Here is a 48,618-nt window from a genome sequence, read left to right as displayed (position 1 = left end):
AAACACACCGCAATCGAGTCGCTGCCCTCCGTGGAAGCCGATCGTCAGGCAGACTCAAGTACGTAAACCTGCTCACTTTTCAACCGGAGCAGGCTGCTCAGGATTCAACCGGAGCCGACAGGCTGCGGCCTTAGTCACCTGGCCAGCAGTCTCCTGGGTTCGAGTTGCGAATGCTGCTGCATCCGTGCGGATCCTTGCGTTGATACTGCTGACCGCGGCGGTGGTGGGTTGAAATGGTTGCCCTGGCGGCGGTGGCGTGGTCGCGGTGAGCTGGGCGCCCAGGCCCTGCCAGTGAATCGCCGTCGTGGCCAGCTGGTTCAGAACGACCTGCCGTCCGTCCGATCCCATCTCGCGATCTTAAGCCGACCATCGGGCGGACACTATTTACTTACAGCACGCGACCGCATGGGCGACCGCACGAGGAGGAGGTGCAGGTGAGGCGCGATGGGAGACGGTCGGGCACCTGCTCACTGTGACCGGTTTCTTTCCGCAGGATTCACAAGGTCAGGCGTCGCTGTGGAGGATTGGCGAGATGACGGCGTTGGGTGAGCGCCACATGTTCCATCGGCCATCGTGTTCGTCGGGTCTCTGCTCGATCTCGCCCAACGGAACGCGCGACCGACTGCCGGCAACCTAGTGCGGTGTAGGGATCGCCATCTCGTGCCGAGACAGCCGTGATTGACCGGCGTGGTATTTGGTCGGGAACGCTCTCGCCCAATCAGGTCCTGTTGAGGTCCCGCCGCGAACTTTGTATAGCTAAATACGATATTTGAGCTGCAGCGATGCTGGTGCGCGATACTGGGATTGAACCAGTGACCTCTTCCGTGTCAGGGAAGCGCTCTCCCGCTGAGCTAATCGCGCCGGGAACCGAAATTTGGAGGTGGAGACGGGAATCGAACCCGTGTGCACGGCTTTGCAGGCCGTTGCCTCACCACTCGGCCACTCCACCGTTGGGATCCACGCCACTTGCACCTTCGAGCGGATGACGGGATTCGAACCCGCGACCCTCACCTTGGCAAGGTGATGCGCTACCAACTGCGCTACATCCGCGCGCCACGGGCGAGATCGTCGCCCGGTGCGAAGCACGACGATAGTCCACGTGAGCGGGCACATACAAATTTCTTGGTATGAGCCGTCTCTAGGCTATCGCGTCGTACCTGCCAATGATTCGGCCGGTATTGTCGGGGTCTGGCTCGTGCTAATCTTCGACGTCGTTCGCCATCTCGGCGCCGGTCCCGTGGCTCAGTGGGAGAGCGTCCGCTTCACACGCGGAAGGTCGCTGGTTCGATCCCAGCCGGGACCACAAGGTCAAGGCAGGTCGACAAAGCGTCTGGCCGTAGCGACTCACCCTCTCGCGCCCCTCTCGCGCCGCGGCGAGATAAGTGGGCGACCAGGCCGATGAGCGCCGCCGCCTCCGAACATCACCGCTCTTGCCTGATCGCACCCGCTGAGCCACGATGAACAGCGTGAGTAAGGTAACCCTAACTACCGAGTTGCCGATCCCGGCGCAGACCGCGTCCGCGCTGGCGCGCAAACCCGAGCTGATGCGGCATGTGCTGAGCCCGGTGCTGCGGGTTTACCGGCTCGATGTCCCCGAGCGCATCGAGGTCGGCACCCAGGGGTCGGCGCGGTTCTGGTGGTTCGGTGTAATCCCGGCCTGGACACATCACCTCACCATCAAGCGACTCGAGCCGACCGAGATCTACACCAACGAGCACGGCGGACCCGTCCACACCTGGAATCACCGCCTCACGTTCGAACCCATCGACGAGCGCAGCTGCCGCTATACCGACGAGATCGAAACCGACGACGGTCTGCACGGGCTGCTGACCCGCGCCTTCGTTCGGCTCATGTTTCGCCACCGGCATCGGCGATGGCGCAAGCTCGCGCGGATCCTGCGATGATTAGGCGCGCACCAGAGAGGACGGTGGACCATGGTCGGGAATCAAGAGGGCATCGGCATGCTGAAACTCGAATGCCCGCACAGTCATCCCGTCGGCAGGATCCTCAAAGACGCCCCGCATCAGGCGGTGCAGTTCGACCCGGGGGCCCAGGTGGGGCCGCGCCGGTTCTGGCCCGACGAGGACGAGCAGCCAAACTTCACGGCGCTCTGCCGATTCTGCGATAAGCCGGTGGGGGAGGCCACGTCCGCCCTGCAGGCCAAACTCGCCACGGTGGTCGCCGATGTATCCGCGACCGCCGAGATGGTCACGCTGCCGTACGTGTAGGCGGCCCGGCCCCACGGATACTGTAAGAGCTACAGTAGCGGGATCGCGGCGCGGCGCATCCGTGGCGGCGCCGACCCGAGAGGAGTCCCGTGGCGCACAACCCCCCGACACCGCAGAGCACCCCCCGCCCACCCGACGGGGATTGGCTGGGCACGCCATACCTGCGCTTCGAGCGTCAGGGGCCGATCGCGGTGTGCACCATCGACCGCCCTCAAGCGCGCAACGCCCTGAGTCCGGCGATGTACTTCGGAATCCGTTATGCGGTGGGACGTCTCAACGAGGACCCGGATCTGGCGGGGCTGGTGCTCACCGGAACCGGAGACGTCTTCGCGCCCGGCGGCGACATGGGCGGCGGGGGAGGCGAGGACAACTGGATCACCTTCGGGTCCGCGCTGGGCATGGACGTGACGCCGTTCGACGCGGTGCGCACCTCCGCCAAGCCGATCGTCTCCGCCGTCAACGGCCTGTGCCAGGGCGGCGGATTCCAGATCGCGCTGTGCAGCGACCTGTCGGTGGTGAGCGATCGGGCGAGTTTCCGGGTGCCCGAGTTGTTCCGCGGCTACGCCGACACCTACTACAGCCAGATGCTCACCCGCGTCATCGGGCCGGTGCGCACCCGCGACCTCATGTTCACCGGACGGGTGCTGACCGCGGTCGAAGCCCTCGACTGGGGTCTGGTCACCCGGGTGGTGCCGCACGAAGGCCTGCTGGACGCGGCGAAAGACCTACTCGCGCAATGCTGTCGGACCGCACCGCGCGCCCGCGGCGTCATCAAGTCCAGCATCGACACCTACCTGGGCCTCTATGACCGCATCGGCATGACCGCCAGCCTGTCCGACGCCGAGGCCATCGAAGGCTTCCGCTCGTTCAAGGAACGCCGCTCACCCGATTGGGTGCATCCGGAACTGCGCGTCGAGGGACGGCTGTAACGCGCTTGCCTAACGGACTTTTCATGGACCGGCAGCCAATACTTCCCACGCTGGCATCTGCTGCCGTGTTTGGCCTCTCACGCCGCCCGTAGCCCATCAGTTGCATCACGCCGCGCTCCGGCAGGCCTGGGTCTTAACGAAGTACTCAAGACGGGGAAGGCACCTCGCTGACGTGGGTGACCGGATCCCGTTCCTGCGGGATGCGTTGTCGGCCCGGATGATTGAGCGTCGACCATGCGATGGCCGCGACTGGCTCTTGCCTTCCGGCCCTGTCATCTGCTAGACATAAGTGAATATTGCCTAGGTACGAGATGGAGGAGCATGACTCATCGCGTCATGGTGGCCGGCGTTGGGATGATTCCCTTCTCCACCCCCAGTCATACCGAGCCATACCAGGTAATGGCCGAAAATGCGGCACGGGCTGCATTGGCCGACGCCATGGTGGAGTACTCGTCGGTGCAGCAGGCTTATGTGGGTTATGTGTACGGAGACTCTACATCGGGACAGGCCGCGTTGTACGGGCTGGGACAGTCCGGCATCCCCATCATCAACGTCAACAACAACTGTTCCACCGGGTCGACGGCGCTGTGGTTGGCGCGGCAGGCCGTCGAGACGGGTGCGGCCGACTGTGTCCTGGCGTTGGGGTTCGAGCAGATGCAACGCGGCGCGCTGGGGCCCATGTGGACCGACCGCTCTAGTCCGTTCACCCGCTTCGACGACGCCACCCGCGCCGCACAGGGGTGGGATGACGCCGCGCCGATGGCGGCCCAGTACTTCGGCGGGGCGGGCCGTCAATACGCCGAGGAGCACGGTACCGACCCCGCGACGTTCGCTCAGATCTCGGTCAAGGCGCGCCGGCACGCAAAGAACAACCCCTACGCGGTCTTTCGGGACGGGGTGACCGTCGAGGAAGTGCTGGCATCGCCGCACATCTACGGACCACTGACCAGGCTGCAGTGCTGCCCACCGACCTGCGGTGCCGCCGCCGCGGTGTTGGTCAGCACGGATTTCGCCCGCAGGCACGGATTATCGCCACAGGTCGCCGTCAAGGCCCAGGCGATGACGACGGACTTTCCGTCCACCTTCGCCGAAGCCGACATGATCAAAATCGTGGGCTATGACATGGCCAAGGCCGCCGCGGATCAGGTCTACGAGGCCTCGGGTGCCGGACCGGAAGACATCCGGGTCGTGGAACTGCACGACTGCTTCACCGCCAACGAGTTGCTCACCTACGAGGCTCTCGGGCTGACCCCGGAAGGCACCGCGGAAAAGTTCATTCTTGATGGTGACAACACCTACGGAGGCCGGGTGGTGACGAACCCGTCGGGAGGACTGCTGTCCAAAGGACATCCGCTCGGGGCCACCGGCCTCGCCCAATGCGCTGAATTGGTGTGGCAGCTGCGTGGGCAGGCGGGGGGACGCCAGGTCGACGATGTCAACGTGGCTTTGCAGCACAACATCGGCCTCGGCGGAGCGGCCGTGGTGACCCTCTACGAGAAGGTGAGCTGAGCGTGGCGATCGACAAGAGCGTGATCGGCACGGCGCTGCCCGACACCACGCTGCCGGTCGACCGGGGACGGCTGCGCTTCTTCGCCAAGGCGATAGGACAGGCCGACCCGATCTATACCGACCTCGATGCCGCCAAAGCGGCCGGGCATCCGGACATTCCGGTGCCGCCCACCTTCCTGTTCACGGTCGAACTGGAAAACCCCGACCCCTTCGTGTTCCTGGCGTCGCTGGGCGTCGACCTGCGGATGGTCCTGCACGGCGAGCAGTCGTTCACCTATCACGCCATGGCCTATGCCGGTGACGAACTCGTCGCCAGCCCGTGTATCACCGATGTGTACACCAAGAAGGGCGGCGCGCTGGAGTTCGTCGTCAAAGACACCTCGATCACCCGCGCCGACGGGATACACGTCGCCGGACTGCGATCCGTCATCGTCATCCAAAACCCGCGAGTGACAGCATGATTCCAACCGAAACCGTGAAAGTCGGGACCGAATTACCACCGCTGCGGGTCGACCCGATCTCGCGGCTCACACTGGCGTTGTTCGCCGGGGCCTCCGGTGACCACAACCCGATTCACGTGGACATCGACCTCGCCCGGTCGGCCGGCCTGCCGGACGTTTTCGCGCACGGGATGTTGTCGATGGCCTATCTGGGGCGGATGCTGACGAATTGGGTTCCCCAGGAGCGGATCCGCTCCTACCGCGTCCGCTTCGCCGCGATCACGCCGGTGCACGGTGAACCCACCTGCACCGGCCGGATCACCCGCGTCGACGACGTCGACGGCGAACGGCGAGCCGTTATCGAACTGGCCGTGCGGCTTCCCGACGGCACCACCACCCTCGCCGGCGACGCCGTCGTCGCCGTCTAACCGAAAGGTACTGCTACACATGGGGACTCTGAATGGCAAGGTCGCGATCGTTTCGGGTTCGGGCCGGGGGATCGGGCGCGAGATCGCCGTCAAACTGGCTTCCAATGGGGCTCACGTCGTCGTGAACGATCTCGACGCCGAACCCGCCGGCGAGACGATCGCCGCCATCGAGGCGGCCGGCGGCAAAGGCGCCACCTGTATCGGCAGCGTCACCGACGCCGGCTTCGGGGAGCGGTTCGTGCAGACCGCCGTCGACACCTTCGGCGGTCTGGACATCATCGTCAACAACGCGGGCTACACCTGGGACTCGGTGATCCAGAAGATGACGGACGAACAATGGGACGCGATCCTGGATGTACATCTCAAGGCGCCGTTTCACATCTTGCGGGCTGCGCAGCCGGTCATCGGTGGACTCGTCAAGCGCGCCAAGGCATCCGGCGACCCAGTCCCATGCCGCAAGGTCGTCAACATCTCGTCGCTGGCCGGTGTGGGCGGCAACGTCGGGCAGGCCAACTACTCGTCGGCCAAGGCCGGTATCCTCGGCCTGACCAAGGCCCTGGCCAAGGAGTGGGGACGCTACAACGTCACCGTGAACGCGGTGGCCTTCGGGCTCATCAAGACCCGGCTCACCGAGACACCGGCGGGTGGCGGGACGATCACCGTGCAGGGCAAAGAGATTCAGGTCGGTGTCAACCCGGGTCTGCTCGCCGCGATGGAACAGATGATCCCGTTGGGGCGGGCCGGCACCCCCACCGAAGCCGCGGGGGCGGTCTATCTGTTGTGCAGTCCCGAGTCGGATTACATCAGCGCGCAGACCCTGGTCTGCGGCGGCGGCCTGAGCATTTAGGGGAACGCCGTGGGCAGCGAGCACCGTTCGCCCTGGGTCGACGACGAGGTTGCCGGCCTCAAGGAGATGGCGACCAAATTCTTCGCGATCGAGGCCGTTCCGAACCGGGGACGATGGGAGCGACAGAAGCACGTCGACCGGGACTTCTGGTTAGCCGCAGGCCGGTTGGGGCTGCTGTGCGCATCGATTCCAGAGGAGTACGGCGGGGGCGGCGGAACGCTGGCACACGATTTCGCCATCTTCGAGGCACAGGCCGAGTGCGGCGACAGCGGATTCGGAAACCAGGTGCACAGCGGTGTGGTCGCTCACTATTTGCTCGCCTACGGGACAGAAGAGCAAAAGCTGCGGTGGCTGCCGAAGATGGCGACGGGCGAATACATCGGTGCCATTGCGATGACGGAGCCTGACGGCGGCTCCGACCTGAAAGCTCTGCGCACTACCGCGATCCGTGACGGCGATCATTACCGATTGAACGGATCCAAAACATTCATATCCAACGGTGCCAGCGCGGACCTGATCGTGCTCGTGGTCAAGACCGACCCATCGGCCGGGGCGAAGGGTGTTTCGTTGCTGGTCCTGGAAACCGCTGGCGCGCAGGGGTTCCGGGTGGATCGGGTGCTGGACAAGCTTGGAATGAAGGCTCAAGACACCGCGGAGCTGTTCTTCGACGATGTGCGCGTCCCCGCCGCCAATCTGCTGGGCGAGGAGGGCGCCGGCTACGCCTACGCGATGAAGCAGCTCGCCCACGAGCGCCTAGTGGTGGCGATCGTGGGGATCTCGACGCTGGAGAGCGCCGTCGCGGAAACCATCGCCTACACAAAACTGCGATCCGCTTTCGGGGCGCCCCTTATCAACCTGCAGCACACGCGCTTCGAGCTCGCCGATTGCGCTACCATCGCGAAAGTCGCGCGAACGTTCGTCGACGACTGCATCCTGAAGCACCTGCGCGGTGAGCTCGACGCGGTAACGGCGTCGATGGCGAAGTCCTGGGTCACCGACATGCAATGTGTGGTCATCGACCGCTGCCTGCAGCTATTCGGGGGATATGGCTACATGCTGGAATATCCGATCACGCGGATGTACGCGGATTCGCGTGCTCAACGGATCTATGGCGGCACCAACGAGGTCATGAAAGAACTGGTCGCGCGTTCGTTATGACCGGAGCCGCGGCACGGGAGGCGGAATGTATCTAACGCAGTCACTGCATCGCATGCTGCAGCAATGCCCGGACACGACGTTGACGGTGTTCGGCGACCGCCAGTACACGGTGCGCCAGTCCACGGACCGCATCGCGCGGCTGGCCGGGGCGCTGCGGGCTCTCGGTGTTCACCGCGACGACCGGGTGGCGTATTTAGGCCTGAACTCCGACCGCTACCACGAATATCTCTACGCGGTGCCATGGGCCGACGCGGCGGTGAACCCGGTGAATATCCGCTGGAATCCGGCGGAAATCGCCTATTCGCTACAGGAATCCAAGACCACGGTGCTGTTCGTCGACGACGCGTTCGTCGCGGCCATCCCCGCGTTGCGCGCCGCGGGCGCCGAGCTGTCGACCATCGTCTACTGCGATGAGGGCGAGTGTCCTTTGGGGATGGTGGACTATGAATCGGCCCTCGCCGGCTCGCCGCCCGTCCCCGACGCACGACGCGGCGGGGATGCGCTGTTCGGCGTCTTCTACACCGGTGGCACGACCGGGCGGCCCAAGGGCGTGATGCTCAGCCACACCAACGTGATGACGTCGGCGCTGGGCAGCCTGGCCACCGGCCGGTTCGTCACGGACAAGGGCCGAGTCCTGCACGCCGCGCCGTTGTTTCACCTGGCGGCGATCGGCATGTGGATCGCCGCCAACGTCGCCGGGTCGACCCATGTGATGGTGCCGTCGTTCACCCCCGGTGGGGTGGCCAAGGTGATCGGCGACCATCGGATCACCGACCTTTTGCTGGTACCGACGATGATCCAGATGCTCATCGACCACCCGGACACCGGAGGGTGCGACCTGAGCTCGCTGCGCCAGCTCACCTACGGCGCCTCACCGATCCCCGAAGCCCTGATCGAGCGTGCCGTCAAGGCCTTTCCCACAGCGGGATTGGCGCAGGCCTATGGGATGACCGAACTGGCACCCGCGGCCACCTTCTTGCCGGCCTGCGACCATGCGAAGCCGGCGCTGCAACGATCCGCCGGCCGCGCGCTGCCCCACGTCGAAGTGCGGGTCGTCGACGCCGACGGCAACGAAGTGCCGACCGGCGACATCGGGGAAGTGGTAGTGCGTGGTGACAACGTCATGCTCGGTTACTGGAACCGGCCCAACGACACCGCGGCGACGGTTCGCGACGGCTGGATGCACACCGGCGACATGGCGCGGATGGATGAACAGGGTTACCTGTTCATCATCGACCGGATGAAGGACATGATCATCACCGGCGGCGAGAACGTTTATTCCGCAGAAGTCGAGAATGCCCTCGCCGGCCATCCCGCGGTCGCCGCCGCGGCGGTCATCGGGGTGCCCGACGATCGATGGGGCGAGCGGGTCCACGCCGTCGTCGTGCTGCGACTCGGCAGCGAGGCGACCGAAGAATCGCTACGCGAGCACTGCCGAGCGCTCATCGCCGGGTACAAGGTACCGCGCAGCATGGAATTCGTCAGCGACCTGCCGGTTTCCGGGGCTGGTAAGGTGCTCAAACGTGAGCTGCGCGAATGCTATCGGAGCCCTAGCGGCAACCGATAGTGAGTAACCCGCAGCAATCCCGGTCCAGCCCTCCCGCGCGGGGAACGCGGCCCCCTAATCGACGCCGGTTGATCATCGACGCGGCGGCCCGTCTGTTCTGCGACAAAGGATTCGGCAATGTCTCGATGAGTGACGTCGCCGACGCGGTGGCGGTCGGCCCATCGGCGTTGTACCGGCATTTCCGTGGCAAGCAGGCACTACTGGCAACGGTCATCGGAGACGCGCTCGGCGTCTTGGACGAGGCGTTGCAGGCAGCCGATGCCTCCGCCGACGTGGCTGCGGTGCTGGCCCGCATAGTGCTCGATCAGCGCACTGTCGGTGTGCTGTGGCGGCGCGAAGGCCGTCACCTGATGGCACAGGACCGCAAACGGCTGCACCAGGTCGCCCGGCGGATCGGCAAGCGGCTCGCCCAACATATTCGAAGTCGGCGACCCGGCCTGGATCCGGTGCAGGCTGACGTGCTGGCATGGTGTGCGCTGGGAATCGCTAATAGCGTTTCCTTCCATAGTCTTTCGGTTCCCGAGCCAGGATTTTCGACGCTTATGGCCGAGCTGATCGCGGTGCCGCTCAATGCCGGGGCCGAGTTGCGGGGGGCTGATGCCGGGGAGTCGCGCGTGGCCGGGGTCGCTCGTTCCCGACGCGAAGCGATTTTGTCCGCTGCTGCCGCGCTGTTCGCCGCGAAGGGCTTCTCCGGGGTCAGCGTCGACGACATCGGTGCCGCCGTCGGCATCGCCGGGCCCAGCGTCTATAACCACTTCGCCTCCAAGACCGACATCCTGGCGGCGGCGATGTTCCGTGGCAACGAATGGCTATGGATGGACTTCAACCGTGCCGTCGCCGATGCGCCCGATGCGGTCCAAGCCCTGCACCGCGTGGTGCTCAGCTACCAGCGCTTTGCCTTCCAGAACCCCGATATAGTCGAAATCCTGCTCACCGAGGGAGCGCATCTTTCGGCATCGGACAGCCGAAGCACCAGGAACGCCCAACGCGCCTACATCGACGAATGGGTCCACCTTGCACGCCAACTCCATTCCGGTTGGACGATCACCGAAGCACGCATCCGGGTGCAGGCGGCTCAAATCATGATCAACGACGTGGTCGTGATCCCGCGGTTGCGCACATTGCCCGGAGTCCAAGCGGTGGTGGCCGATATCGCGGTGGCTCTGCTGGCCGGACCGTTGGGTCCTGTACCGGCCTAGGAATCGGTCACCGAATACGGTTGGCGCAGCGTGGTTTTGCGAGCGCTACCAAAATTCCGCCATTCGGAAGCTGACATGGTGCGCGCGGCAGAGCTCTTCCCGCAAAACCGGTGTCGAGGAGATCGGCAAACGGTTGGACTGCAATGGCATCGCGGAATCCTACCGTGCCCACGGATCTGATGCGGTATTCGCATGTTCACTTAGCTCGGGTTTTAATGGCTTGACGACAAGCATTTCCCGGCCGTAGTCTCTTAACTTGAAGCTAGTGGCGATTCACTTATTCCGAGAGGGCGCGGATGGCGAACTGGAAGATGACGGATGTTCGCGGCAAGACCGTGGCCGTGACCGGGGGTGCCCGCGGCATTGGTCGGGCCAGTGCGGCCGCGTTCGCCGCATCCGGTGCCCGGGTGGTCATTGGCGATCTCGACGCCGAACTGGCGGAAAAGGCCGCCGCAGAAATCCGCAACGCCACCGGAGCTCAGGTTCTCGGATTAGCGCTAGACGTAACCGATCCACGCTCCTTCGGACGCTTCCTCGATGAGGCTGAGGCTGCGCTGGGGCCGTTGGATGTACTGGTGAACAACGCCGGCATCATGCCGACCGGCCTGTTCTTCGACGAGGACTTGGCAACCACCGATCGGATTATCGACGTCAACCTGCGCGGGGTGATCACCGGCTCGCGGGAGGCGGTGAACCGGCTGGTGCCCCGCCGCGGCGGGATCATCATCAACGTAGCGTCGCTGGCCGGGGTTAGGGGTTTCCCGGGGGTGGCGACCTACTGCGCCACCAAGCACGCGGTGCTCGGCTTCAGCGAGGCCCTGGCCGCAGAGATGCGCGCGCACGGCGTGGCCGTCATTGTGGTGCTGCCCGGCGTGGTGCGCACCGAGTTGTCTGCGGGCGCCTCGATGCCAGGATGGATGCGGCGGGTCTCGACCGTCGACCCCGACGACATCGCCGCCGCGATGCTACGGGCGTTGGGCCGCGGCAAGTTTCGCGTCACGGTGCCGGGCCGCCTGGGGGCATTGATTTTGGCGATGTCGCTGATGCCGGCGAGGCTGCGGCGTTGGGCGGACCGCATCGCCGGCAGCGATCGCGCATACGTCCAGGCCGATCCCATCGAGCGGGAACGGTACCGGCGCCGCATTTTCGGAGGCGAGGAATGACGGCTTCGCTGACCGTCACCTGCCCGGCGGACGGACGTGTAGTCGGCTCAATAGTCGACATGGATTCGGCCGCAGTTCGGCAGCGACTCGCAAGGTTGCGTGAAGCGCAGGTTGGCTGGGAGAAGATCGGCCCCCGCGCGCGTGCCCGGTGGCTGTCACGGTGGCGTGAGTGGCTCCTCGACCACCAGCAGTCACTCGCCGATGTCCTGCAATCTGAAACCGCGAAACCGCGCGCCGAGGCCGGTCTGGAGCCGCTGTTGGCGGCCGACATGATCAATTACTTCGCCGGGCATGCCGTGGAGTTCCTCCGCGATGGTGCCCGAAGGCCGCACGGCCCGCTTGGATTGACCAAGCGGCTGATGACCGTCTACCGGCCCTACCCAGTGGTGGGCGTGATCACCCCGTGGAATTTTCCCCTTGCGATGCCGGTCATGGATGCCGCACCCGCACTGGTCGCCGGTGCGGCGGTGGCGCTCAAACCGTCGGAGGTAACTCCACTTTCGGCGCTGGAATTGCAGCGCGGCTGGGCCGAGATCGGCGCGCCTGCGGTGTTCGACGTGCTCACCGGCGGCTCGAATGCCGGCGCTGCGGTCGTCGACCACGCCGACTTCATCCAATTCACCGGCGCCACCCGCACCGGTCGGGTCATCGCTGCGCGCGCCGCGTCGCGGCTGATTCCCTACAGCCTGGAACTGGGCGGCAAAGACCCGGCGATCGTGCTGGCCGACGCCGACATCGACCGCGCCGTCGAAGGCGTCATGTGGGGTGGGTTATTCAACGCCGGACAGGTCTGCGTGTCGATCGAACGTGTCTACGTGGAAGCACCCATCTACAACGAGTTCGTCACCCGTCTGGCCGAACGGATGCGCGAACTGCGGCAGGGTCCCGACGACCGGGACTGTCGTTTCGACATCGGACCGCTGGCCACCCCGGCGCAGCGCGACATCGTCGCGCACCATGTCGCCGACGCGATCGAGCGCGGCGCGACGGCTGCGGTTGGCGGTGCGCCGGGAGTCAGCGGAACGTTCTTCGAACCCACCGTTCTGGTCGACGTCGACCACTCGATGGCCTGTATGCGGGAAGAAACGTTCGGCCCGACCATCCCGGTCATGAAGGTTGGCGACGCCGATGAGGCGATCCATCTGGCTAACCAATCCAATTACGGTCTGTCCGCAACCATTTGGACTGCAAATGTCGCCCGCGGGGTCGAGCTGGCCCGCCGCCTCGAGGCTGGTGCGGTCAACGTCAACGACGCGATGTCCAACCTGTTCAACTTCACACTTCCCCATTCCGGGTGGAAGGAGTCCGGAGTCGGAGCGCGGTTCGGTGGAGCCGATGGCGTGCGCAAATACACTCGGCAGCAAGCGATCACGGTTCCCCGCGTGCAAGTGGCCGAACGCGAGTTGCTCTGGTATCCCTACACCGCGGAGCGACATAAGTTGGCCGTCCGGATACTGCGGCTGATCACCGGACGAGGTGTCGCCCGCATCCTGCCGGCGCGTCGCCGTCCGCGCGGTTGAGCCATGGATTTGAGGCTGCATCAGCAGCTGACTGATGACCACAGCCCGCTGCGCGAAGGCGCCGAGCGCACCCTCGGGCTGCTGCTGTCATTCATCACCCGAAACGACGACGAGGCGCACCGTGGCTGAGGTCGACGCCCGGATCGAGCAGCACCGCAACGAGGCACTGCGCTTGCTGGGAATCGCACTCGGCCAGGGCTCGTCCGCGTCACCTGTGGCGCAACGCAATCTGATTGCGGCGGCACAGGTGCACGCGGCACTTGCCGCGGCGGTTGCGCAGGACGCCACGTGCGCCGCGATCGACCACGCCAATCGGCGGCAGTGACTTGCCGGCACCGGCCGGTTCTCGCCCGGGGGCGCTAACGAACGCAATGCTGACCGTCCGAATCAGGGTGCCCAATCGGTGTGGGTCGTGTCGGCGGCGCGGAACCGGAGGGCCGGCTCGGCGTAGCGGGCCGCGGCGACGGAGTAAAGGGCGTCAATCAGAGCCCGGAAGGCGGGGTAGCCTGAGCACAGTACCGCGACCTCGTCGGGACCGGGCGATAGACCGGACGAGGTGAGCAGTGCGCGGACCGAGGTCTCACAGGCGGTCGTTTCCATCAATTTCCTCCCTTGGCCAAAAAGGCAGTTAGCCGGTAAAAGCGGGGGGTCGCCGCAAGTGCCAGCTTGTGTGCCTCTGATAGATTTCGCCGGCCCGCAGCGCGGTCGTGTCGTCAAACGGTCGAGCGGCGATCTGCATGGACAACGGCATCCCGACCGACGTGAATCCGATGGGGACCGCAAGCACGGGATTGCCCACGAAATTCCAGTAGACGGTGTTGACCAGCCCGGCCAGCCAGCTGACATCTTTGCAGCGTGAAACGAGCACCTCGTAGCTGGGCGCGCCACCCTTCAGCGTGGGGCAGGCGATCAGGTCGACCTCGGTGAACAGCTCGCGGAGGGCCTGCTGAGCAACGCGGCGGACGCGCTGTGCCTGGACGTAATCCGCGCCCGAGACAAATGCGCCAAGAGCGAGCATGGCGCGGGTCATGTCGGAATAGTCGAGCCAGCGGCGGCCCAGGTCGTCACGGTGGTAGGCGAGAGCCTCGGCCACCGTGGTCGCGATGCTCGCGGCGACCACCTCGGGGAAGTAGGGCAGCTGGGCCTCACGGACGTCCGCGCCCTGCGCGGCCAGCACTCCCGCGGCGGCCTCCAGAGCAGGCAGCAGCGCGGGGTCGGGCTGGTCGGAGAGCTGGTGCTCAGTCACCAGGCCGACTCGAAGACCGGCCAGATCCCCGGCATGACCCCGTGTGGTGAACGGCGCATCCACGCAGTCCGGGTCGCTCGGATGATGCCCCGCAATGGCTTCGAGCACGGCGGCGCAGTCCGCCGCGCTCCGCGCCAGCGGGCCGACGTGGTCCAGGCTGTAGCCGAGCGGCACGCAACCGGACTTGGGCACCCGGCCGAAGGTCGGCATCAGGCCGCTCACTCCGCAAAAGCCCGCGGGTATCCGGATGCTGCCAAGGGTGTCGGTGCCGATCGCCGCGTAGAACAGGCCCGCGGCGACGCCGGCGCCCGACCCGGAGCTTGACCCGCCCGGCCAGGTCGCGGTGTCCCAGGGGTTGCGCGGGACAGGGAACGGTTTATCAGGATCGGTCAGCCCGAGGGCAAATTCCATCGTGGAGGTCTTGCCGGTGATTACCGCGCCGGCGCGCTTGAGCCGGGCGACGACCGGTGCGTCCCGTCCGGCGCCCCAGGCGGGATCCAAGACCAGGCTCTGCGCGGTGGTGGGACCTTCGGCCATCGCGACGATATCCTTGATGCCGCAAGGAATCCCGTGCAGAGAGCCGCGGTCCACCCCGCCCGCCAGTTCGGCATCGGCAGCCGCGGCCGCGGCCATCGCGTACTCGTCGAATCTGGCCAGATACACACCGAGGACGCCGTCCAGCTTCTCCGCGCGTGCGATGGCCGCTTCGGTGAGCGCGACCGAGGTTACGGCACCAGAGCGCAAAGCCACCGCCGCCTCGGTCAGGGTGCTTGGGAGGTCATTCAACGCCGTGGCTCCTCAGGTTTGTACTCGCACCCGGCGCTCGCCCGGCATGACAGGCATTTGCGATTCCCGCTCGTCATGCCGTCTCCCCGGAGGTAGTAAGTGAATCACTCATAGTCTATGAACAGACGATAATATCGAGGAAGAATAACCGTCAAGGGATAATTAGATGTTTAAGTGAACACGCAGTTACGCTCGTTCAAGGAACGCCGCTCACCCGATTGGGTGCATCCGGAACTGCGCGTCGAGGGCCGGCTGTAACGCGCTCATATCCTGCGCGTTCGACCTCGCCAAAACGGTTCCCGCAGCTGTGTTTTCAGGATCTTCCCGCTCGCGTTGCGGGGCAGTTCCGACACGAAATCCACGGTGCGCGGGCATTTGAAGCCCGCCAGTTGCTGTCGACAGAAGTCGATGATGTCGGCGGGATCGACCTCGTCGCCGGCCACCACGATCGCCTTGACCGACTCTCCCCAGAAGTCGTCGGGCACCCCGATCACCGCGGCGTCGGCGACGGCGGGATGTTCGATGAGCACGCTTTCCACCTCGGGGCCGTACACGTTCTCGCCGCCGGTGATGATCATGTCCTTCAGCCGGTCTTCGATGTAGACGTAGTCGTCGGCGTCGAGGCGTCCGACGTCCCCGGTGCGCACCCAGTCGTCGGTGATCGTCTCGGCCGTCGCCTCCGGGCGGTTGAGGTAGCCACTCATGTTCTGGTTGCTGCGCACCCACACCTCGCCGGACTCCCCGGGCGGCAACTGAGCGCCGGTCTCGGGATCGACGATCCGAATCTCGCAGCCCAGCACCGCCTTTCCGGCCGAGAGCTGCAACCCGGGGCGCGTCGCATCGCGGTGATCGGTGTCGGACAGGGCCGTGACCGCGCCGCACAGCTCCGTCTGCCCGTACACCTGCACGAATTTCGTGTCCGGCCACGTCGACAGCGCCCGATGCAGCAACGGCAGCGGCATCGGCGCAGCCCCATAGACGATGTGGCGCAGGCCGGCGATGGTGGCGGTCGCCGCCTCACCCGCGTCCAGGAACCGGGCGATCACCGGCGGCACGAAGAACGCGTGGGTGGCGCCGGCGCGCACGGCGCCGATCAGCGTCGCGGCGTCCGGTTCCCGGGTCATGATCGTGGGCGCCCCGGCCCGGATGCCGAACAGCGCGTAGCCGATCCCGCCGACGTGAAACAGCGGCATCGCAACGAGATTCGCGTCCCCGTCGGCGAACGGAAATGCCGGCGCCAAGTTGGCCGAGTGGTTGACCAGCGCGCGCTGGCTGAGCAGCACGCCTTTCGGGCGGCCGGTGGTGCCCGAGCTGTAGATCACCAACGCGGTCTCGTCCGCATCGAGGCCCGCGTCGGCCGGCGCCGGTGACGCTGCGGCGAGCAATGATTCGTATTCGTCGCCGATTTCGATGATGCGCTCCAGGCCGGGTACTCGCTCGGCGGCCGCCGCGGCCGCGGCGCGCAGCTCGGCGCCGACCAGCAGTACGCGGGCACCGCTGTCGGTGAGGACGTGGACGAGTTCGTCGCCGATCACCCGCCAGTTGACGACGGTGGTGGCCACGCCGATGGATGCTCCGGCGATCAGCACTTCGAGGCAGGCGGGGTGATTCTTGTCCAGGAAGGCCACGCACTGGCCGCGCTCGATCCCGGCGTCGCGCAGCGCCCCTGCCGCGCGACGGATACGCGAGCTCCAGTCGGCCCAGGACCACTGGCGTTCGCCGTAGTGAATCGCGATCGCGTCGGGCCGCTGCTGGGCGTGTCGCTCGACGATGCCGGCGAGCGTCTCCGTCGTGGTGGCCTTGGTGTCGGCTGGTCGCATGAACCCCTCCGCGTTCGGTCTGTTCCAGTTTGTAATACGCGGTCGGTGCTGCGCACACGACGCCGACCCTCGCGAGCGTCGGCGGTCAGGGTCTCATTGCATGGAGCTGATCATCATTCCGCCGTCGCCGGCGGCTTGGGTGGTCGCATTACCGCCTTGCCGGAAGTCGATGAACGCCGAGCGGCCGTTCGAGGTGTTGAGCAGCTCGGTGAACGTGCCGATCACCGGAATCGTGCCTTGCGGGTTCACCACGTTGGCCGTGTAGTTGACGGACGCTTCCTGCTGAAAGTTGGGTCCCTGCAGCGGCTTGGTCTCCGGCGGGGTCAAGCGATTCACCTCGGTCAAGATGGCCGATGCGCCGCGGGTGAACTGGTCGATGTCGGATGACAGAACCGCGGCGGCGTCGGTGCCGCCGGCTTGTTTGACCGTGATCCGCATCTGGGCGCTGGTGTCGGCGTTGTTCAGCGCCACCCAGTTGGGGCCGCGGTTTCCCAGCGTCCAGCCGGGCGCCGGCGTTACCGAGACGCCCTGCGCGATGGCGATCGCGTCGCCGGAAGTCAGAACCACCCCGGTCGTTGGTCCGGCCCCGGCCAGGACGACCGCCGCGGCCACGGTGGCCACGGCCGCGCTCAGCGTCCCGAACCGCCAACCGGCCGGGTGTGCCGAGGCGGGGACAGCGGACGCCTGCGGCCGGGTCGATGTCATCGTTGTTCCTAACTCTCTCGGGCGGAGCGGCATTCGAGCTCGGTCCCATCGTCCTCCGGCAACAGCGGCAAAGTCCAAGGTGGGTTCGCCATGTGTGTCACCATGACTGGGCCGCCGCCCGACCTACCCACCCGACAAGGATCCGACATGGTGAAGCCCGACCGCGCCCGCTCCCGCACCTTCGTCGTGACCGGTGCCGCCTCCGGAATCGGGCTGGCCACCGCGCGGCGGTTGTTGGCCGAGGGCGGCAGCGTCGTCGGCGCCGACCTGGCCGGCCCGCCCGACGACCTGGGCCCGCGGTTCACCTTCGTGCCCGCCGACGTGACCGACGAAGCCGCGATCGCCGCGGTGCTCGCCGCCGTGCCGGGCCGCCTCGACGGTCTCTTCCACGCGGCCGGTGTCGCCGGGGGAGGCCCGGTGCATTTGCTCGACCGTGCCGAATGGGACCGGGTGATCGAGATCAACCTCACCGGCACCTTCCTGGTCGCCAAGGCGGCCCTGGCCCGGATGATCGAACAGCCCCGGGCCGACGGTGAACGGGGCTCGATCGTGACGGTCGCCAGCGTCGAAGGCCTGGAAGGCACCGCCGGCGGCAGCTCGTACAACGCGGCCAAGGGCGGTGTCGTGCTGCTCACCAAGAACATCGCGCTCGACTACGGGCCGAGCGGTATCCGGGCGAACGTCATCTGCCCCGGCTTCATCGAAACACCGATGGCGCACAGCGTTTTCAGCATTCCCGGCATGGAGGGGCCGCTCGCCTCGATCACCAAGGAGCATGCGCTGCGGCGATTGGGGCAGCCCGAGGAGATCGCTTCCATGGCGGCCTTCCTGCTGTCTCCCGACGCCTCGTTCGTCAGCGGTCAGGCCATCGCCGTCGACGGCGGCTATACGGCCGGTCGCGATCACGGTGTCGTCGAACTCTTCGGCTTTCCCACCTGATACCACCGGGATTCAAATGCTACTAAGATTCGTCCATGAGCGGTCGACTTACTCCTGACCAAGCGATCGAGGCGATTCGAGGCGCCGGCGGCGCCCAGCCCGGCTGTCGCGCATTGCACGCGAAGGGCACGCTGTATCGCGGCACGTTCACCGCAACCCCCGACGCGGTGATGCTCTCGCGCGCAAGGTATCTCGATGGTTCGCCCGTCCCGGCACTGATCCGCTTCTCCAACGGATCGGGCAACCCCAAGCAGCGCGACGGCCAGCCGGGCGTGCGCGGGATGGCGGTGAAGTTCACCCTGCCCGACGGCTCCACCACCGACGTCTCGACGCAGACCGCCCGGCTCTTCGTCTCCAGCACGCCGTACGGCTTCATCGACCTGCTCAAGGCGATGCGGCCCGGCCTGACGACGCCGCTGCGCATGGCCAAACACCTGCTCACCCATCCTGGGCTGCTGGGCGCGTTACCCGTACTGCGGGAGGCCAACCGGATCCCGGCCAGCTATGCCACCACCGAATACCACGGGCTGCACGCGTTCCGCTGGGTCGCCGCCGACGACAGCGCCAGATTCGTTCGCTACCACCTGGTTCCGGCCGCGGCCGAGGACTACCTGTCGGGGTCGGACGCCCACGGCAAGGACCCGGACTTCCTCACCGACGAGCTGACGACACGGTTGGAGGGCGGCCCGGTGCGGTTCGCCTTCCGGGTGCAGATCGCCGGGCCCACCGACTCCACGGTGGACCCGTCGTCGGCCTGGCAGAGCACCCAGATCGTCACCGTGGGCACCCTGGAGGTCACCGGTCTGGACACCGAGCGCGAGCACGGCGACGACATCGTGGTGTTCGACCCGATGCGTGTGACGGTGGGCATCGAACCCTCCGACGATCCGGTGCTGCACTTTCGGACCCTGGTGTATTCGGCGTCGGTCAAGCTGCGTGCCGGGGTAGAGCGCGGCGCCGAGGCTCCGCCCGCCTGATCGCGGCGAGCAGTCGCGTTCGGGACGAAATCGGCGGCAGGCTAAGGTTTTTCTTCGGTGTCGCCGTTTCAGATGTTCCTCATATGCCTGGCCGGGCTGGCCGCCGGGGCGATCAACGCGCTGGTCGGATCCGGCACCCTGATCACCTTCCCGACGCTGGTCGCGCTCGGCTTTCCGCCGGTGACGGCCACCATGTCGAACGCGACGGGCTTGGTCGCCGGCAGCGTATCGGCCACCTGGGGTTATCGCGCCGAGTTGAGCGGTCAACGGGATCGGTTGCGCTGGCAGGTTCCGGCTTCGCTGGCCGGTGCGACGCTGGGCGCCTTCCTGCTGTTGCATCTGCCGGAAAAGGTGTTCGCCGAGATCGTGCCGGTGCTGTTGGCGTTGGCGTTGGCATTGGTGGTGATCGGGCCGCGGATCCAGGCGTGGACCGCCCGGCGCGCCGAGCAGGCGGGCCGGGCGCCCGAGCATGTCACACCGGGGCGGATGGCCACGCTGGTGCTGGGCACATTCGCCGTCGGTGTCTACGGCGGCTATTTCACCGCCGCCCAGGGCATTTTGCTGGTCGGCCTGATGGGTGCGTTGCTGCCGGAGTCGGTGCAGCGCATGAACGCGGCTAAAAACCTGTTGGCTCTGGTGGTGAATGTGGTTGCGGCGGTTGCCTATACGTCGGCGGCGTTCGATCGTATCAGCTGGCCGGCGGCCGGGCTGATCGCGGCCGGCTCCCTGGTCGGTGGGCTGCTCGGGGCGCGGTATGGGCGGCGGCTGTCGGGTAATGCGTTACGCGCCGTCATCGTGGTCGTCGGCGTGATCGGGCTGTATCGACTGCTCGCGGTGTCCTGACGAGAGTTCTTGTACGGCAAAGAGACTCAACTCAGTATGGCCGCGGCGACTTCGGCGATGACGTCCATCACCTCGACGCGACTGCGGTGTCCTGAGGGGACGGCTCGCCGTGTCGTGTGATTACCAGCGCGCGGCCGCACAGAGCGCGGAGTCGACGGTGGGGTAGATCGGCAGCGCACGACTGAGCCCGCACGCGTCGACGATGCGAGCGACGATCGGCTCGCAGCTCACCAGCCGCAGATCGATGCCGCGTTCCCGGCAGCGGTTGGCCTCGTCGGCGAGCGCCGCGAACGCGCAGCAAGCCATGAACTCGAGCCCGGTGACGTCGACCACGAACGGGCCGGGCGCGGTGACGACGGCGGCCGCCTCGCTGACCAGGTGGCGCCAGGTGTGCTCGTTGCACGCGTCGACCTCGCCCCCCGCATAGATCAGCACCGCCGGGCCGCTGCGATCGGCGGTTGCCCGCAGCGTGCTGTTCGGATCGCCCAGCTCATAGACCAGCTTGGTGCTCAGCATGAGATGAGTGGTGGGCAATTGTTCCGCAATGGCTGAGTTCACGATGGACCCCCTGATCGACCGGCGTCCGAGACGCCGCGACGGATGCCCGTCCTATTGTCTGAAGACAGACTTTTCGCGGATGCGAATCTCATTTGTATAACGAGACAGGGCGGTCTGTCTATGGGTCCCGGCCTAAGAGTACGGTAAGGCCCGATGACAACTTCCGATGTCGGAACGCCCGCCGTGTCGGCGCGTGAACGCGTGCTGACCGCCGCATATGAGCTGTTCAGCCGCCGTGGCATTCGCGCCGTGGGCACCGACGAGGTGATCGCGCGGGCCAGCGTCGCCAGGGCGACGCTGTACCGCCATTTCGCCACCAAGAACGATCTCGTGCTGGCCGTGCTGGAGCGTCGCGAGGAGCTCTGGACGCACGGTTTGATCGAGGAGCAGTCGCGGCGGCGCGGCACCGGCCCCGAGGAACAGTTGCTGGCGATCTTCGACGTCATGCACGACTGGTTCCAGCTCCGCGACGGATACGAAGGCTGCTCGTTCATCAACGTGCTGCTCGAGTTCGGACCGGATCACCCGGCCGGACGGGCCTGCATCACGCACATCGACCGGGTCCGAGACATCGTGCGCCGCCGCGCGATTGCGGCGGGCTTGACCGACGTCGAGGACTTCGCCTCGTCCTGGCACATCCTGATGAAGGGCGCCATCGTTCTCGCCGCCATCGGGGACCTCGACGCGGCGCTGCGCGCCCGCAGGATGGCCCGCGCCCTGATCGCCGAACACCGGCCGCCGTTGGTGGCCGACACGGGCGAGGCCGTGTAGTCAGACCGTGTCGGGCGTGCTGATGCCGGCCTTGCGGCGATGCTCGGCCTCCAATTCCGCGATCGCCTGTGATGTGCGCCCGCGCAACAGGATTGCGCCCGTGACACCGGCTACGACGGCGAGCACCAGCCCGATCCAGGAGAACCGCTGCAACCAGCGTTCGGCCGCGATTCCCGCGAAGTACACCAATGCGGTCGTGCCGCCCGCCCAGCAGATGGCGCCCGAAACGTTGGCCGTCAGGAATCGCGGGTAGTGCATTTTCAGGGCACCCGCCAGCGGCCCGGCCAAAATCCGCAGCAGCGCGATGAAGCGGCCCAAGAAGACGGCCCGGGCGCCCCACCGGTTGAACAACTTTTCGGCAAGCGCGACGTGCCCGGGACCGAAATGCTTTGGGAACCGCCGGCCAAGCCGGTCGAACAGCGGCATGCCGAAGCGGCGCCCGATCGTGTAACCGATCGAATCTCCGACCACCGCGCCGATCACCGCGGCGACACCGACCCCGATCGGATTGACCGCCAGGTCATGATGCGACGACATCAGCGCCGCGGTGACCAACACGATCTCGCCCGGCAGCGGAATGCCCAGGCTCTCGATCCCGACCACACCGCCTACCACCAGGTAGACCGCGAGCGGCGGAATCGAGTGCAGCAAGGGCTCCACATCCATGCGTCAAGGATGCCTGACCGGCGCACGATCCGCGCGTCAAGGTGTGCGTTTCAATTCGCTTGGGGCGCCCAAACCTTCCAATCGCGGGCGTTTGGGTTCGAGCCCGTCATACGACGAGAGGCCGCGCAGCCGCCGCCAGATCCACGGGACGAAACTCTCCTGCGCCCAGCGCCACTGCTCGTAGGTGCCGGCGACAAGGGAACGCCGGGTGGGGTTGACACCGGACCGCGCCCAATCATGGTTGCTGTCAGGCAGATTGAGGGCTTCGGCGGCCGCGGCCGCGAACAACATGTGTCCCCTGGTCGAGGCGTGCACCCGGTCGATGGCCCAGGTGTCCAACTCGCGCATCGAGGGCGCGTCGTACAGGTCGACAAGCCGGAACCCGTAGCGCTGGGTGGCCGCCCTGATCGCCGCGTTGATGCGGGTGAGCCGCCCGGCCACCAGCCGTCCGAGCGGCAGGAACTGCGCGACATTCGGAAAGGTCGTCGTCACCACCGTGGCCCCCGATCGGGCCAGCGCGGCGTAGATGTCATCGAGGTCGATCAGGGCGGGGCCGAACGACCGCCCGGGCTGGATGACATCGTTCATCCCCGCGCACACGGTGATCAGATCCGGCTGCATCGCCAGGGCCCGCGGAACCTGCTCGGTGAGCACGTGGCCGATCCGCTTACCGCGGATGGCCAGGTTGGCGTATTGCAGGCCGGGGTAGAGCGAATCGACGCGCACGGCGAGGCGGTCAGCGAATCCGAGCAGGCCGATGGCGTCGTCACCGTCCCACAAGCCCTCGGTCTGGCTGTCGCCGATCGCGACGTAACGGTGGTATCCGATACGAACGGCCCCGCTCACGAAGCCGAGGATAATGGCTAACGCACGGCGCGGCGCAGCACGTTCTCGGCATGGCGAAGCAGCGCGGCGTCGACCAGTTTGCCGTCGCGGCCAACGGCGCCGAGACCCTGTGTTTCGGCAAGACGGTAGTCCGCGATCAGCCGGTGCGCCTCGGCGACCTCGGCGTCGGTGGGGGTGAACACGTCGTGCGCGATCGGCACCTGATCGGGGTGAATCGACCACTTCCCGTCGAAGCCCAGCACGCTTGCCGCCGTAGCCGCGCGGCGGTAGCCGTCGGCGTCCCGGTAGCCGGGGTATGGCGCGTCGATCGCCGCAATCCCGGCGGCCCGCGCCGCGGCCAACACCTGTACGCGCACGGCGTGCCAGTGGTCGCCCGGGTAGTCCCCCCGCGGCTGGAAGTTCCCGTCGACCCGGCTACGCAGCGAGGCCGACAGGTCGCCGGCACCGAAGATGAGTGCGTCGAGCCTCGGGCTGGACCGGGCGATCTGCTGGGCATTGAGCAGCCCCTCGGCTTCCTCGATCAACGCTTCGAGCGCGATGGGGCGCGTGAGGTCGAGCTGCGCCTCCAACTGCGAGAGCAGAACGTCGACCCACCACACCTCGCGGGCGGTGAGCACTTTCGGCACGATGATGACGTCGAGCGCGTCGCGCGCACCGGTCACGACGTCGACGATGTCGCCGTGGCACCACGGCGTGCCGAGTCCGTTGATGCGAATCGCCCGAATGGTGGTGCCCCAGTCGAGTTCGGTGAGCGCCGCGACGGCAGTGGCCCGGGCGGACTCCTTCGCGGCGGGCGCGCATGCGTCCTCCAGATCGAGGAACACGAGATCGGCGCCCGCCCTGGCGGCCACCTCGCACATGTGCTCGTTGCTGGCAGGGGTGGCGAGCTCGCTGCGGCGGGGCCGATTGCGGGTGGGCGTCGTCATGGTGCTCCCGTCATCAGATGGTGCCCGCCGCGGCCAGCGCGGCGAGGCGGTCGGCGTCCAGGCCCAGCATCGTCGAGTACACGGCGACGTTGTCGGCACCCAGTGGACGGCCCAGATGATGGACACAGCCTGGGGTTTCGCTGAGCACGGCGACCGGTGATTGCACGGTCATGGCACCGAGGTCGGGGTCGTCGACGGTGAGCCAGGTACCGCGGGCCCGCAGGTGTTCGTCGGCGAGTAACTGCGCGGCGTCGTAGACCGCCGCGGCCGCCACCCCTTCGGCGTGGAAGACCATCATGACGTCGTCGAGCGGCTTGCCGCGGACCCACTCGGCGACCAGGCCGTCGATCTCCTCCGAACGGGCCTGGCGCGCAACGGGTTCGACGTATTCCGCTCGGATCGCCAAGTCGGGCCGGCCGATCGCGCGGTACACATTGACGGCGATGCTCGACGCGGCACTCGAGATGGCCACCCAGCGGTCGTCGGCGGTGCGGTAGGCGTTACGCGGCGCGCTCGCGTCGGCCCTGTTGCCCTTCCTTCGTTCGACGACACCCAATTGGTCGTAGGCGAGTGTGGACTGCTCGACCAGCCTGGCAAGCGGTTCAATGAGGCTGACGTCCACCAGTTGGCCCGGTGCGCCGTGGACGTCGCGGTGATACAGCGCCATCATCACCGCGTACGTCGCCGCGAGCGCGGTGACGCCGTCGGCGAGCATGAAGGGCGGCAGCGTCGGTGGGCCGTCGGGCTGCCCCGTGATGTGGGCGAATCCGCTCATCGCCTCGGCGAGCGTGCCGAAGCCGGGTCGGTCGCTGGCGGGGCCGCCCGCACCAAATCCGGTGACGTGCAACATCACCAGCTTCGGGTGCCGCGCGTGTACCGCGGCGAAGTCCAGCCCCCAGGTGGCCAGCGTGCTCGGTCGCGTGTTGATGACGAACACGTCGCTGACCGTCAGCAGTTCGTGCAGGAGCTCGCGTCCCGGGTCCTGTCGCAGATCCAGGGTGACGCATTTCTTGTTGCGGCTCAAGCTCTTCCAGATCAGGCCGATGTCTTCTCGGCGAGCACCCCAGGTGCGCAGCGGGTCTCCCACACCCGGTTGCTCTACCTTGACGACCTCGGCGCCGTACTCGCCGAGGTGGGTGGCGGCCAACGGGCCCGCGGCCAGAGTCGCGGCATCGATGACACGTAGCCCGGCCAGGGGAGGGGTGGTCATTTCTGCTGCGGCTGCAAGCGGTCGATGTCGGGCATCCACGGGCCGCTCGCGGCGTAGCCGCCGTCGACGGCGAGGACGGCACCGGTCACGAAGGACGATTCGCCGCTCGCGAGGAAGAGCGCGGCCGACGCGAGTTCGGCGGGCCGGCCCCAGCGCGCCATCGGAGTGGGGAGGTACGAACCGTCCGGAATCGCGTCGGTGGGCGCGGCGCCCGCCAGGCCCGTGTAGGTCATCCCCGGGCAGATCGCGTTGATGCGAATGCCCTCCTTCGCGTAGTCGAGTGCCGCCGATTTCGTCAACTGGACGACGGCCGCTTTGGCGGCGGCATACGTGGCGAGCCCCTTCCATCCCACGAGCGCGGACGCCGACGCGGTGTTGACGATCGAACCTCCGCCGGACCGCAGCATCGCCGGAATGGCGTACTTCATTCCGAGAAACGTTCCCCTGAGGTTCACCGCGATGAGGTTGTCGAACATCTCCTCCTCGACGTCGGCCAACCGCAGGTGCGGGCCACCCGCGCCGGCGTTGTTCATCAGCACGTCGAGCTTGCCGAACCGTTGGGTCGCGGTGTCCACTATGCGTTTCACGTCGTCGCCGCGGGTGACGTCGACGTGCACGGGCACCGCGGCTGCGCCGATCGACGCCGCGACGTCGTCTTCGCGACCGCTGATGTCGGCGCACACCACGTTGGCCCCCTGCGCCGCGAACAGATGTGCCGCCGCCCAACCGATGCCGGAACCCGCGCCGGTCACGATCGCGACCTTGCCCTGAAGTGGTCGTGTCATCTCGTCCCTTCGCGATCTGTTTCGATCGTCGACCTCACGCGGTCAGAGCGCCGGTTCGGTGACCATGTCGAAGAAGGCCGCGCCGGAGTCGGGGATGCGGTTTTGCTTGAAGATGTTGACCGCGTAGGAGACCAGGATCATCGAGTACAGCAGGTGCATCAGCCGTGTCGCCTCCGGGCCGAGCCGGTCGATGTCGAGCGTGTCGAGGTGGGCGATGGCGCGTTCGGCGTGCGGGGCGATGGTGTCGTAGAAGGCGACCAGGTCGGCGTAGGGTCGGTCGAGCCGGGCGGCGTAGCGTTGCGCGCGGGTGGGTAGCGCCCATTGCTCGACCAGCGGCTCGAGCTCGGAGAATCCTTCGGGCAGTTGGCCTTCGGTCATGGGTGCTCCTCCGTGGCTTGGTGTGCGGCGACCGTGTCTCGGATGACGGTGTGGAACTGGCGGATCAGCAGTTCCTGGTCGCTGAGGTGAAAGGTGTTCTGCGCCCGGGTGCGCAGCGCCGAGTGCGTGGCCTCGATGGTGTTGACATCCTGCATCGCGAACTCGATGGTGCTGTCCACCACGACCTCTTGGGCCAGCCGTTCGTGGGCGTTGGCGGGTGGCACGAAGTAGAGGTCGATCTCGTAGATGTGGGTGTCGACGGTTTCGGGCCAGTAGGTGTAGGTGATGTAGTAGTTGCGGGCCCAGATCTGGATGGAGATGTTGGGGAAGATCCAAAACTGGTCGTTGCCCCACGACGCGATGTTGCCGCGGTTGAGAAAGCTTGGCGGAGAGCCGATGTCGGGCACGTCATCGGGCCCGAAGAGCCCGGCGCGGAACAGCTTGTAGACCCACCGCTGGTCCTGGCGCGCCTTTCCGGCGGTGCCCGGTTCCCGCGGCGGCAGGATCGGCGGCCCGGGCACCGAGGTCAGCATGTGCGGCCGGAACAGGTCGTAGTGATACGAGTCGACGGGCGGCACCATCTTCTCGGCCTTCGCGACGTCGGGGTCGATGAAGCGGCCGTGCACGTAGGGCGGGTGGTACCACTCGCACACCGAGTCCACGGCGAGCTTCCAGTTGCCCTTGATCTGGGTGGAGAACCCGTAGCGCTGGGTCATCAGGTGGAACGGGTAGACCTCCATGCCCAGCAGGCCCTCACCGAGGAAGGTGCGCAGCGGTTCCGGGTCCTCGGCGAGGTTGACGAAGATGAACCCGGCCCACACCTCGCAATGCGCCGGCGGCATCCGCAGTTTGCTCTTGTCGAGGTCGAAGAATTCCTCTTCGTTGGTGATGTGGTTGACCACGCCGTCGAGGCCGTAGCGCCAGCCGTGGTACTTGCAGGAGAAGGCGCGGCAGCTGCCCGACGACTCCTTCTGCGGATGTTCCTGCCAGACCACTTTGTTCCCGCGGTGCGCGCACACGTTGTGGAAGGCGTGCACGTTGTCGTCCAGATCGCGGGTGATGACGATCGAGGCCAGCCGGCCGGGAAGCTCGCGGGTGAAGTAGGAACCCTTGCGCGGCAACCGTTCCATGCGTCCGACACACAGCCAGCTGCGCTCGAACACGGCCTTGCGTTCGGCCGCGAAGAATTCCTCGGAGATCGAGTCCTCGTAGCTCACCGGCGCGGTGCCCAACTCCGGATAATCCGGCGTGAACTTACCCCGCCCCGTCGCCAGCTTCTGCTGAATACCCGTCATGATTGCGCTCCTTCGGTGGCATGTCCGTTGGACGGCGTGGTCCAGGGCTCCTGGTCCCACGGCCGGTCGAGCGGTTCCATCTCCCCGCCGAACGGGAAGAACGCGCGCTGCGCGTAGGTTTCGCGCGCCAGGCCGTGCCCGAGTTCGTCGATGAACGCGCGCTTGAGCGGGTTGGTGAACAACTGCCGCGAATACCGCAGCGTCAACGGGGGGCGCTTGACCAGCTCCCGCGCCAATTCCCAAGCGCGGTCCAGCAATTGGTCCTTGGGCAACACCTCGTTGACGACTCCCCACTCTTTGGCCTCCTGGGCGCCGAGTTTCTTCCCGGTGAGCAGGAAATAGCGGGCGCGGGTATGGCCGGCCAGGAAGCTCCAGATGACGTGCTGCCCGTCGCCGGGAACCTGGCCCCGCGGGAAGTGCGACGCGTCCTGGAAGTAGGCGTCCTCGGCGGCGAGCACGATGTCGCCCATGAGCGGTACCTCGGAGTGCATGTTGCAGGGGCCGTTGACCGCGCTGATCATGGGCACGTCGACGTCGAGCACATTGAAGACGAGATGGCGTGCGTACCATGCCTTCTCGTCGAGCTTGACCAGCCCGCGGGTGCCGGGCATCAGCAGGTACTCGGGATTGGTCACCGGATCGCCGTTGGGCATCCGTCCCCAGTCGGCGTTGTAGTTGGCGCCGGTGCCGGTGTGGATCAGCACCTTGATCTCACGGTCGCCGGCGACGTCGGCGAACGCATCGGACATGTCGTCGTGCGCCTGCCAGCTCCACACCAGGCTGTCGCCGTTCGTGTGGCATTGCATGAAGAGTATGCCGTCCCCGGTCAACTCGAATTTGTAGTTGGCGTACCGGTTTTGGTACTCGGTGAACCTGGTTCGCTTCGCCACGGGGTTCCTTTCGTCGTTACGTTCCGCTCAACTGCGCCACAATGGGCGCGAACTTCTCGGCTTGGGCCTGCTGCACGGTCACGTAGTTGGCGCCGTAGGTCTCGCGGCGTTCCTGCAGAGTTTCGGCAACGGCCCCGGCGGAGCCGACGAGCACGTTGGGGTGGTCGCGCAGCACGTCGGCCGCGATGCCCGTTCGCGAGGAGATTCGCTCGTACGCCGCCTCGACGTCGGCGGAAATCACGACAAAATACGGGGAGCTCTCGATGTCGAGATCACCGATGCGAGCGCCCGCGGCGTCGGCGACGTACTCGAACCGGCGCGCCGCGGCTTCCTGCGGTGTCAGCCCGTCGTCATCGCGTGGGACGAAGGGCACGGTGTTGATGCTCACGATGTCGGCCTCGCGGCCGGCATATGTCAGGATCCGGGGACCGCCGCCGCCGATCATGATGGGGGGATGCGGCCGCTGGACCGGGAGCGGGGTTCCCTTGTAGCCGTTGACGTTCACGAAGTCTCCGGCTTGGTCGATCTCGCGGTCGGCGCAGTGCGCCTTGACGAGGGCGACGACCTCCTCGAGCTTGGCGATGCGCCGGCCGGGGGTATCGAACCTCAGGCCCATCGCCTCGTACTCGATACGGCTCCACCCCGCCCCGATGCCGAATTCCAGCCGACCATCGGACAGCAGGTCGAGCGTGGCGGCCTCCTTGGCCAGCACCGCGGGCACGTGATAGTCGATGCAGAACACCCGGCAGCCGACGCGCAGCCGCGTGGTGTGCGCGGCGGCCGCGGCGATCGCGGCGATGGGTGCGAGGTCCTGACGCGGCGTGCGCGCGTTCACCTGCGCCGGTCCCGGGCCGAGGTAGTGATCGGCCAGGGAAAGCGTAGAATAGCCGAGATCCTCGGTGCGGCAGGCGAATTCGCGCCACTCACGCGCGCCGGCGGCGTTGGTGGCCTGGATCGCGAAGCGGAAGGGTCGCCTGTCCACGGATCGTGACCTTACCCGCTATTGCCAAGTAAGTATATGGGTTTGTATATTTTCGTGGAACGGTTCCCCGCGCACCCGAAAGGTGGCTCACAATGCCCGAAACGTTGGCGCTCAGCCCCGAGCTCGGGGCCGAGCTCGTCGACTACGGCGACGCCGCCGCGCTGCTGTCCGACGACGTCGTCGCGCAATGCCGCGAAGCGCTGAAATGGCGCGGAGTGCTGCTCATCCGGGGTGCCCACTTCGATGACGATGCGCAGCTCGCCTTCAGCCGGAAATTCGGGGGAGACGGCGGCGTCGCGGGCGGCAAGGAGCTCTCCACTATCTCGATGGACAAGAAGGTCAACAGGCTCGCCGAGTACCTCAAGGGTGCGTTCAACTGGCATCTCGATGACACCACCAGTGCGGTCCCGTCCCGCGCGACCATGCTCACCGGGCGCAGGCTCTCGGCCGAAGGTGGCGGCACCGAGTTCGCCAATACCTATGCGGCGTACGAAAACCTGCCCGCACACGAGCGGAAGCGCTACAACGGACTGCGCGTCGTCCACAGCTTCGCCGCCGCGCAGTTGCGGGTGAACCCGGACCCCACCGCCGAGGAACTCGCCAGCTGGCGAGCGGTACCGTCCCACGAGAGCGCACTGGTGTGGCAGCGCCATGACGGGCGCCGATCGCTCGTGATCGGTGCCACCGCAGACCACATCGTCGGCGTCTCCGCCGGGCAGAGTCGGGACATTCTCGAGGAACTGCTCGCGTGGGCGACGCAGAAAAGGTTCTGCCATACCCACGACTGGACCGTCGGCGACGCCGTGCTCTGGGACAACACCGCCGTGTTGCACCGCGCGCTGCCGTACGACCCGGCCTCGGATCGCATGCTGCGTCGCACGCACATCAAGGGAACGGAGGCGTGGGCGTGAAGACCGCGCTCGTCACGGGTGGCGCCTCGGGTATCGGCCGCGCCATCGCCGACCGGCTGCGCGCCGACGGCAATCACGTCGCGACGATCGACCTCACCACCTCGGACACCGACTTCGCCTACGTCGCCGACGTCACCGATCGGGCGGGGCTCGACGAAGCCCTGGCGGGTGTGCACGCCGCGCTCGGCCCGATCACCATTCTCATCAACGCCGCGGGGCTCACCTCGTTTCGCCGATTCGCCAACCTGACCATCGACGAGTGGACGAAGGTCATCGACGTCAACCTCAACGGGGTGTTCCACGTGACCCAGGCGGTGCTGCCGGACATGGTGGCGGCGAAATGGGGTCGCATCGTGAACATCTCGTCGTCGAGCACCCATTCCGGCTCGCCGTACCAGGCGGCATACGTCGCCGCCAAGTCCGCCGTGAACGGCCTGACCAAGACCCTCGCGCTGGAATACGGACCACTGGGCATCACGGCCAACGTCGTGCCCCCGGGCTCGATCGACACGCCGATGCTGCGCAAGGCCGAACGCGACGGATTGCTGGGCGGATCCGTCGAGGACATCGCCGCGAGAATCCCCGTGCGGCGCATCGGCGTGCCGGACGACATCGCGGCGACATGCTCGTTCCTGGTCTCCGAGGAGGCCGGTTACATCACCGGACAAATCGTCGGCGTCAACGGCGGACGTTGCACCTAACTGTGGAGGCATCTTGTACCAACGCACCGAACTGTTCATCGACGGAACGTGGGCGACACCAAGCACCGACGCCGCCATCGACGTCGTCTCCCCGCACACCGAGCACGTCGTCGGACGCGCGGCGGCGGCCGCACCCGCCGACGTCGATCGCGCCGTCGCGGCCGCCCGCAGGGCGTTCGACGACGGGCCGTGGCCCCGGCTGAGCCCGCAGGAGCGCATCGCCGCCGTCGAACGGCTGGCCGCCGCCTACAAGGACCGCCGCGCCGAGATGGCCGAACTCATCTCGGCCGAGATCGGCGCCCCCATCACGTTCGCCAAACACGTCCAGGCGCGCCTGCCGCTCACCGCGATGGCCGCGTTCTGCAAGGTGGCCGGAGAGTTCACCTGGCAGGACGACCGTACCGGCTTCTACGGCAAGGACATTCGGGTCGCCAAGCTGCCCGTCGGCGTCGTCGCCGCGATCGTGCCGTGGAACATGCCGCAGTTCCTCACCGTCGGCAAGGTCGTGCCCGCGCTGCTCGCCGGCTGCACCGTCGTGCTCAAACCCGCACCCGAGTCGCCCCTGGATGCGCTGCTGTTCGCCGACATCGCCGCGGCCGCCGAGCTGCCGCCCGGCGTACTCAACGTGGTCCCGGGAGACGGGGCCGTCGGTGCTCACTTGGTCGCGCACGCCGGCGTCGACAAGGTCTCGTTCACCGGCTCCACCGCGGCGGGCCGCCAGGTGGCGATGGCGTGCGCGGCCGGGCTCAAGCAGGTCACGTTGGAACTGGGCGGCAAGTCCGCGGCCATCGTGCTTCAGGATGCCGATCCCGCGGCGACCGCGAAGGCCATCCAGATGGCGAGTCTGGCCAACAGCGGTCAGGTCTGCAACGCGCTCAGCCGTGTACTCGTACCAGCCTCGCGCGCAGGGGAATTCACCGAAGCGCTGGAGGCTGAGCTCGCCGGGCTGTCCGTCGGTGACCCGGCGGACCCCGCCACGCAGCTCGGACCGCTGGTGGCGCAACGCCAGCAGGCGATGGTGCGCCGTTACATCGAGGATGGGCAGCAGGCGGGCGCGCGGCTGGTGGTCGGCGGCAGCGCAATGCCCGACGGCCTCGACCGCGGATGGTACGTGCGCCCAACGCTTTTCGCCGATGCGACCAACGACATGCGGATCGCGCGGGAAGAGATCTTCGGTCCGGTCCTGACCGTCATTCCCTACCGCGACGAGGCCGACGCCGTGGCGATCGCCAACGATTCCGACTACGGGCTCGCCGGTGCGGTGTTCACGGCCGACCGCGAGCGCGGCCTGGGCGTCGCCGCGCGGGTACGCGCCGGCTCGTTCGGCGTGAACGAGGGCTACATCATGGATCCGCTTGCCCCCTATGGCGGCCTGAAGGCGAGCGGCTGGGGCCGCGAACTCGGCCACGAGGGGCTCGACGGTTATCTGGTTAGCCAGTCTATCTCGGGTGCCTAACGGGGCAGCACGCCCCGCAGGAACAACCGCACCGCGTACTGCAGGTGCCGTTCCTGCTGTTTCTTCGAGCGGAATACCCCGAAGTCGGCCATGCGCGCGGGCACCGCCTCGACCATGGCGAGGAAATGCTCGGCCGCCAGTTCGAGGTCGTCCACCTCGATGTCACCGCGGTCGACATAACGGCGCAGCACCTGGATGGCCGTGCGCTGGCGTCCCGCCCACATCATGGACTCGGCAGAGATGTTGAACTCGGGGAAGAGTGCGGATTCATTGGCCGCGATGCGCTTGAGCCGCACGTTCTCCGGGTGCGTCGCACGGCTCAGCGAGGCGCGCCCGAGCGTCAGCAGGGCTGTCTCCACGTCCTCGTGGTCGACATCGTCGACTTCGTCCGTGTACCGCGCCAGCGCCCAGGGAATCACGTCGGCGAACACGGCCCGCTTGTCGGGATACCGGGCGTACAACGAGCGTCTGGTGATGCCGGCCGCCCGCGCGATGGCCTCCATACTCGCACCGGCGTAACCGAGTTCGAGGAACGTCGCCACGGCGGCCTCGCGAACGGCGAGGTCGAGTTTTCTGGCCTCGGCCCGGGTGGGGCGCCCGCGCCGCGTGGACATCTGATGGATTCTACTGCGCCGGACGGCTCGTCCGATCGAGGTCGATGGCGAGTCCTCGATGTTGGACCCACCCGGCGCCGAGGCTGAGTCCGCCGTGAGTGCGGCGATCCGGGCCGCGCCGGGAGTACCGTCATGCCATGCAGAAAAAGCGTGAGCGCGCGGGCTTGAACGCCGCGGCGGGGCCGCCCGCCGAATCGCTTGCGCCGCAGTATCCGATCGAGTCGGTCGACAATGCGCTCAAGCTGTTGTTGCTGCTGGGCGAGCAACCCCAGATCCGGCTGAGCGAGGCGACCCGGTATCTGGGCGTGGCGTCGTCGACCGCGCACCGGTTGCTGGCGATGCTGGCCTACCGCGGCTTCGTCCGCCAAGACCCGGTGTCCAAGGCGTATCTGCCCGGCCCGTCGTTGACCGGGGTGGCGTTCGCGATCTTCGGGCGCATCGACGTCGCGCGATCCGCCGCGCCCATCATGCGCAGCCTCAGCGAGCAACTCCGCGAGACCGTGCATGTGGGAATGCTGGACGGCGCCAGCGTCCGGTTCGTCGCCGCGGTCGAAGGGCCGGCCGCGGTGCGGGTGGCGACCCGGCTCGGCCGCGCCCTGCCCGCGCACTGCACCTCGACGGGCAAGGTCATGCTGGCCCAGTTGTCGTCACCGGAGTTGCGCGCGCTGCTGCCGCACGAGCGGCTCGAGCGCATCACATCGCATTCGATCGGCAGCCGCGCCGAGCTGGAAGCCGAGCTGTCCGGTGTCCGCGAGCGTGGGTACGCCACCAACCGCGAAGAGAGTGAAGAAGGCGTCGCCTCTGTCGCCGTACCCATCCCGACGCGTGCGCCCGGGCTGCGGCTCGCGCTCAACGCCGCCGCACCACAAAACCGCCTGGCCGCTTCCCGGTATCCCGCCGTGGCTGCCGCACTTATCGCCGCCGCCAAGGAGATTGGCGATCAGCTCGGGTAGTCCGGTGGCGCGGGTCCCCCCGCGAGCCGTGCCACCTCGTGGCGCCAGGCCGCCTCGGCGGTGAACGCCGGCCCCAGATCCGGCAGGTCATCCCAGTCCGCATCGGCGATGTCGCGCAGCGTGCCGCCGGCCGCACGCACCCGCAACGACATTCGGGCAAGCGCGTCGAGGCTGATCGCCTGCAGCACCGCTTGCGGCACCGTGGCGGCGGCGCTGGTGATCCCGTGTCCGCGGCAGATCACCACGGGCCCGCCGCGCATGGCCGCCACCATTTCCTTGCCCAAGCGTGAATTCCGGATCAGCACAGCGCGTTCGTAGACGGGGACGCCGCCGCGCGCCAACCGGGCGCCGGCAATGTCATGTGCGCCGTAGATGGGCCGGATCGTGATGCCGGCCAGATCGGCGGCGACCACCGCCGGTGGATGCAGGTGCGCGACGGCCGTGTGACGCGGATCGGCCAGCATGGTCTCGATGTGGATGGGCAGTTCGTTGGGAATGCGGTACCCGTCGAGTTCGCCTGGGGCGCCGGCGGTGCCGTCGAACCGAACGAGCCGGATGTCGCTGGGCCGGGTGAATGCCACGCCGGTGTCGGCGTCGCTTCGGCAGCGCACCAGCAGGCGGTCGTCGTCGACCCGCCGGCTCAGGTGGCCGAGGATGCCGTCGACCAGGCCGCGGGCGGCCGCGACGCGGCAGCCCTGCGCGACCAGGGTGCGTTGCCGCTCCAGCCGGTCGGTCATGGTTGAGCTGGTTTCGGGACGGATCCCGTTGCGCCGAGGCCGAATCCACCGTCGGGGCGCACGCTTTCGCCGGTGATCCCGCGGGACCGGTCGGACGCCAGGAACACATAACTGGACGCGTGGTCTTCGCCGGAGAGCGCGACATGCAGGGGGGTGCGCGCCGCCACCTCGCGGGCCCGGTCGGGACGGTCGTCCAGGCGAATGTCGTCGAGCCCCAAGCTGGCGAGGCCACGCAGGTCCGTGCCCACCGTGCCGCCGGGCGCCACCCCGTTGACCCGGATCTGCGGCGCCAGCTCGTGGGCCAACGCCGAGACCAACCCGCGCACCGCGAATTTCGAGGACACGTAGAGCACCCCGCCGCGGCCGGGATAGAACGACGAGGCCGACTCGGTCAGCACAATCGAGGACCCCGTCCCGGCCCGCAATGCGCCGAGCGCCGCCTTGACCGACTGCAGATGAGTCAGGACGTTGGTGCGAAACATTTCGTCGAACGCACCGGGCAGGTCGTCGGGGCCGATGTCGCCGATACCCTGGTAGAAGTCGAAGATTCCGACGCAGTTGACCAGCGTGTCCAGCCCGCCGAAGGCATCCACCGCGGCGGTGACCGCGCGTTCGTTGGCCTCGTATGCGGTGGCATCCCCTTCGACCACCGGCACGTCGGGCAGCTGAGTGCGCAGTGCGGCGCACTTGCCCGGATCACGTTCCAGCGCGGCGACTTTCGCGTCCTCGTCGCGAAACGCGGCCACCACGGCCCGGCCGATGCCCGAACCGGCGCCGACGACCAATGCGCGTTTGCCGTCAAGCCAGCCCGTCATCGCGCCCCTCGGGATCGTCGGGCAGCAGCGGCGCGTGGGAATTGCCGACCATGGCGGCCAGCGTACGGGGGTTCTGCCAGGTCAATGCCTCGACCTCGAGCGCGTCGAGGGTGATCCACTGCCCGGATCTGGGCGCGCTGATCAGCAGCCGCGACCCATTGCGGGTGTCCACCCGGCGCACCACGACCTCGGTGAATTCGTTTGCGATCGTGATGGATTCGCCGCTCATAGGAACACCGCCAGGTTCTGCATTCGTAGCACCGATTCGTCGGTCATGATAGTGCGGCGGGCCAGCTTCCAGCTCTTTGGGGGACCATCGCAGCGTCGCAGCACATCCTCCCGGCCGCAGGACAGCAGGGCGGCCTCGTTGACGTCGCCGCGGCTGCGGAACAGCAGTTCGGCCGATTCGACCACCAGATGCGCCTCGTCGACGCCGGTGAACGTGCGCACGTTGGTGATGAAGTGACGCAGCCGCGAGGGCGGATCCTCGGCCCACACGTGCTCGGTGCCCATCCGCGCGACCCGCTGGCTCAGCGAGTATCTGTCCTCGTCGAAGTGGTCCATCCCGGGTTTGGGAAAGGGAGAGGTGTCGAACCCGGCGCCGCGCGCGGTCGTGACCCGCACCGGCATGGTGTAGCGGATGTCGTCGGTCAGCGTGTCCAGCCACGCCTCATACTGCTGGGCGTCGAGCAGGTACGCCTCGTCCACCAGGAACTGATGCGCCTCGAGGTGCCGAGTGTCGTTGAATGGCAGGGGTTTTCTCATGTGCGGGCCTCCTGCAGGTAGTCGGCCCACATGCTCAGCAGGGCGCGCTGGTTGTGCTCGTTGTAGCCGACCTGCGCGCGGCCGGGGCCGTGGAATGCGCTGGGCGCCAACGCCTCGATGACGGGGCGGTCGTCGGCCAGCAGACCCATCCGGCTGTTCAGCAGCAGCCGCCGCGCCATCGAGCCGCCCGCCGTGGTGGTCAGCGACACCCAGTTTTCCACATCGTCCTGTTCGAACATGCCCGTCGAGCCGAAACACATCAAATACGCCTTGTACGAATCTTGTTTGTACTGCGGGGGAGCGGCGGAGTCTACGGCAAACCACGAACACACTTCGGTCTCGTTCTCGCTGATCGGCTGCCATAACCGGATCGAGATGAATGGCAGCACTTCTGCTTTCTGGTCATCGTGCCCGTCGCGCGCCCCGTCTCTTACGCGGGGCCAGTTGTGCACGAAACTCAGGTTCGGAAAGCAGGTCGCGGCCGAGATCATGAAGCCGTCCTCGCCGACCACCCGCTGCTGTCGGGGCGTCCACACGTCTTTGATGCGGCCGATCATCTCGCTCGGGTAGCCGACATAGCGCATCCGTTCCTCGAAGCTGCCCGGCGGGAGTTTGTAGGTGGTTCCACCGCCGCGGTGCGCCCAATAGGTGGCGCCGTCCTTGCGCTTGTGGGCTTTCGGCTCCCGGAACAGTCCGATGTCGACGATGGACGCGTGGGTGTGCGGGGTGTGGTACATATCGCCGGCGAAGTTCTCCGCGCCGATCTTCCAGTTCGCCTTGATCCGCCAGCGCTGCGGCCCCCGCACCTCGACGCCGCCGGCGCTTTGTTTGGTGTAGTAGTCCAGGTAGAACTTGAAGTCGCCGAGGAAGTCTTCCAGCGGTTCGGCGCCTGCGTCGAGGCTGATGAACAGCAGGCCGTTATAGCTCGCGAAATTCGGTGCGGGCAAAAGGGTTTGGCCTTTGGCGAACCCCTCGTCGCCGCCGTAGGCCTCGCGGTGGAACGGCAAGCCGGTGAGCCGTCCGTCGTTGCGGTAGGTCCAGCCGTGGTACGGGCAGCGGAAGTTGGAGGCGTTTCCCATTTCCGCGCGACAGAGCTGCATTCCGCGATGCAGGCACATATTGAACAGCGCGCGCACGGTGCCGTTCGAGTCGCGGGTGATGATGAACGAGTCGTCGAGGACCCGGCGCACGACGTAGTCGCCGTCCTGCGGGATTTCGGACTCGTGTCCCACGAACGTCCACGCCCGCCCGAACAGCCGTTCCTTCTCCAGCGCGAACAGTTCCTCGTCGTTGTAGATGTGCGCGGGGATCATCCCGCGGCGCACGTTCTCGAAGACCTCGGCCAATTTGCTGTCCTGGTCTGCCATCAATCCTCTGTTCTACAGAAATACTCTCCGCTCAGTAGAATCCCGCAGTCTTCGGCGCTCGTCAATCGCCGGGGCGATCGCGCCGCCGGGTGGTCACCAGGATCCTTTGGGCTGATTCACAGGCGGCACACAACAAAAAGGCAGAACCCCACGGCTACGGTGGGTCACGGCCGCCGGTCGGCGTATGTGAGCGCGGAGTAAACTGGGGGTAATCGTTCGGGTTTGCGGTTGTTTACTGGTTATTATCCACTTATTTGAGGAAAGGCGGGGTGCCATGGTGGGTCGGCCACGAGGGGGTCGATTGGAGCAGGTCGGGTCGAAGGTTCTGGCCGCTATCGGGCGCCAAGAGTGGATGGATCGACCGAGCTATCGGTTCGAACACCTGCTCAGCTTCGCCTACAACTCGCTGGGCGGCGCCCGCAACACCGTCACCAACGCGCTCAACGGTGTCTGGCTCGGGCACCCGGTGCACCCGCCGCTGGCGTCGCTGACCAGTGGCGCGCTCGGCACGACGGTGGCGCTGGACGCGCTCAGCTTGCTGCCGGGCCAACCCGCATCCGAGGTCGTGGACGCATCGCGATTCGCCTCCCGCGCGCTCGGGGTCGGCATCCTGGCCAGCCTGGGCTCGGCCGTCACCGGCGTCACCGACTGGCAGCACACCCACGAGGAGGACCGCCGGGTCGGCGTGGTGCACGGCCTGTTGAACGTGGCCGCCACCGCGCTGTACATGCAGTCCTGGCGGGACCGGCGCAAGGGGCGCCACGGTCGCGGCATCGTGCTCACCGCGCTCGGCTACGGCATCACCGTTGCCGGCAGCTACCTCGGCGGGGCGCTGGTCTTCGACTCCGGTATCGGCATCGACCAGTCGGGCCCGCGGCTGCGCACCTCCACCTGGACGCCGGTGCTGCCCGCAAGTTCGTTGAACGGCAAGCCGGTACGCGTCGAGGTCGACGGCGTGGGGCTGGTGGTCTGCCAGACCGAACCCGGCGAGGTCGCGGCCTACGGGGAATTCTGTCCGCACCTGGCCGCCCCGATGGCCGACGGCTGGATGGACCGCGGCCGGCTGGTATGCCCTTGGCACGGCTCATGGTTCGCGGCCGAGTCGGGAGAAGTTCTGCGCGGTCCGGCAGCAGCGCCGCTGCCGTGTTACGAGGCCCGATTGGTCGACGGAGTGGTCGAAGTCCGCGGCGAGCAGCAGCCCGCTCCCGGGGGCGCGGTAGGAATCGCAAAAGGAGGAGCCAATTGAACGCCTATGACGTTCTCAAAGACCACCACATCGTGATCAAGGGCCTCGGCCGCAAGATCAGCGAGGCACCGGTCAATTCCGAAGAGCGGCATTCGCTTTTCGACGACCTGCTGATCGAGCTCGACATCCACTTCCGCATCGAGGACGACCTGTACTACCCGGCGCTGCGCGCGGCGACCAAGCTGATCGCGGTCGCGCACGCCGAACACCGCCAGGTCGTCGACCAGCTTTCGATGCTGCTCAAGACCCCGCAGAGCGCCCCCGGCTACGAGCACGAGTGGAATTCGTTCAAGGCCGTCTTGGAAGCGCACGCCGACGAAGAGGAACGCGACATGATCCCCGCTCCGCCGCAAGTGAAGATCACCGACGCGGAGCTCGAAGAGTTGGGCAACAAGATGACCGACACGATCGAGCGATACCGCGGCTCCGCCGTACACCGCCTGCGGACCAAGGGCCGCGCGGCGTTGATCCGCGCCCTGTAGCCTCTCCGACCGACAAGCGCCGCCCGCTTGCGGGATTCGGTGGATCATCGAGAGTAGCGTCACGCCTCATGGACGCCGAGTGTGTCGCATCTCAGGCTGACATCACGGCGGAGATCGCCCGCATCGCAGCGCAATACCCGGGCGCCGCCGGGGGAGTCGGGCCGCACGGGCAGCCGCGGCTCGACTATCCGCCCTACCGCAGCACGACGCTGCGCCATCCGACGCGACCCCTGGTCGCTGTCGATCCCGAGGGCGTCGAACTCTGGGCGCCGTGCTTCGGTGATCAGGACGTCGACCCGCTCAACGCCGACCTGACGGCCGGGCACCCGGGTGAGCCGATCGGGGAGCGCATCGTGGTGAGCGGGCGGGTTCTCGACGAAGGCGGCCGGCCCGTGGCGCGTCAACTGGTCGAGATCTGGCAGGCCAACGCGGGCGGGCGCTACCGCCACCAGCGTGACCGGCACCCGGCCCCGCTCGACCCGAACTTCACCGGCGCCGGCCGGTGTCTGACCGGGCCGGACGGCTCGTATCGGTTCCTGACCATCAAGCCCGGCCCCTACCCGTGGCGCAACCATCACAACGCCTGGCGCCCGGCGCACATCCATTTCTCCCTCTTCGGAACCGCTTTCACCCAGCGCCTGGTCACCCAGATGTATTTTCCGGGCGACCCCAGGTTCGAGCTGGATCCGATCTTCCGGTCGATCCTCGATCCGGCCGCCCGGCAACGGCTGATCGCCCGCTACGACCACGACCTGACCGAGCCGGAGTACGCGACCGGGTACCGCTGGGACATCGTCCTGGCCGGCGGCGCGCCAACGCCTACCGAAGGCGCGCATGACTGAATCAGCTTGCACGCCAGGGCAAACCGTCGGGCCCTTCCTCGACCTGGGATTGCCGTATCCCGGTGACAGCAAGCTGGTCGACGACGGCCATCCGCAGGCGATCCGGTTGCAGGGCACGGTGTACGACGGCGGCGGCGCCGTTGTCCCGGACGCGCTGGTCGAACTCTGGCAGCCCGACGGCGCGGGACGCATTGCGCGGCAAGCGGGTTCGTTGCGCCGGGGCTCGGTGTCGGATCGGCACCCTCGAGACGCCTCGTCGTTCACCGGTTGGGGCCGGTGCGCGACCGACGGCGCCGGGCGATACGCGTTCACCACCCTGGCTCCGGGTTCGGTGATCGACGGGCGGCCGCCGTTCTTCGCGCTCACCGTGTTCGCGCGGGGGCTGTTGAATCGGCTGTTCACCCGCGCCTACCTGCCCGGAGCCGAGCCGGACGCCGATCCGCTGCTGGCGGCCGTCCCCACCGAGCGCCTACCCACGTTGCTCTGCGTCGCCGGAAACAGCGCCTCGACATACCGTTTCGACATCCACCTGCAGGGCCCGGCCGAGACCGTCTTCCTCGCGTACCGGGCGGACCCGCGATGACCAACCTGCTGTGGCCCGGAGACCATCGAGCCGGCGAGCACATGACGGATCAGGCGCTGCTGCGATCAATGGTCGCGGTGGAATCCGCGTGGCTCGGTGCGCTGGCGGCCGCGGGTCTGGCGCCCGCCGACTGCGCCGGTGCGGACCTGTGGAATCTGGTCACGCACAACGATTGTGAGGCGATCGCGGTTACCGCCGAAGACGGTGGCAATCCGGTCATTCCCCTGATGAAGCTGCTACGCCAACGCGCGGAGCCCGCCGTGGCGCCGTGGATCCACCGCGGACTCACCAGTCAGGACGTCCTGGACACCGCTCTGATGCTGGCCGTGCGCGCGGTCGCCGATGACCTGATCACACAGCTGAGAGAGCAGATTTCCGCGCTGTCCGAACTCGCCACACGACACCGGGCCACGCCGATGGTGGCCCGCACCCTCACCCAGCACGCCGCGCCCACCACCTTCGGCGCCAAGGCCGCCGGCTGGCTGAACGGGGTCGTCGATGCCTTCGAACCGGTGGCCGCGCTGACCACACCGGCCCAAATCGGTGGTGCGGCAGGGACCTTGGCCGCCACCACGGAGCTAGCGGCATTGCTCACCGGCACACCCGACCCGGCTCGGGTGTCGGCCGGGCTCGCCGCGAACACGGCAACCGCATTGGGCCTGGCGCTGCGGCCTCCGTGGCACACCGCGCGGGCACCGATCACCGCGGCAGCCGATGCCTTCGTCGGCTGCACCGACTGCTGGGGCCGCATCGCCTCCGACGTCGTCACGCTGGTCCGCCCGGAGATCGCCGAGCTCGGCGAGCCGGCGGCCGAGGGCCGCGGCGGCTCGTCGTCCCTGCCGCACAAGCGAAACCCCGTGCTATCCATCCTGATCCGCCGCACCGCCCTCTCGGCGCCGCCCTTGGCCGCCACCTTGCACACTGCCGCGGCGCTGGCGAACGACGAACGGCCCGACGGTGCCTGGCACGCGGAATGGGACACGCTGCGCACCCTGGGCCGGCGCACCGTCGTCGCGGGATCGCAAACCGCGGAGTTGCTGACCGGACTGACCGTGCATGCACGGCGCATGGCTGAAAACCTCGATGCCGCAGATGTTTTGGGTGAACAACGAGCTATCGCCAACCTGGCGGGTAAAGAGCCGTCACCGGCCTATTTCGGCGCCGCCGACCGGCTGATCGACGAGATCCGCGGCCGCGCCGCGCGGGTACTCGCCCGGCGCTGATCGACGACTCTCAGTCGGCCACCGCGATCTCGATGGACAAACAGTCACCCAGGGCGTGCGCTGCCGCCCAGTCCCCGCCACACACGGCGCGCTCGAGTTCGTCGACCAACGGGCTGTCGGCACCCAGGTCCGCCAGCCACCCCGATACCGTCGCCGTGATCTGATGGGCGGGTACCCGAGCGACATGCCCCTGGTGGAGCCGGTCGGTCAACTGATAGATCGTGGCCGTCGGCCTCCGCTGCGGCCAATGAACCGTCCATTTCGGTGAATTCATTGTCCCCTCCCCGCTAGCCTCAACGACTCATCCGTCCCCGGTGGCACGTCCAGCTTTCGACCGCAATAGTACGTCTGTACCAATGCGTGGGTCGTCATTTTGGCCGACGAAAATCGAACTTTTTCAAGGTTCTTGTCCATCGCGATCGCCTACCTGGTTCTGCAGCAGAAGAGCAGACCGATCAATGCCGCGCCAATGAGGCACGGCCCGCCCGGGACATGATGCGTTGCAAGACGTTGTGGGACAGGTCGCCGTCGTTGGCCACCCTGGTGAGGCCGCGCCGCCTCAGGAACATGTCGAGTCGCCGATCGGGTGACCAATCGGCGTAGATGGGGCCGAGGTAATGCGACTGCAGGAAATCCGACGCCAACGCGTCGAGGTCGGAATCCGTCAACAACGGCGGGCTAACACCCATGGCCGGCACGCTCCTTTGTCCTCCCCACAACTGCCGCAGCCAAGTTACGTCAGAGGGCGTCACTAAACCGTCACGCGGAGATTGCGGAACGGGCCCAAAGTCGGTGCCCGAAATCAGAAGCGACGCAAAGGTGGGGGGTGGAGGCCTTGCCCAAGCCTTTTCGAGGGGTTAGCCGGTGGCCGTTGCCGCCGGTTTGTGGGCGACGATGGCGACGGCGGTCAGTTGCTGGCGATGCTTGCGGAAGGTACGGCGCATCGCCAGAACCCGCTTACGGGCGTCGTGCTGCACGATCACATTCCTGGCGAAGCGCAGCGCCCCGACGAGTCCCTCGTCGGAGACCAGCCGGCGGGGTTGCAGCAGGGCCATCGGCGCGGTCGTGACGTGATCGACCACCAATCCGTGCTCGGTGAGCAGTTTCGACCACTCCGCAATCGTCAACGGACGCGCGTTGACCTTGATGGAACGGGCGAGCGCCTGCCGGATGTCGGCGCTGACCTCCTCGGACACCGTGTCCGGTGTGAGGGCCAGTTCGTGGATCGCGTAGCGACCGCCCGGCCGCAGTACGCGGGTCGCCTCTGCGACGATGGCATGCTTGGCCGTGTCGCCCTGCATCGTCAGCATCGCCTCTCCGATGACGACATCGCTGCTGGCGTCCGGCAATCCGGTCTCGGCCGCGTCCGCGAGCCGCACGGAGGCATTTTGCGCACCGAGATCGGTGAGCACGCCGCGGACGATGTTGGCCGCGTCCGGGTCGCCTTCGGCGCCGAGGTACGACCGTGGCCCGTGGGCAACGATTTCGGTGGCGGTGCGGCCCAGGCCCGGCGCCAGCTCGACCACGTCGGCGCCGGTCAGCTCCGCGCGGGACAGCAGGGTGCGGGTCAGCCCGAGACCGCCGGGACGCAACACGCGCTTACCGAGCCGCGCCAGCAGCCAGTGGCCACCGACCGCTTCGTCGTCGCGGCGCGATGCCGGTAGCGGAAGTTCGGAACCTACTCGTTCTCCTGGCATCAGATCTCCTGTGGCGCGGCGCTTTGCGGTGGCTCCAGGACCAGCTCTTCGTGTCCATGGTGCACAGCGGGTGGGGTGTCGATGAGCTTACCTATCCGGATCCGCCAGGCGGGGCCTGTCTCAAGGTATTCCCACCCGTAGCCGCCCTGATAGTCGGCCTCGAATTCCTCGCGCAGGTGCTTGGGGTCGTGATTGTTCACCAGAACGAACGATTCGCCGACCTTCAGCGCGGCGTAGGCCGCGAAGATCGTCGGGTGCTTGTCCGGCTTACGCAGCTCGCGGACGTCAAGTTCGTTGGCAGCCATGATTCTCCGACCTGATTCACTAATTCTTACAATGGATGTTGTGTAAACTCTAGCGCATGACTTACGTGATCGGGAAGCCATGCATCGACGTGATGGACCGCTCCTGCGTCGAGGAGTGCCCGGTGGATTGCATTTACGAAGGCGGTCGGGCGCTCTACATTCATCCAGACGAGTGTGTCGATTGCGGCGCGTGCGAGCCGGTCTGTCCGGTGGAGGCGATTTACTACGAAGATGACCTGCCCGAGGACCTCAAACCCCACCTGGCCGACAATGGAGCCTTCTTCGCCGAGACGCTGCCGGGCCGCGACGAACCCTTGGGATCTCCGGGCGGGGCGGCCAAGGTCGGTCCACTCGGCGTCGACACACCGCTGGTGGCGGGTCACCCCAGTGTCGCGCATTCGGACGGGGCGTGAAGAACAAGCAGTGGGAGGGACCTTTTGAGAACCCAGAAGACTCGGCAGACCCGGAAACTCCAGGAGTTGCAGGATCCGGCAACGGGGGAGTCGCCCGGCCGCCGCCGCGCGGTGATGCGGTTGCTGCGCGCCTCGCCGGATCCGATGAGCATCGCCGGGATCGCCGATGAGCTGGGTGTGCATCCCAACACCGTCCGCTTCCACCTCGACAGCCTGGTCACCGACGGGCAGGTGGAGCACGTCGAGCTGGACCGCAAAGGGCCGGGGCGCCCACCGCTGATGTTCCGCGCGGTCCGGCAGATGGATCGCGGTGGAACGCGGCATTACCGGCTGCTGGCCGAGATCTTGACCATGGCCTTCGCCGCCGACGGTGATCCCGGGCCCAAGGCCCTGGCCGCGGGCCGGGCCTGGGGGCGAATGGTGGATGCCGAACTGCATCCGCCGCCCGACCACGCGGCCAGCACAGAAGAGGCCATCACCCGTTTGATCGACGTGCTCGACGAACTCGGCTTCGCGCCCGAACGCCGGGTGGTCGACGGAGAACAGCAGGTCGGACTGCGGCACTGCCCGTTTCTGGAATTGGCCGAAGACCGGTCGAGTGTCGTGTGCCCGGTGCATCTGGGCCTCATGCAGGGAGCCGTGGAAACCTGGGGAGCGCCGGTCTCGGTGGACCGCCTCGACTCGTTCGTCGAGCCGGATCTGTGTCTGGCTCACCTCACGCTGCAGGGGGCGGCCAAATGAGCACCGGAACGGCGGTCGCCGTCGCGCTCAGCTTTGTCTGGCTCGGCATGGTGCTGGCCATCTCGTTCCTGGAAGCCCCACTGAAGTTCCGGGCGCCCAATGTGACGTTGCAGATCGGGCTCAGCATCGGGCGGCTGGTCTTTCGCGCCCTCAACACCGTCGAGGTGGCTTTCGCGCTCGTCATCGGGGCGATTGTGATCGCGGGGCCCAGCCGGGCGGGCGTCGTCACGGCGATTGCCGTCGTCGTCGCCGCGCTGGCCGTCCAGCTGGTCGTCGTGCGGCCCGCGTTGACTCGTCGTTCCGACAGGGTGCTGGCCGGATCGGACGGCCCGCGCTCGCGGGCCCACTACGGCTATGTCGCGCTGGAGGCGGTCAAGGTGGTCGGGCTCGTCACGGCGGGGATACTGCTACTGAGCGGTTAACAGCAATCCTCAAGGCCGTGGGTGAAAAGGCCTGGCAACTGCGAAGGACCCGGATGGATTCCATTTCGTTGACCGAGGCACGACCGGCCGAATACCTTGCGATTCCCGCCGAAGGCCGTGCGCCGCACGGGATCGAGTGCTCGCTGGGTCTGCTGACCGTGCCGAACACCCTTCCCTCGGTGCGCTAGCCGCCGATGTTATCGACACCGTGGGCGACGAGTTTCGGTCTGCGCGCCCCCATCGTCAACGCCCCGATGGGTGGGGTCGCCGGCGGCCGCCTGGCAGCGGCGGTCACGGCGGCCGGTGGTCTGGGCATGGTCGGCATGGGCAGCGTCGCGACCCGGGAGATGCTGGCCGAGCAGTTGCAGCACGTCGACGGGCGGTTCGGCATCGGCCTGGTCGACTGGGTGATGCGCAACGAGGCCGGGCTGCTCGAGGATGCGCTCGCCGCGCGGCCCGCCCTGCTGTCGGTCAGTTTCGGAACCGACTGGTCCTGGGTCGCCGCGGCGCATGACGTCGGAATCCCCACCGTCACACAGGTTTACGACAGTACCGGGGCGCGAAGGGCTGTCGACGCGGGCGTCGACATCCTGGTCGCTCGCGGGTCCGAGGGCGGTGGGCACGGCGAGGTCAAGCTGGGGCTGCTGCCGCTGCTGGACGCCGTCTTGGACGCGGTCACGGTGCCGGTGCTGGCCGGCGGCGGCGTCGCCTCGGCGCGCAGCCTGGCCGCGGTGCTGGCCGCCGGCGCGAGCGGGGCATGGGTGGGCACCCGGTTGTCGGCATGCCCGGAGGCGCTGACCGGCGACGCCGGCCGCCGGGCCCTGGTCTCCGCCTCCGAAACCGATACCGCCGTCACCCGGGTCTTCGACGTCGCGAAGGGGCTGCCGTGGCCGGCGCGATTCCCGTCGCGGGTGTTGGCCAACGACTTCGTCCAGCACTGGACGGGTCACGAGGAAGCGCTGGATTCGGGGGCCCGCGAGGAGCTGGCCGCGGCGATCGGCGCCGCGGACTGCCGGATTGCGCCCGTGGACGCCGGTCAGGGCGTCGGGATGATCCGCGACGACACGTCGGTGGGCGAGGTCATCGACGAGATGTGCACGGGCGCAGCAAGGTTGCTGTCCGGCTGGGGGTCATAGGTCCGCTCGCCGCCACGCTGGCGTGACGCTCGGCGACCTTACTTGCCGCCCGGCGTGAGCACGACGCAGCACCGGTCCCGCCCCGGGCAGAGTCTTGCGTCGGGCTCGTGTGGTGCCAGCGCTTCGGCCACTCCGGTGATCAGCGCGTGGTTCATGGTGCAGGCCAGCTCCGTCTGTTCCTGCGCCAGGGCGTGGAACGGGCAGTTGGCGAGCTCGACCTCGTCATCGCCGAATCGAGGCTCATAGCCGTACCGGCTCAGCACCGCGACCGCGCGCTGCAGGGCGGCGGCGGCGTCGGCGGGCGGGTGCCTGCCGGCTCTGGCTCCGATCGCGTGGCCGTAGTCGCGGGCGACCCGGTTCAGGACCTCGATGACCGGTTCGCCGGTGCCCGCCGACCGGGCGATGGCCGTCGCCATCAAGCGCCCCGCCAACTCGTACTCGCGCTGCGGGAGGCTGACCGCGATGTCGCGACGCGCCCGGCGATACAGCTTGGCGGTCCGTCCGGCGCCGGGACCGGAGCGGCCGGTCAAGCGCGCGAAGTCGGTTTCCAGCAGGCCCTCGGCGGTGAGCCGGTCGAGGTGGAACTTGGCCTGGTGGTGAGCGATCCCGACGCCGTCGGCCGCCTGGTCACGGCTCACGGGCGCCGGCTGGGCGCACACGAACTGATACAGCTGGCGGCGCACCGGGTCGGCGAGCGTGCCGATGCCGGCGGCGTCGCGCTGCAGGCGGTCCCCGTCGTCCATTCGATGGCCGTTTCTAAAAGATGAAATGCTTGACGCTACAGTGTAGTCGTTCTACCGTTCAATATATTATCCGTTAGAAATGGAGGCAACATGAGCACCAAGCAAGCCGGCGCGGCCCCCGGCCTCGCCGAGCAGTTGCGGGACCCGGCCTATTCGGCATATTTCCTGCTCCGCACCGTCTTCACGATCGCGCCCATCGCGTTCGGGCTGGACAAGTTCTTCAACCTGCTGACCCACCCGCATCACTGGAGCATGTATCTGGCCGGCTGGATCAATGACCTGGTTCCCGGGACGGCCGATCAGTGCATGTACCTGGTCGGCACCATCGAGATCGTGGCCGGGGTTGTGGTGGCGGTCGCCCCACGGCTGGGTGCCTGGGTGGTCGCGGCCTGGCTGGCCGGGATCATCATCGACCTGGTCACCGGGCCCGGCTTCTACGACGTCGCGCTGCGCGACTTCGGTTTGTTGGTCGGTGCCCTCGCGCTGGCCCGGCTGGCGCAGGGCGTGCACAGTGGCAGCATCGGAGGCAGCATCGCCGAGCGGTAACCGGGTGCGTCACACCGCCCGCAGATAGCGCTTGGCGATGACGCGCTGGGTGACCCGCACCAGCGGCCCGCCGGCCTTGCTCCACCAGGTTGCGGGCCTGGAGAACGCCGACACCTCCGCGTATACCGCGGAGGTGCTCGGGTCGTGACGCACCACGAAACGTTCCTCGCCGGACTCCGGGTGCCCGGGCAGGGTGCCGTAGCCGAAGCCACGGATGTCGGGTTCGTCGACGACGTACACGACGCGGCACGGCGCCGGCAGAAAACCCATCCGCACCACCACCACCGCGTCGACGACGGCGACCTCGGA

General features: G+C 67.3%; 59 protein-coding genes, 4 tRNA genes and 1 pseudogene (1 of these 64 running past the window's edge). 34 read left to right on the top strand and 30 right to left on the bottom strand.

The features are described 5' to 3' along the window. Window positions 1-120: 120 nt before the first annotated feature. The 4 genes and pseudogenes from EPN51_RS29040 to EPN51_RS16730 all read right to left on the bottom strand — a co-directional run. Window positions 121-348: pseudogene (locus tag EPN51_RS29040) on the bottom strand (hypothetical protein); the annotation flags it as partial. Window positions 349-786: 438 nt separating this feature from the next. Further along, window positions 787-861, bottom strand: a tRNA-Val gene (locus EPN51_RS16740). Between the two features lie 14 nt (window positions 862-875). Beyond that, a tRNA-Cys gene (locus EPN51_RS16735) sits at window positions 876-949 on the bottom strand. Between the two features lie 28 nt (window positions 950-977). Next, window positions 978-1,050: transfer RNA gene (locus tag EPN51_RS16730), tRNA-Gly, on the bottom strand. Between the two features lie 181 nt (window positions 1,051-1,231). On the opposite strand from EPN51_RS16730, the gene EPN51_RS16725 reads away from it, so the two are divergent. From EPN51_RS16725 to EPN51_RS16655, 15 genes are all read left to right on the top strand, one after another. Further along, window positions 1,232-1,303 (top strand) — tRNA-Val (locus EPN51_RS16725). A 154-nt stretch (window positions 1,304-1,457) separates the two neighbouring features. Beyond that, window positions 1,458-1,904 carry a hypothetical protein gene (locus tag EPN51_RS16720; RefSeq protein WP_293044554.1) on the top strand — a complete coding sequence of 149 codons (447 nt, stop codon included), beginning with the start codon at window positions 1,458-1,460 and terminating at the stop codon, window positions 1,902-1,904. 30 nt (window positions 1,905-1,934) lie between these two features. Then, window positions 1,935-2,228 (top strand): hypothetical protein, encoded by a 294-nt coding sequence (locus tag EPN51_RS16715; RefSeq protein ID WP_293044553.1) that lies wholly within the window; start codon window positions 1,935-1,937, stop codon window positions 2,226-2,228. 89 nt (window positions 2,229-2,317) lie between these two features. Next, a complete protein-coding gene (locus tag EPN51_RS16710; RefSeq protein ID WP_293044551.1) occupies window positions 2,318-3,157 on the top strand; it encodes an enoyl-CoA hydratase/isomerase family protein in 840 nt (279 codons plus the stop codon). A 321-nt stretch (window positions 3,158-3,478) separates the two neighbouring features. Beyond that, window positions 3,479-4,666, top strand: a complete 1,188-nt coding sequence (locus EPN51_RS16705) for a lipid-transfer protein (RefSeq protein ID WP_293044549.1) — start codon at window positions 3,479-3,481, stop codon at window positions 4,664-4,666. A gap of 2 nt (window positions 4,667-4,668) precedes the next feature. Then, window positions 4,669-5,127, top strand: a complete 459-nt coding sequence (locus tag EPN51_RS16700; protein ID WP_293044547.1) for a MaoC family dehydratase N-terminal domain-containing protein — start codon at window positions 4,669-4,671, stop codon at window positions 5,125-5,127. Next, entirely contained in the window at window positions 5,124-5,534 is a 411-nt protein-coding gene (locus EPN51_RS16695; RefSeq protein WP_293044546.1) for a MaoC/PaaZ C-terminal domain-containing protein, read from the top strand. The genes EPN51_RS16700 and EPN51_RS16695 overlap by 4 nt, the downstream gene beginning before the upstream one ends. A 19-nt stretch (window positions 5,535-5,553) precedes the next feature. Beyond that, on the top strand, window positions 5,554-6,381 hold the full coding sequence (locus EPN51_RS16690; protein ID WP_293044545.1) for an SDR family oxidoreductase: 828 nt from the start codon (window positions 5,554-5,556) through the stop codon (window positions 6,379-6,381). A 9-nt stretch (window positions 6,382-6,390) separates the two neighbouring features. Further along, complete coding sequence (locus EPN51_RS16685; RefSeq protein ID WP_293044543.1) at window positions 6,391-7,539, top strand: acyl-CoA dehydrogenase family protein; 1,149 nt, start codon at window positions 6,391-6,393, stop codon at window positions 7,537-7,539. 25 nt (window positions 7,540-7,564) lie between these two features. After that, window positions 7,565-9,106: a long-chain-fatty-acid--CoA ligase gene (locus EPN51_RS16680; RefSeq protein ID WP_293044542.1), complete on the top strand. Its 1,542-nt coding sequence runs from the start codon at window positions 7,565-7,567 to the stop codon at window positions 9,104-9,106. After that, complete coding sequence (locus EPN51_RS16675; RefSeq protein WP_293044540.1) at window positions 9,106-10,305, top strand: TetR/AcrR family transcriptional regulator; 1,200 nt, start codon at window positions 9,106-9,108, stop codon at window positions 10,303-10,305. The genes EPN51_RS16680 and EPN51_RS16675 overlap by 1 nt, the downstream gene beginning before the upstream one ends. Window positions 10,306-10,616: 311 nt before the next feature. Further along, window positions 10,617-11,468 (top strand): SDR family NAD(P)-dependent oxidoreductase, encoded by an 852-nt coding sequence (locus EPN51_RS16670; RefSeq protein ID WP_293044538.1) that lies wholly within the window; start codon window positions 10,617-10,619, stop codon window positions 11,466-11,468. Continuing rightward, window positions 11,465-12,988: an aldehyde dehydrogenase family protein gene (locus EPN51_RS16665; protein WP_293044536.1), complete on the top strand. Its 1,524-nt coding sequence runs from the start codon at window positions 11,465-11,467 to the stop codon at window positions 12,986-12,988. The genes EPN51_RS16670 and EPN51_RS16665 overlap by 4 nt, the downstream gene beginning before the upstream one ends. A 3-nt stretch (window positions 12,989-12,991) precedes the next feature. Further along, window positions 12,992-13,117, top strand: coding sequence for a hypothetical protein (locus tag EPN51_RS16660; RefSeq protein ID WP_293044534.1), 126 nt, complete (start codon window positions 12,992-12,994; stop codon window positions 13,115-13,117). Continuing rightward, window positions 13,110-13,313, top strand: a complete 204-nt coding sequence (locus EPN51_RS16655; protein WP_293044532.1) for a hypothetical protein — start codon at window positions 13,110-13,112, stop codon at window positions 13,311-13,313. Before EPN51_RS16660 ends, EPN51_RS16655 begins: the two co-directional genes overlap by 8 nt. 62 nt (window positions 13,314-13,375) lie before the next feature. Here the strand turns inward: EPN51_RS16655 and EPN51_RS16650 are convergent, their stop codons facing one another. The 4 genes from EPN51_RS16650 to EPN51_RS16635 form a co-directional block, all read right to left on the bottom strand. After that, window positions 13,376-13,588: a hypothetical protein gene (locus EPN51_RS16650; RefSeq protein WP_293044530.1), complete on the bottom strand. Its 213-nt coding sequence runs from the start codon at window positions 13,586-13,588 to the stop codon at window positions 13,376-13,378. Between the two features lie 28 nt (window positions 13,589-13,616). Next, on the bottom strand, window positions 13,617-15,020 hold the full coding sequence (locus tag EPN51_RS16645) for an amidase (RefSeq protein ID WP_293044528.1): 1,404 nt from the start codon (window positions 15,018-15,020) through the stop codon (window positions 13,617-13,619). 263 nt (window positions 15,021-15,283) lie between these two features. Next, the gene (locus tag EPN51_RS16640) at window positions 15,284-16,840 is read right to left on the bottom strand and encodes a long-chain-fatty-acid--CoA ligase (RefSeq protein WP_293044526.1); all 1,557 of its coding nucleotides are present in this window, start codon (window positions 16,838-16,840) and stop codon (window positions 15,284-15,286) included. Window positions 16,841-16,933: 93 nt separating this feature from the next. Then, on the bottom strand, window positions 16,934-17,545 hold the full coding sequence (locus EPN51_RS16635; protein ID WP_293044524.1) for a hypothetical protein: 612 nt from the start codon (window positions 17,543-17,545) through the stop codon (window positions 16,934-16,936). A gap of 147 nt (window positions 17,546-17,692) precedes the next feature. Here EPN51_RS16635 and EPN51_RS16630 point away from each other — a divergent pair, with 147 nt between their 5' ends. From EPN51_RS16630 to EPN51_RS16620, 3 genes are all read left to right on the top strand, one after another. Then, on the top strand, window positions 17,693-18,484 hold the full coding sequence (locus EPN51_RS16630) for an SDR family NAD(P)-dependent oxidoreductase (protein WP_293044522.1): 792 nt from the start codon (window positions 17,693-17,695) through the stop codon (window positions 18,482-18,484). 35 nt (window positions 18,485-18,519) lie between these two features. Next, complete coding sequence (locus EPN51_RS16625) at window positions 18,520-19,461, top strand: catalase family peroxidase (RefSeq protein WP_293044520.1); 942 nt, start codon at window positions 18,520-18,522, stop codon at window positions 19,459-19,461. Window positions 19,462-19,533: 72 nt separating this feature from the next. After that, window positions 19,534-20,304 (top strand): sulfite exporter TauE/SafE family protein, encoded by a 771-nt coding sequence (locus EPN51_RS16620; RefSeq protein WP_293044561.1) that lies wholly within the window; start codon window positions 19,534-19,536, stop codon window positions 20,302-20,304. 120 nt (window positions 20,305-20,424) lie between these two features. Here EPN51_RS16620 and EPN51_RS16615 read toward each other — a convergent pair whose 3' ends face one another. Beyond that, complete coding sequence (locus EPN51_RS16615; protein ID WP_293044560.1) at window positions 20,425-20,820, bottom strand: anti-sigma factor antagonist; 396 nt, start codon at window positions 20,818-20,820, stop codon at window positions 20,425-20,427. Window positions 20,821-21,015: 195 nt separating this feature from the next. Between EPN51_RS16615 and EPN51_RS16610 the strand changes: the two genes are divergently transcribed. Further along, window positions 21,016-21,633, top strand: coding sequence for a TetR/AcrR family transcriptional regulator (locus EPN51_RS16610; protein ID WP_293044519.1), 618 nt, complete (start codon window positions 21,016-21,018; stop codon window positions 21,631-21,633). Here the strand turns inward: EPN51_RS16610 and EPN51_RS16605 are convergent, their stop codons facing one another. From EPN51_RS16605 to EPN51_RS16565, 9 genes are read right to left on the bottom strand one after another with little or no spacing between them, the layout of a single operon-like run. After that, complete coding sequence (locus EPN51_RS16605) at window positions 21,634-22,299, bottom strand: DedA family protein (protein ID WP_293044518.1); 666 nt, start codon at window positions 22,297-22,299, stop codon at window positions 21,634-21,636. It abuts the gene before it with no gap. Between the two features lie 36 nt (window positions 22,300-22,335). Then, window positions 22,336-23,145, bottom strand: a complete 810-nt coding sequence (locus tag EPN51_RS16600) for an SGNH/GDSL hydrolase family protein (RefSeq protein ID WP_293044517.1) — start codon at window positions 23,143-23,145, stop codon at window positions 22,336-22,338. A gap of 17 nt (window positions 23,146-23,162) precedes the next feature. Continuing rightward, complete coding sequence (locus EPN51_RS16595; protein ID WP_293044516.1) at window positions 23,163-24,071, bottom strand: CoA ester lyase; 909 nt, start codon at window positions 24,069-24,071, stop codon at window positions 23,163-23,165. A 13-nt stretch (window positions 24,072-24,084) separates the two neighbouring features. Beyond that, the gene (locus EPN51_RS16590) at window positions 24,085-25,281 is read right to left on the bottom strand and encodes a CoA transferase (RefSeq protein ID WP_293044514.1); all 1,197 of its coding nucleotides are present in this window, start codon (window positions 25,279-25,281) and stop codon (window positions 24,085-24,087) included. Next, complete coding sequence (locus tag EPN51_RS16585; protein ID WP_293044513.1) at window positions 25,278-26,066, bottom strand: SDR family oxidoreductase; 789 nt, start codon at window positions 26,064-26,066, stop codon at window positions 25,278-25,280. Before EPN51_RS16585 ends, EPN51_RS16590 begins: the two co-directional genes overlap by 4 nt. A 42-nt stretch (window positions 26,067-26,108) precedes the next feature. Beyond that, complete coding sequence (locus tag EPN51_RS16580; protein ID WP_293044511.1) at window positions 26,109-26,444, bottom strand: hypothetical protein; 336 nt, start codon at window positions 26,442-26,444, stop codon at window positions 26,109-26,111. Further along, window positions 26,441-27,739 (bottom strand): aromatic ring-hydroxylating dioxygenase subunit alpha, encoded by a 1,299-nt coding sequence (locus tag EPN51_RS16575; RefSeq protein WP_293044509.1) that lies wholly within the window; start codon window positions 27,737-27,739, stop codon window positions 26,441-26,443. The genes EPN51_RS16580 and EPN51_RS16575 overlap by 4 nt, the downstream gene beginning before the upstream one ends. Next, window positions 27,736-28,629 carry an enoyl-CoA hydratase/isomerase family protein gene (locus EPN51_RS16570; protein ID WP_293044507.1) on the bottom strand — a complete coding sequence of 298 codons (894 nt, stop codon included), beginning with the start codon at window positions 28,627-28,629 and terminating at the stop codon, window positions 27,736-27,738. Before EPN51_RS16570 ends, EPN51_RS16575 begins: the two co-directional genes overlap by 4 nt. Before the next feature lie 16 nt (window positions 28,630-28,645). Beyond that, window positions 28,646-29,611 (bottom strand): TIGR03621 family F420-dependent LLM class oxidoreductase, encoded by a 966-nt coding sequence (locus EPN51_RS16565; protein ID WP_293044505.1) that lies wholly within the window; start codon window positions 29,609-29,611, stop codon window positions 28,646-28,648. Between the two features lie 92 nt (window positions 29,612-29,703). On the opposite strand from EPN51_RS16565, the gene EPN51_RS16560 reads away from it, so the two are divergent. The 3 genes from EPN51_RS16560 to EPN51_RS16550 are packed head-to-tail and all read left to right on the top strand — an operon-like array spanning window position 29,704 to window position 32,679. Then, window positions 29,704-30,522: a TauD/TfdA family dioxygenase gene (locus tag EPN51_RS16560; protein WP_293044503.1), complete on the top strand. Its 819-nt coding sequence runs from the start codon at window positions 29,704-29,706 to the stop codon at window positions 30,520-30,522. After that, on the top strand, window positions 30,519-31,223 hold the full coding sequence (locus EPN51_RS16555) for an SDR family oxidoreductase (protein WP_293044501.1): 705 nt from the start codon (window positions 30,519-30,521) through the stop codon (window positions 31,221-31,223). Before EPN51_RS16560 ends, EPN51_RS16555 begins: the two co-directional genes overlap by 4 nt. A 13-nt stretch (window positions 31,224-31,236) precedes the next feature. Next, the gene (locus EPN51_RS16550; RefSeq protein WP_293044499.1) at window positions 31,237-32,679 is read left to right on the top strand and encodes an aldehyde dehydrogenase; all 1,443 of its coding nucleotides are present in this window, start codon (window positions 31,237-31,239) and stop codon (window positions 32,677-32,679) included. On the opposite strand, the gene EPN51_RS16545 is transcribed toward EPN51_RS16550, so the two are convergent. Continuing rightward, complete coding sequence (locus EPN51_RS16545) at window positions 32,676-33,293, bottom strand: TetR/AcrR family transcriptional regulator (protein WP_293044497.1); 618 nt, start codon at window positions 33,291-33,293, stop codon at window positions 32,676-32,678. The two genes, EPN51_RS16550 and EPN51_RS16545, sit on opposite strands and share 4 nt — an antisense overlap. Before the next feature lie 137 nt (window positions 33,294-33,430). On the opposite strand from EPN51_RS16545, the gene EPN51_RS16540 reads away from it, so the two are divergent. Next, window positions 33,431-34,246: an IclR family transcriptional regulator gene (locus EPN51_RS16540; protein WP_293044495.1), complete on the top strand. Its 816-nt coding sequence runs from the start codon at window positions 33,431-33,433 to the stop codon at window positions 34,244-34,246. On the opposite strand, the gene EPN51_RS16535 is transcribed toward EPN51_RS16540, so the two are convergent. Genes EPN51_RS16535 through EPN51_RS16515 form a run of 5 tightly spaced genes read right to left on the bottom strand, consistent with a single transcriptional unit; the run spans window position 34,234 to window position 37,930 of the window. Next, window positions 34,234-34,983, bottom strand: coding sequence for a class II aldolase/adducin family protein (locus EPN51_RS16535; RefSeq protein ID WP_293044493.1), 750 nt, complete (start codon window positions 34,981-34,983; stop codon window positions 34,234-34,236). The two genes, EPN51_RS16540 and EPN51_RS16535, sit on opposite strands and share 13 nt — an antisense overlap. Next, window positions 34,980-35,798 carry a 3-(cis-5,6-dihydroxycyclohexa-1,3-dien-1-yl)propanoate dehydrogenase gene (gene hcaB, locus EPN51_RS16530; RefSeq protein WP_293044491.1) on the bottom strand — a complete coding sequence of 273 codons (819 nt, stop codon included), beginning with the start codon at window positions 35,796-35,798 and terminating at the stop codon, window positions 34,980-34,982. Before hcaB ends, EPN51_RS16535 begins: the two co-directional genes overlap by 4 nt. Continuing rightward, complete coding sequence (locus tag EPN51_RS16525; RefSeq protein WP_293044489.1) at window positions 35,782-36,027, bottom strand: dihydrodiol dehydrogenase; 246 nt, start codon at window positions 36,025-36,027, stop codon at window positions 35,782-35,784. The genes hcaB and EPN51_RS16525 overlap by 17 nt, the downstream gene beginning before the upstream one ends. Further along, window positions 36,024-36,563, bottom strand: coding sequence for a 3-phenylpropionate/cinnamic acid dioxygenase subunit beta (locus EPN51_RS16520; RefSeq protein ID WP_293044487.1), 540 nt, complete (start codon window positions 36,561-36,563; stop codon window positions 36,024-36,026). The genes EPN51_RS16525 and EPN51_RS16520 overlap by 4 nt, the downstream gene beginning before the upstream one ends. After that, window positions 36,560-37,930, bottom strand: coding sequence for an aromatic ring-hydroxylating dioxygenase subunit alpha (locus EPN51_RS16515; RefSeq protein ID WP_293044485.1), 1,371 nt, complete (start codon window positions 37,928-37,930; stop codon window positions 36,560-36,562). Before EPN51_RS16515 ends, EPN51_RS16520 begins: the two co-directional genes overlap by 4 nt. Before the next feature lie 274 nt (window positions 37,931-38,204). Here EPN51_RS16515 and EPN51_RS16510 point away from each other — a divergent pair, with 274 nt between their 5' ends. The 5 genes from EPN51_RS16510 (at window position 38,205) to EPN51_RS16490 (ending at window position 42,306) form a co-directional block, all read left to right on the top strand. Further along, complete coding sequence (locus EPN51_RS16510) at window positions 38,205-39,176, top strand: Rieske 2Fe-2S domain-containing protein (protein WP_293044483.1); 972 nt, start codon at window positions 38,205-38,207, stop codon at window positions 39,174-39,176. Beyond that, window positions 39,173-39,658, top strand: coding sequence for a hemerythrin domain-containing protein (locus EPN51_RS16505; RefSeq protein WP_293044481.1), 486 nt, complete (start codon window positions 39,173-39,175; stop codon window positions 39,656-39,658). Before EPN51_RS16510 ends, EPN51_RS16505 begins: the two co-directional genes overlap by 4 nt. A 68-nt stretch (window positions 39,659-39,726) precedes the next feature. After that, complete coding sequence (pcaH, locus tag EPN51_RS16500; protein WP_293044480.1) at window positions 39,727-40,500, top strand: protocatechuate 3,4-dioxygenase subunit beta; 774 nt, start codon at window positions 39,727-39,729, stop codon at window positions 40,498-40,500. Next, window positions 40,493-41,083, top strand: a complete 591-nt coding sequence (gene pcaG, locus EPN51_RS16495; RefSeq protein ID WP_293044478.1) for a protocatechuate 3,4-dioxygenase subunit alpha — start codon at window positions 40,493-40,495, stop codon at window positions 41,081-41,083. The genes pcaH and pcaG overlap by 8 nt, the downstream gene beginning before the upstream one ends. Continuing rightward, entirely contained in the window at window positions 41,080-42,306 is a 1,227-nt protein-coding gene (locus EPN51_RS16490) for a lyase family protein (RefSeq protein ID WP_293044477.1), read from the top strand. Before pcaG ends, EPN51_RS16490 begins: the two co-directional genes overlap by 4 nt. 10 nt (window positions 42,307-42,316) lie before the next feature. On the opposite strand, the gene EPN51_RS16485 is transcribed toward EPN51_RS16490, so the two are convergent. The 4 genes from EPN51_RS16485 to EPN51_RS16470 form a co-directional block, all read right to left on the bottom strand. Beyond that, a complete protein-coding gene (locus tag EPN51_RS16485) occupies window positions 42,317-42,580 on the bottom strand; it encodes a hypothetical protein (protein WP_293044475.1) in 264 nt (87 codons plus the stop codon). A gap of 181 nt (window positions 42,581-42,761) precedes the next feature. Then, window positions 42,762-42,974: a hypothetical protein gene (locus EPN51_RS16480; protein ID WP_293044559.1), complete on the bottom strand. Its 213-nt coding sequence runs from the start codon at window positions 42,972-42,974 to the stop codon at window positions 42,762-42,764. Between the two features lie 189 nt (window positions 42,975-43,163). Next, window positions 43,164-44,003, bottom strand: coding sequence for a methyltransferase domain-containing protein (locus tag EPN51_RS16475; protein WP_293044473.1), 840 nt, complete (start codon window positions 44,001-44,003; stop codon window positions 43,164-43,166). Further along, the gene (locus EPN51_RS16470) at window positions 44,003-44,308 is read right to left on the bottom strand and encodes a DUF2249 domain-containing protein (RefSeq protein WP_293044471.1); all 306 of its coding nucleotides are present in this window, start codon (window positions 44,306-44,308) and stop codon (window positions 44,003-44,005) included. The genes EPN51_RS16475 and EPN51_RS16470 overlap by 1 nt, the downstream gene beginning before the upstream one ends. A gap of 56 nt (window positions 44,309-44,364) precedes the next feature. Here EPN51_RS16470 and fdxA point away from each other — a divergent pair, with 56 nt between their 5' ends. Genes fdxA through EPN51_RS16445 form a run of 5 tightly spaced genes read left to right on the top strand, consistent with a single transcriptional unit; the run spans window position 44,365 to window position 47,020 of the window. Further along, on the top strand, window positions 44,365-44,721 hold the full coding sequence (gene fdxA, locus EPN51_RS16465; RefSeq protein ID WP_293044469.1) for a ferredoxin: 357 nt from the start codon (window positions 44,365-44,367) through the stop codon (window positions 44,719-44,721). 24 nt (window positions 44,722-44,745) lie between these two features. After that, a complete protein-coding gene (locus tag EPN51_RS16460; RefSeq protein ID WP_293044467.1) occupies window positions 44,746-45,462 on the top strand; it encodes a helix-turn-helix domain-containing protein in 717 nt (238 codons plus the stop codon). After that, window positions 45,459-45,884 carry a hypothetical protein gene (locus tag EPN51_RS16455; RefSeq protein ID WP_293044465.1) on the top strand — a complete coding sequence of 142 codons (426 nt, stop codon included), beginning with the start codon at window positions 45,459-45,461 and terminating at the stop codon, window positions 45,882-45,884. The genes EPN51_RS16460 and EPN51_RS16455 overlap by 4 nt, the downstream gene beginning before the upstream one ends. A gap of 53 nt (window positions 45,885-45,937) precedes the next feature. Further along, window positions 45,938-46,072, top strand: coding sequence for a hypothetical protein (locus EPN51_RS16450; protein ID WP_293044463.1), 135 nt, complete (start codon window positions 45,938-45,940; stop codon window positions 46,070-46,072). 6 nt (window positions 46,073-46,078) lie between these two features. After that, window positions 46,079-47,020 (top strand): nitronate monooxygenase, encoded by a 942-nt coding sequence (locus tag EPN51_RS16445; RefSeq protein WP_293044461.1) that lies wholly within the window; start codon window positions 46,079-46,081, stop codon window positions 47,018-47,020. Between the two features lie 38 nt (window positions 47,021-47,058). On the opposite strand, the gene EPN51_RS16440 is transcribed toward EPN51_RS16445, so the two are convergent. Beyond that, on the bottom strand, window positions 47,059-47,763 hold the full coding sequence (locus EPN51_RS16440) for a helix-turn-helix domain-containing protein (protein ID WP_293044459.1): 705 nt from the start codon (window positions 47,761-47,763) through the stop codon (window positions 47,059-47,061). 90 nt (window positions 47,764-47,853) lie between these two features. Between EPN51_RS16440 and EPN51_RS16435 the strand changes: the two genes are divergently transcribed. Beyond that, window positions 47,854-48,309, top strand: coding sequence for a DoxX family membrane protein (locus EPN51_RS16435; RefSeq protein ID WP_293044457.1), 456 nt, complete (start codon window positions 47,854-47,856; stop codon window positions 48,307-48,309). 9 nt (window positions 48,310-48,318) lie between these two features. Here the strand turns inward: EPN51_RS16435 and EPN51_RS16430 are convergent, their stop codons facing one another. After that, a protein-coding gene (locus tag EPN51_RS16430; protein WP_293044455.1) for a DUF1990 family protein crosses the window boundary here: on the bottom strand, window positions 48,319-48,618 show its 3' portion. The gene runs 201 nt beyond the window's last position; only the last 300 of its 501 coding nucleotides appear in the window; its start codon lies off the right edge, out of view; the stop codon is at window positions 48,319-48,321.

This window comes from Mycobacterium sp. (genome assembly GCF_004298145.1).
Lineage (GTDB): Bacteria > Actinomycetota > Actinomycetes > Mycobacteriales > Mycobacteriaceae > Mycobacterium.
Note: the sequence above shows the minus strand (reverse complement) of the source record. Positions and strands in the feature narration are given on the sequence as shown.

What these genes read in the sequence shown, in the direction of transcription:
- EPN51_RS16720 (WP_293044554.1), top strand. Translation starts at nt 1,458, where the DNA reads ATGAACAGCGTGAGTAAGGTAACCCTAACTACCGAGTTGCCGATCCCG.
- EPN51_RS16715 (WP_293044553.1), top strand. Translation starts at nt 1,935, where the DNA reads ATGGTCGGGAATCAAGAGGGCATCGGCATGCTGAAACTCGAATGCCCG.
- EPN51_RS16705 (WP_293044549.1), top strand. Translation starts at nt 3,479, where the DNA reads ATGACTCATCGCGTCATGGTGGCCGGCGTTGGGATGATTCCCTTCTCC.
- EPN51_RS16695 (WP_293044546.1), top strand. Translation starts at nt 5,124, where the DNA reads ATGATTCCAACCGAAACCGTGAAAGTCGGGACCGAATTACCACCGCTG.
- EPN51_RS16690 (WP_293044545.1), top strand. Translation starts at nt 5,554, where the DNA reads ATGGGGACTCTGAATGGCAAGGTCGCGATCGTTTCGGGTTCGGGCCGG.
- EPN51_RS16680 (WP_293044542.1), top strand. Translation starts at nt 7,565, where the DNA reads ATGTATCTAACGCAGTCACTGCATCGCATGCTGCAGCAATGCCCGGAC.
- EPN51_RS16670 (WP_293044538.1), top strand. Translation starts at nt 10,617, where the DNA reads ATGACGGATGTTCGCGGCAAGACCGTGGCCGTGACCGGGGGTGCCCGC.
- EPN51_RS16665 (WP_293044536.1), top strand. Translation starts at nt 11,465, where the DNA reads ATGACGGCTTCGCTGACCGTCACCTGCCCGGCGGACGGACGTGTAGTC.
- EPN51_RS16660 (WP_293044534.1), top strand. Translation starts at nt 12,992, where the DNA reads ATGGATTTGAGGCTGCATCAGCAGCTGACTGATGACCACAGCCCGCTG.
- EPN51_RS16650 (WP_293044530.1), bottom strand. Translation starts at nt 13,588, where the DNA reads ATGGAAACGACCGCCTGTGAGACCTCGGTCCGCGCACTGCTCACCTCG.
- EPN51_RS16640 (WP_293044526.1), bottom strand. Translation starts at nt 16,840, where the DNA reads ATGCGACCAGCCGACACCAAGGCCACCACGACGGAGACGCTCGCCGGC.
- EPN51_RS16635 (WP_293044524.1), bottom strand. Translation starts at nt 17,545, where the DNA reads ATGACATCGACCCGGCCGCAGGCGTCCGCTGTCCCCGCCTCGGCACAC.
- EPN51_RS16630 (WP_293044522.1), top strand. Translation starts at nt 17,693, where the DNA reads ATGGTGAAGCCCGACCGCGCCCGCTCCCGCACCTTCGTCGTGACCGGT.
- EPN51_RS16625 (WP_293044520.1), top strand. Translation starts at nt 18,520, where the DNA reads ATGAGCGGTCGACTTACTCCTGACCAAGCGATCGAGGCGATTCGAGGC.
- EPN51_RS16620 (WP_293044561.1), top strand. Translation starts at nt 19,534, where the DNA reads ATGTTCCTCATATGCCTGGCCGGGCTGGCCGCCGGGGCGATCAACGCG.
- EPN51_RS16615 (WP_293044560.1), bottom strand. Translation starts at nt 20,820, where the DNA reads ATGCTGAGCACCAAGCTGGTCTATGAGCTGGGCGATCCGAACAGCACG.
- EPN51_RS16610 (WP_293044519.1), top strand. Translation starts at nt 21,016, where the DNA reads ATGACAACTTCCGATGTCGGAACGCCCGCCGTGTCGGCGCGTGAACGC.
- EPN51_RS16605 (WP_293044518.1), bottom strand. Translation starts at nt 22,299, where the DNA reads ATGGATGTGGAGCCCTTGCTGCACTCGATTCCGCCGCTCGCGGTCTAC.
- EPN51_RS16595 (WP_293044516.1), bottom strand. Translation starts at nt 24,071, where the DNA reads ATGACGACGCCCACCCGCAATCGGCCCCGCCGCAGCGAGCTCGCCACC.
- EPN51_RS16590 (WP_293044514.1), bottom strand. Translation starts at nt 25,281, where the DNA reads ATGACCACCCCTCCCCTGGCCGGGCTACGTGTCATCGATGCCGCGACT.
- EPN51_RS16585 (WP_293044513.1), bottom strand. Translation starts at nt 26,066, where the DNA reads ATGACACGACCACTTCAGGGCAAGGTCGCGATCGTGACCGGCGCGGGT.
- EPN51_RS16580 (WP_293044511.1), bottom strand. Translation starts at nt 26,444, where the DNA reads ATGACCGAAGGCCAACTGCCCGAAGGATTCTCCGAGCTCGAGCCGCTG.
- EPN51_RS16575 (WP_293044509.1), bottom strand. Translation starts at nt 27,739, where the DNA reads ATGACGGGTATTCAGCAGAAGCTGGCGACGGGGCGGGGTAAGTTCACG.
- EPN51_RS16560 (WP_293044503.1), top strand. Translation starts at nt 29,704, where the DNA reads ATGCCCGAAACGTTGGCGCTCAGCCCCGAGCTCGGGGCCGAGCTCGTC.
- EPN51_RS16545 (WP_293044497.1), bottom strand. Translation starts at nt 33,293, where the DNA reads ATGTCCACGCGGCGCGGGCGCCCCACCCGGGCCGAGGCCAGAAAACTC.
- EPN51_RS16540 (WP_293044495.1), top strand. Translation starts at nt 33,431, where the DNA reads ATGCAGAAAAAGCGTGAGCGCGCGGGCTTGAACGCCGCGGCGGGGCCG.
- EPN51_RS16535 (WP_293044493.1), bottom strand. Translation starts at nt 34,983, where the DNA reads ATGACCGACCGGCTGGAGCGGCAACGCACCCTGGTCGCGCAGGGCTGC.
- hcaB (WP_293044491.1), bottom strand. Translation starts at nt 35,798, where the DNA reads ATGACGGGCTGGCTTGACGGCAAACGCGCATTGGTCGTCGGCGCCGGT.
- EPN51_RS16525 (WP_293044489.1), bottom strand. Translation starts at nt 36,027, where the DNA reads ATGAGCGGCGAATCCATCACGATCGCAAACGAATTCACCGAGGTCGTG.
- EPN51_RS16520 (WP_293044487.1), bottom strand. Translation starts at nt 36,563, where the DNA reads ATGAGAAAACCCCTGCCATTCAACGACACTCGGCACCTCGAGGCGCAT.
- EPN51_RS16515 (WP_293044485.1), bottom strand. Translation starts at nt 37,930, where the DNA reads ATGGCAGACCAGGACAGCAAATTGGCCGAGGTCTTCGAGAACGTGCGC.
- EPN51_RS16510 (WP_293044483.1), top strand. Translation starts at nt 38,205, where the DNA reads ATGGTGGGTCGGCCACGAGGGGGTCGATTGGAGCAGGTCGGGTCGAAG.
- pcaH (WP_293044480.1), top strand. Translation starts at nt 39,727, where the DNA reads ATGGACGCCGAGTGTGTCGCATCTCAGGCTGACATCACGGCGGAGATC.
- pcaG (WP_293044478.1), top strand. Translation starts at nt 40,493, where the DNA reads ATGACTGAATCAGCTTGCACGCCAGGGCAAACCGTCGGGCCCTTCCTC.
- EPN51_RS16490 (WP_293044477.1), top strand. Translation starts at nt 41,080, where the DNA reads ATGACCAACCTGCTGTGGCCCGGAGACCATCGAGCCGGCGAGCACATG.
- EPN51_RS16485 (WP_293044475.1), bottom strand. Translation starts at nt 42,580, where the DNA reads ATGAATTCACCGAAATGGACGGTTCATTGGCCGCAGCGGAGGCCGACG.
- EPN51_RS16475 (WP_293044473.1), bottom strand. Translation starts at nt 44,003, where the DNA reads ATGCCAGGAGAACGAGTAGGTTCCGAACTTCCGCTACCGGCATCGCGC.
- EPN51_RS16470 (WP_293044471.1), bottom strand. Translation starts at nt 44,308, where the DNA reads ATGGCTGCCAACGAACTTGACGTCCGCGAGCTGCGTAAGCCGGACAAG.
- fdxA (WP_293044469.1), top strand. Translation starts at nt 44,365, where the DNA reads ATGACTTACGTGATCGGGAAGCCATGCATCGACGTGATGGACCGCTCC.
- EPN51_RS16455 (WP_293044465.1), top strand. Translation starts at nt 45,459, where the DNA reads ATGAGCACCGGAACGGCGGTCGCCGTCGCGCTCAGCTTTGTCTGGCTC.
- EPN51_RS16450 (WP_293044463.1), top strand. Translation starts at nt 45,938, where the DNA reads ATGGATTCCATTTCGTTGACCGAGGCACGACCGGCCGAATACCTTGCG.
- EPN51_RS16445 (WP_293044461.1), top strand. Translation starts at nt 46,079, where the DNA reads ATGTTATCGACACCGTGGGCGACGAGTTTCGGTCTGCGCGCCCCCATC.
- EPN51_RS16440 (WP_293044459.1), bottom strand. Translation starts at nt 47,763, where the DNA reads ATGGACGACGGGGACCGCCTGCAGCGCGACGCCGCCGGCATCGGCACG.
- EPN51_RS16435 (WP_293044457.1), top strand. Translation starts at nt 47,854, where the DNA reads ATGAGCACCAAGCAAGCCGGCGCGGCCCCCGGCCTCGCCGAGCAGTTG.